Here is a 57,671-nt window from a genome sequence, read left to right on the forward strand (position 1 = left end):
AATTCTTTACTGAAAGTGAAATAACGAGTTTAAATTCCTTACTGGAACCTTATGATTATTTAGCTGAAGATGTTTTTGATTCTCAATTTAGTAACGAAAAAGCAGATTTAAATGATGATACATTATATGGATATATTAATGATTGTTTTTCTGACTTAGAAAAACAACACTACAGCGAATATCTTGAAAATTTAGCGCATGTAAAGCAACTAATTCGGCAACCAATGACTTTTGAACACGATTTAAAGAGTTTAGAAAATGCAGTAATACTTGAATTTGGTTTTACAAGTGGATCAGTTACAGATCCAAGAAATGTTTCTGAAGAAAGATTAAAAGAGATAAGAGATAAATATCAAATAAAACTAATCAGCACTAAAGCTAGCAAGGATGATCCAACTTTAATTAAAGTCAACCTTGAATACTTAGATATTGTTGATAATCTTACAGCAACAAAAACAGAAGTGTATAATTTACTTATTTTACCTGAAGAGAACTGGAGTTATAAATACAATTCAAATCCTTTTGAAGAATAATAAACGGTATGCCCCTACAACCTAGAAAGTAAGTGGTGACATACCGTATCGGCAATCCATATACCACGATAATGGGATTCGGGTCACATTTAAGATAAACATTTGCTATAGAGGAACCTTTTGTAATAGGTTCCTACTATATATAGATGGCAGGCGTACAGCAAGATTAGACCATTGAAGAAATAAACTCATTCTACTGCCCCCTTTATCACAAATGGCCGCTCGGCAACCTTACCAATAGGTTTGGGATATTTCAAATCTTGGTTTGCTCTCTCTTCCTCTGTGATTTATGAGCTTTTAATCTTTCCTTGCCCACCACCTGTAGATTCAATCTCCTTGCTTTTGATTCCTGAGTACCAATCGCTCATTAGGTATGACCTCCAGTTATAAAATCAATTGATGGTAAGTATTTATTAATTTATAATCAAGTTGGATGATGAGGGCTGTGCCCAATCTTTCTTTCTTGGCCTCTCCCCTACACTAAAAATTGGGAGAGGTTTTTTATTCGAATTAAGAGGTGAATTTTATGAACGGTAAAAAAGTTATCATTATTCTTTTATCCATCTCTTTACTGGGTGTGTTTGCTTACTTCGGAATAGCTTATGGATTACTATGGTATATCTTTAATGGTTAAGAACTAAGAGTACCGGCTCCTGTTTCACTGCGATTTTTCGTTCTGACTCGATGGCCTGACGGTCTATGAATTACATTCTCTTTAATAGCGCCATGTCGTAACCAGATTCTATGAACTGCTCAGTCAGCTTTTGATTAATATCATTTCCTAAACGGTCATAGATTTTATACATTTCATCCTTGTTGAAGGTTGTGCCCAGTATTTATTCAATCCTTTAGCGATCGATCGGTCTCGTTACCCACGCGAACATCTTACATTTGAAGTCCAACCCTGTATTGACTCCCTCCAGCCGAAAGTACTCATTATTTCTTGGTTCACGGATAATTTCGTTGCTGTTATTTATGAAGGACTTCGGGAATGCTTGAAGAGATTTATTTATGATGTTGCTTAAGCCTGCCCTATCGAATAATTGATAGCTTGTTATGCTCATATCCTCTTCTCACCCTCCCTAAATGCTCGCCACTCACCGTAGTATTTGAATTGCAGATTATATACCTCCCCAGCACAACACAATCATGTTCTACGTCTACGCCCCCCATGTCGGATTGTCACTCGGGATGTGACACCAAACCGGAACGCCATGCATCTTCTTGATTTCGTCGATCGTTGATTCCATCCTCTTCACCTCCTTATACCTCTATTAGTTCTGGATTCTCGAAGATGTTGCCGATGATTTCGGTGTGTAACAGCTTTCCATCTGACTCCAAATGGTGGTATTTACTCGGATTTTTGGAGAACACCATGTACGCGCAATGCTCTTGAACCCATTCTATTTTTCCTATACCAGTCGGATCACATGGGATGTCTCCTGAGTAAATCTCCCGATCGTACTTATCCTTTAATCCGATGTATTGACCTACTGTTTCAGGATCAACCTTCCACTTATACCAACTCTCATGGTCGATGATATGAGTGTCACCCTCGCTGCTCATTACCAAAAAACTGCCGTATATCCACTCACCATTTTTACGTTTTCCCTCGGAACTTAATCTCTCTCATGAGTAGTCTCCTTTGATTGGGGTCTCAGCCCCCTTATAAGTTCAGTACAGCCAAACTATCTCTTATATCCTCCTTGTGGGAGAGGAGGGCTATTAACCCTCCTCTCTGTCCATGTAACTTCGTAATGTGCATCAAATCTCGGTAAACTTGTAAATATTAACATTAAATTATAAAATCAAACAAAGGTGGTGTTAACAATGAACTTAGTACAATTCATGTTGGTTGGAGTAGGAGCCATTTTCTATCTCTCATTAGGAATCATCATTGTCAAGATATTACTTACAAGAAAATTACCAAGTAATAATTACACTCCATTTGACTACATCACGGCCTATTCTCATGTTGAGTTTCACGATGAGAAAAAAGCGATAGAAGAAAATGCGGACCATGGTGATGATAAGGACAAAAACATCATTTCGTTATCAAAACGAACTTCTCTTCCCTAATTCGAAATATGTGGGAGAGGAGTGCTGCAACCTCCTCTATCCCTTAATGTCATGTATCTTCGTACTGCGCAGTAGATCTTCATATAAGTTCTTTTTTAAGTTTTAGTTTGTTATAATAAAATAATAACTATTAATGAGGTGTTATCTTGCAATATATTTTTTTAATACCATTGGCATTTGTTTGGGCAATTCCCTTGGTTTTACTGTTAAAAGGAGATTATCTAACTAAAAACAAGATTTTAGATAAAAATGCTAGCATAGAGAAAAAATTAGACAGAATAATAGAATTGCTTGAAAAAGATAAGGGTGCATAATCACTTTTATCTTTTTTTATGTCGCAGTATGCGTCTACTGTGCCTTTGGGAGAGGAGGGATACTCCTACTCCCTTAATGATCTGGTACGGCCCCCGCGATGCTGGGTTTATGCTGTCGGACGATGGCCTAACGGCCGTATAATTATCATTTTTGTTGTAGATTTGCTAATGCTACTGATATACGTAAATCCTCTCTGCGGATCGTTGATGCCGTAACCGTGTCCGTAGCAGCCTACATCCTCTGTCCGGTACTCTACAGGTCCGCTGCAGATAACGATGTGTCCGTTATATAAGGGAGCCTTACCTCTACTTGGTCACCTACTTTGACAAGAGATTCATTACTATCAATTAATTCATTTGTCATCGGCTACTCCTTTCAGGGTGATATACCTTTTTTTTATACTGTTCAATTGTCTTTATCAGAATCAGGCATATCACGATATACTTCATCGAGTTTTTCCTTTAACCACTCTAGTCCTTCCCATGATAAATACTTAACTAGATCAGGTGTTGTATCACACAAGAATTGATTACATTCGTGTATCCTGCTATTCCTCCGTCTGAATATCTGTATTGAAGCCTCATAATGCAATGCTCTTGTAGCTTTGCTTTTTTAGACTTTTTCATTTAGCGAATCCCCCGATCTACTCTTTAACACTACTAAGCGTGATATATGCCGCCTCTGCCCTCTCTCGGGGGCAAATGTTTGTCTTATCCTTTACCTGTGTCATGCCTTGTTGCTCCCTTCCTCCAACAATTCACGTGCTTTACTTCCCCTCTGTCGCTCGTAACCTTTGAATGACCTATACCGAAGCTTGGCAGTTCCCAATGTACTTGATTCGCATAGAACTCCAGTACCTCCCGTTGTCAGGCTATGGTCTGCTGTACCTCCTTAAGTGCTATCCGATCCTATCTATGTTGTTCTAGACTGTTACTTATTGAGCGTTCATAAGTTTTGTTCAGTTGTTGTGACTCTTCTAGAGCAGCCAGCGCATCCATTAACTCAACTTCTTCTCTGCTCAATGTTCCTTTTCGGGCTTGTCGTTCGGAAAGACGCTCTTTTATCTCTTCTATCCGTTCTGGTGTCATACTCGCGCCCCTTCCCAATTCCAGAGACCTTGCTGTCCTCTTGCTGGGATGGGCTCGGGCAGCTGATTAACGACTGCCAGTTCCCAGGCAAATCTCCCCGGAGTAAAATCACCAAATTCGTATTCAGGGGAGTAAATAAGCTTCCTGCCCTTAGTTCATATCCTTCTCTCCAGGTGTCTACTGATTTCAGACAGTTGGACAATTTGCATATTGCCACCACTGCACCGGTAGAAAGGTTGTCTTCCGTATATCCATGTCGCTCCAGCGCTTTGCGGATTTCAGGCTCCCGACAAGCTTCCTTATCAATCTTCTTTCCTGCATGGATAGCGAGTAGACCTCGGTACTTGGTAGGCCAGCTGCGTGTTTCAAACTTCTTCTCCCTGAGAGCTATGAGCGTTGCCCATGGCTGAATGATGGTTATGGCTTTCATCTTCCCCTCATATCTACTCTAAAAAAAGGCTCACAAGACTTGTTGGACAACATACTCTATTAATAAAAAAGGAGTGAGTCTCATGACAACACGAGCTCTTGATATGCGGATTTCGGAACATATGTCTGGGTTAGGGAGTGCAATTCAGTACGTATACGTCAACCCAATTTTGATTGGAGATTTGGGAATTCAAACATCTTCAGTTGTAGAAACGCCAGATGCAAACAAGGTACGTATATGGTTGTCTGGTTCAGTAACTTTCTATAAAGCTTTCGATACACCAGATGAAACATCAGTAACAGTCGTAATAGAAAGAAATGGAAATGGAATCCTTGGTTCTGGCACACTAATCTATGAATCGCAAGTCCGACCAGGTCCTATAGAGAGTACAGCATCCACAATCTCCATAACCGCAGGAGATTTCCCCGATATTCCTACTGTTTCAAATGGTCAAATTCGCTATTCACTTTTTATTTACTCAGACTTAGAAGTTGGGAGAAATGGAATATGGATGGTAAATGCTGCATTTAATGGAATAGCATTTGCAGGCTGAAGGAAATATGTCAGAAAGAATTATTGTCAGATCAATTAGAAATTTCGAACTGCCAGAACCATGTCTTGTTATCCGTCCTTGGGGCTTATGCCCCTTATTTTTGTGTCACAGCTCAGTCTTCGCATTTATCTTAGATGCTCCTGTCTTAATTACCTGATTCAATCCTTTTATGGTGAGCACTATGGTTCTTTGTTGATTCCTCCTCCAGGACAGGAGCTTTTTGTTCACCAAGCGCTTAATAAAACCGTGAGTTGTCGATATTGACAGGTGCCCCATGGCTACTGCAATTTCGCGTATACTGGGCTGATATTGAAATTCAAATGAGAATTTATAAATAAAGTCGATGATTGCTTGCTGCTTTTTCGAATTGAATTACATCTTCAACCCTCCCTCATAAATAACTTTTATTCGTTGTTATAAGATTTTTATAATCTTCAAATCGGTCATTTGGATGATAAGAACCCTGAGCAGCATAGCCATTAAGAGCATCAGTAAACATTGCAGTGAAGGTTTCTAGATCCTTGGTTTCTAATGATTCCAGAAATCTAATTTCCTTTGCTCGAAGATCCCTGCCAGCAGCAGTTATGATTAGATCTGCTATAGGTTCAATCTGCTGCAGTCGTTCTTCTTTTGCCTTTTCTAACTCCAACTGCTTAGTATCCTCGAATGAAACTACATTTTCAGGGGGCATTACGGGGGCGCTTATTAACCTTCCACAAAACCTCCAAACCTTACCCACACAGAAAAAAACCCTCAACACCAAAGGCGTCAAGGGTTTGAACGTTCTAGTAAAGAGTCATGTATTGCGCTCTTTCCCACTCGTGAACTTGTGTGCGGTAGATATCCCATTCGATTTCTTTTAGCTCGTAGAAGTGAGCCAAAGCATGTTCGCCGAGAGCTTCGGTAATAACATGACTACGGATCATTTCGCTAAGTGCTTCTTTCAAATCGGATGGCAAGCTTGGAATGCCTTCTTCGATACGCTCTTCTTCAGACATCACATAGATGTTACGGTCAATCGGAGCTGGAAGATCAAGCTTACGTTTAATTCCGTCAAGACCTGCTTTCAACATAACAGCAAGTGCGAGGTAAGGGTTAGCTGCTGGGTCCGGGTTACGAACCTCAACACGTGTGCTAAGACCTCTAGAAGCCGGAATACGAATCATTGGGCTACGGTTACTTGCAGACCAAGCTACGTAGCAAGGTGCTTCATAACCAGGAACAAGGCGTTTGTATGAGTTCACTGTTGGGTTAGTAATCGCTGCAAAAGCACGAGCGTGCTTCAAAATACCAGCCATGTAGTAACGTGCAGTTTTGCTCAGACCCAGCTTGTCGCTCTCGTCGTAGAACATGTTTTCTTTGCCTTTAAACAAGGATTGGTGAGCGTGCATACCAGATCCGTTGATACCGAACAATGGTTTAGGCATAAAAGTTGCATGCAGGCCGTGTTGACGGGCTACCGTTTTCACGACGAGCTTAAAGGTTTGAATTTGGTCAGCAGCAGTAATCGCGTCAGCATATTTAAAGTCAATTTCATGCTGGCCCGAAGCTACTTCATGGTGGGAAGCTTCGATTTCAAAGCCCATTTCTTCAAGGGTCAGTACGATTTCACGACGACAGTTTTCCCCTAAATCCGTTGGCGCTAAGTCAAAGTATCCACCTTGGTCGTTCAATTCCGTAGTAGGATTGCCTCTTTCGTCTGTCTTGAATAGGAAGAATTCAGGTTCTGGTCCAACGTTCATAGCTGTGAAACCCATTTCTTCCGCTTCCTTCAGACAACGTTTGAGGATACCACGCGGGTCTCCAGCAAAAGGTGTACCATCTGGCATGTAGACGTCACAAATCAGACGAGCTACACGACTATCAGTCACCCAAGGGAAGATTACCCATGTATCTAGGTCAGGGAAGAGATACATATCAGATTCTTCAATCCGTACGTAACCTTCGATGGAAGAACCATCAAACATCATTTTATTATCAAGCGCTTTTTCCAATTGGCTAACTGGAATCTCTACATTCTTGATAGTACCTAATAGATCCGTAAATTGCAGACGAATAAAACGAACATTCTCTTCCTTGGCAATGCGTAAAATATCCTCTTTAGAAAAGCTCATGTGATCCTCTCCCTTTCGAACTTCTATATATTATTATTTATTAAAAAACCGGGATAACTCACCTTGAATCAGAGACACTTGTCCCGGTCTTTTACCGGAAACTAGTTCTTGCTTCAGCATTCGGTGAAGCTGGGAATCGGATAACTCTCTACGTCTTACCTCTGTATCAGGGGTAATTACAGTAGCTTCCTCGGATTCCTTAGAGACAGGATTCATTACTTGCTTAATGCCAGCAATATTAACACCCTTCTCAATCAGAGCTTTAATTTCTAATAGGCGCTCAACATCATTAAAAGAGAACAAACGCTGATTCCCCGACGTACGTGCTGGTACGATCAGACTGTGCTGCTCATAATAACGAATTTGTCTCGCGGACAAATCAGTCAGCTTCATTACAATTCCAATAGGAAATAGTGCCATATTTCTGCGGATTTCATCACCCATGACTCATCCAACCTTCCAATGATCTTTTTCTGATCTCATTGTACATTTCCTAATACAGCGTGTCAATGGTATGTGAGATATTCTTACAGCAATTTTCTTTCACGCATACTTTGAAGTGCCATTAAAACGCCATATTTAACATGTGAATAAGTTAATCCGCCTTGCATATAGCCAATATAAGGAGCTCGTATAGGCGCATCTGCAGATAACTCCAAGCTTCCACCTTGTATAAACGTACCTGCAGCCATAATAACAGGATGTTCATAACCTGGCATATCCCAAGGCTCTGGTACCACATGGCTGTCCACAGCCGCAGCGCGTTGTATGCCCTGAACAAAGGCAATTAAGTGTTCTGGTCCATCAAAGGAAACCGCCTGAATCAAATCTGTACGAGGCTCGTTCCACGCTGGCTTTGTCTCAAACCCGCAACGCTGAAATACGGATGCAGCAAAAATACTCCCTTTTAAAGCTTGTCCGACCGTGTGCGGTGCCATAAACAACCCTTGGTAAAGCCCACGTGTTGTTCCTAACATAGCCCCTACTTCACCACCTATGCCAGGAGCGGTTAATCGATAAGCTGCCAATTCTACAAGATCCTGTCGGCCACAAATATAACCGCCTGTCTCAGCAATACCCCCACCCGGATTCTTAATTAACGATCCTGCTACTAGATCCACACCAACCTGTGGAGGCTCAAGCTCTTCGGTAAACTCACCATAACAATTGTCTACGAAGACAATCACTTCCGGTTTCAACACCTTTACCCTCGAAGTCATTTCACCAATTTCAGCCACTGTGAAAGAAGCACGCCAATCATATCCGCGTGACCTTTGGATTCCAATCACTTTAGTATTTTCGTTAATAGCGAGAGCTACCTCATCCCAATCGATCTTGCCATCTGCAGTAAGAGTAACCTCCCGGTAAGTAATTCCGAAATCTGCGAGAGAACCTGTCCCATCCCCTGTGTGACCAATTACCTTATGTAAGGTATCGTACGGACGTCCTGTGATGTATAGCAGCTCATCTCCTGGACGCAGTACACCAAATAGGGCTGTTGATATGGTGTGTGTTCCTGAAGCGAAATGCGGGCGTACCAGAGCAGATTCCGCACCAAAAACGTCAGCATAGACAAGATCCAACACTTCACGGCCACGGTCATTATACGCATACCCCGTCGAACCGGCAAAGTGAAAATCACTGACTTGATGACGCTGGAACGCTTCTATAACTTTCCACTGATTCTTATCTACAATACGATCAAGGGCTTTGACAGCGCCTTCTATTTCAACTTCTGCGGCTTCTGCCGCGCTCAAAATATCCTCTGCAAAAACTACCATTCGTTCTTATTCGCTCCTTACATTTACTTGCCATCATAATGACAGAAAGCGGCAGTAAACTGACGCTTTCTAGATTAGCTATTATTTTATACCTATAAACGAAGCATTTCCACCTTAGGAATGACTGATAAGATTACTGCTGGTCCACAAAATCAGCAAGCATGTAACCCCATTTGTCATAATCCTCTTTATTAAGACGAACGTTATAGAGCACATCGTTCTCATCATATGTCGTTTCCAGAACCTCTCCCACCCTGTAGAGCAAGGAAGAAATGTCACCTCGGTCTCCGGGAATGCGGAAGTTGAGTGTGTCGCCAGCCAGTTCATCGGCGATCATTTCGGTAATCCGTGTTAAATCTTCAGGATTAAATGCACTGATCTTCAAGTACCCTGTACCTGTAGGCAACATTTCCAGTTGCTCAGGCTGACATAGATCAATTTTATTAAAAAGTACGATTTGCGGTGTACCAGATGCACCAAGATCCTGCAAGATGGATTGGACAATCTCCATCTGCTCCTCACGCATTGGTGAAGAGGCATCCACCACATGTAGCACCAAATTAGCCTCATTCACTTCCTCCAGCGTTGCACGGAAAGATGCGACAAGATCATGCGGAAGATTCTGAATGAAGCCTACAGTATCCGTAAGCACGACCTCTTTACCACCTGCTAGCTCAAGCACACGTGAAGTAGGGTCCAGTGTGGCAAACAACTGGTTTTCAATATAGACATCCGCATCGGTTAGTTGCTTAAGCAGCGTTGATTTCCCTGCATTCGTATACCCAACAAGTGCGACTTGCACCGCTCCCGCCTTGCGGCGACGCTCCCGATGTAGCTCACGAGTCTTAACAACCTCATCCAGCTGGCGTTTCAGCTCCGTAATCCGATCACGAATATGTCGGCGATCGGTTTCCAGCTTACTTTCACCCGGACCTCTGGTACCAATTCCTCCACCTAGTCTGGATAAGTTCTTCCCTTGGCCGGAAAGCCGGGGTAACAGATAGGACAATTGTGCCAGCTCTACCTGAATAATTCCTTCTCGCGTCTTCGCACGCCCCGCAAAAATATCCAGAATAAGCTGCGTCCGGTCAATAATTTTAAGATCCAGAGCCTCCTCAAGGTTCCGTACTTGGGCTCCGGACAATTCTTGATCAAAGATAGCTGTATTAGCCCCGAGAGCATCAGCAGCCATCCGTAGCTCTTCTACTTTACCCTTACCAATAAACCATCTAGAATCAGGCGTTTCCTTGTTTTGACGCAGCACATCCAGAACTTCAACACCAGCGGTTTCGGCTAATTGCACTAATTCCTGTAGTGAAAGCTCTGGATCAATTCCGGTTCTTTTAATTTTATCTGTGACGAGACTTACCAATATCGCTCGATCTTGTACATCTGTTTCGGTATCATGCGTTGTTATTGCCATGTATGTCATGCTCCTTATGACGGTGATAGTATCCTGTAATTCATAATTTGAAATCCTCAGTTCGAAGCGTCATTAATTCCTGCTTGCCTGGGCTGGTACTTTCATACTGGTTTAACAGTCTTACAGCCTGACCCCGGACAGCTTTCTCAATGGCGTTGCGAACATACCGCGCATTACTGAAAGCATGAAGACTCTCCGTCTTCTCTGCTAACAAATGCTGCTTTAACTTGAGTATCGCCTGTGGCATCAAAATATAGTCGCGATCTTTTGCCATGAGTTCAGCAATTTGCAGCAGTTGATCGATCGTATAATCAGGAAATTCCACCTGTATCGGAAACCGTGAAGGTAATCCGGGATTGCTCATCAAAAAATACTCCATCTCTCCAGAGTACCCCGCTAAGATAAGTATAAATTGACTGCGATGATCCTCCATGGCCTTGACGAGCGTATCAATCGCTTCTTTTCCAAAATCCTTTTCTCCACCGCGAGCAAGGCTATAAGCCTCATCGATAAACAAAATACCGCCCAAAGCCTTTTTTACCAGATCGCGAGTCTTCTGTGCAGTATGACCGATGTATTCTCCTACAAGGTCGGCTCTCTCCACCTCAATGAGATGTCCTTTGGTCAGTACACCCATACGCTGGAACAGCTTAGCCACGATTCTAGCCACGGTTGTCTTGCCAGTTCCGGGATTCCCTTTAAAAACCATGTGATAAGCTTGCCCACCGCTTGCAAGTCCTGCCTCAGTTCGCATTTGAGCAATCTGTAACAAGGCGTAGATTTCAAAGACTAGCTCTTTGATATTGTCCAGACCCACTAAACCTTCCAATTCTTGCGTTAACTCTTGGAACAGGCTAGTGTGGCCGTGATTTTTTGGAGGTACCGGCCGACTCTCTCCAGAAGGGTTAGTTATAGCCGGAGGCTCTTGACTCCGCAATACAATATTGATTTGTCGAGACGGTCTTTCTTCCTCCCGTCCACTGGCCGCTGCTACGCGTCCGCTCATCGGTATCACCTCATTATCCAGGGCTGACTTCTCTAATCAAGTCTATTCCAGTAAATGAAGTGTTATTAGAAGATTCGGGATTTTTTGGACAAATCACAGGAATAGCTGCTGAAGCTTCCATTTCGTATAGGCTAGAATCTCACGTGTTTTATGTCTTGTCATCGATAGAACGGTGGATTCTGTAAGTCCCAGCTCAGGATTCACATATGCAAGCTCGTCAGCAATTTCATGAGCCCGCCACCCATGGTAAGTATGCGTAATGATTATTGCTGAAGACAAACCTTCACGCGCCATAATCTCTTTACTAAACAAAAGATTCTCGTAAGTGCTGGTAGCTTCATTCTCTACGTAAATGGCGCTATCTGGCACTCCTTTAGCAACCAAATAATTACGCATACCTTGAGCTTCTGTGTATTGTAAATCAGGTTTATCTAAACCACCAGATACAATAAGATATGGGAACATCCCTTCTTGATAAAGCTTCAGTCCGTAATCCAGCCGTTCCTTAAGTCCTGGGCTAGGCTCATCCCCCCACATCGACATGCCAAGAATGATCCCAACATCCGCCTTTTGCATAGGATCTGTCGTGGCAGCTTTATTAATATTGTTTAACGCATAAGCACACCACAACAATCCAGCAATCACAATAATCGATAAAGCGATAAGCAACGTTCGTTTCGTCCAGAATCTGCGTTTTTTGGAAACAATCCGAATCGGGGAAGACCCTCTTCCGTAGACGTACCATTCCATTTCTTTATTTCCTCCTGAATTCTCCATGATGAAATAATTCGGCACGATGCTTCAAAGATAGTGAGAAATAAGGGAAAGCATGAGCATCGATGCCGCGTAAAATAGTATTGGCTGTCTCCCAGGCGAGTTTATAATCACTCTCGGAAATATCTTCCCTCTCCAGCGCTTCCTCTAATTCATCCTCATCAAGCAAGAAAACCTCGCCGTTCCAAAGCACAACCACATCCAGATACAAATCATCAAACCATGGAACGCCTTGGTCTGTGACGCCCTGCACCTTGCAGGTGTCTATGTACCATTGAATGATATTTTGCCGTTCGTCGAACATAGCCGTCACAATATAGTGACTGTCTTTGGGGAAATATTGCAGCCAGGAATAACCTTTATCCGCAATACGATATGTATGCCGTCCATAGCTCTTCCACAGTGGTTCTTTCAGCCCGTAGATGGTATAAAGCGTAATATATCCGCTGAATTCCCGGCTCTCCACATAGCGGCAGGCAAAATGGCGACGCGTAATCCGGCGCCAGTTGGCCCGGTCTCCGAATTTACGTTTCATAGAAATTACCCTCTCCAGTATGGTTTCTTCAGCTTACCACATTTAGAGGATACACTCAAAACATCCCGCAAAATACAGCAAATTTTTATCACAGATCCTATTAGAAAAATATGGAGTTATAAAACAAAGAAGCTGTCCCATAAGTAGCATTCACTACTTTTGAGACAGCCTCAGGAAAAGAAAAGCTAACTTCATAAATCCAAAGCATCACTATTGAACAGAAGAATCACCATTCACATTGCTTGCCTCTTGATCAGGACTTTGTGTTGCATTACCACTGTCATTCCCCGAACTTCCGCCTCCAGAAGGTACATCTGGCGGAGCGGTAGGTATCGGTGTTGCTGACGGTGGAGGCGTAGTGAATTCAGGCAAGGTTCCTGTTCCACCATTATTCCCGCCTCCATTGTTGCCACTACCATTATTACCACCGTTGCCATTATCCCAGCCATTGTCTCCACCATTCTCAGGGGTTGGTGTCGGAAGATTAGGATCAATGGTTGGCTCAGGTGTTGGCATCTCATCCTGCACAGAGACAGTAACCACATTCGATGGTTCACTTTCCACTTGGGTTGCAGGATCATAGGAAGTAACATAATACTCGTAAACCAAACCTGGCATTGCACTAAAGTCTCCTGCACTAGTCGTGACCGTATTTAACAGTAAACCGAAATCAGCCTCGGATGTCTCTCTACGATAAATACGATATTCTACACCAGCAACAGGAACTGCCTGCCAGCCCAAATTTACTGTCATCGTAGATGGATCATAAGCTGCTGTAAGTCCACTTACATTCTTAGCTGGTTCAGGTGTTTCTGTAGGCGCAGGAGCGATTTCATTATCTAGCTGTGGGAAGGACTTCTTAGGAACATCCCTTAACGCTTCCTCCATCACCTTACCCCAGAATGCTGCGGCAAGCCCACTGCTATTCTTAAGCAGATGTTTCTTGCCTGGCTTGTCATAACCCATCCACACCGCTGCTGTCCATTCTGGTGTGTAACCTACGAACCATACGTCGCGGTTCGAGCTGATTCCAGAATATCCACTTTGAGTCGTACCGGTCTTACCGGCAACAGGACGGTCAATCCTTGCTTTTCTACCCGTACCACTCTCTACAACCCTTTGCATCATCTCAGTCATTTGATAAGCCGTCTCCTGACTCATAACACGGTCAGGCGTTGTATTAGCCTTGAAGACGGTCTCTCCACTACTATCCGAGATCGATTTAATGGAATAGGATTCTCGTAGTTCACCGCCATTTGCAAAAGCACTGTAGGCTTGCGCCATTTCCAGTGTATTCGTTCCTTTGCTCATACCTCCGAGAGCCAGTGAGAGGTTCTTGTCCTCGTCTTCCAGTCCAATTCCCAATTTCTTGGCAAACTTAAATCCGGTATTCACTCCAATTTCATTAAGCAACCAGACCGAAGGAATATTCTCTGATTTCTGTATAGCATCACTCATACTAATACTCTTGGAATATCCGTGAAGGTTAGTTGGGCAATAGTTAGAAAAACACTGCTTCTCGTTGCTTAACGTAGAATACTTGTCGTACTTTCCAGTTTCCAGTGCTGGAGCATAAGCAACGATTGGTTTAAAGGCTGAACCAGGAGAACGTCGGCTGCCATTTACACGGCTGTAGCCTTTTTTCTCATAATTCCGTCCACCTAGAAGTGCGACAATGCCGCCATTCTCTTGATTCACGATGGTCATAGAACCTTGTACCAGTTCGTCGTCTACACTCTTCTCGAAGTTATCACTGTCTGCAAAAGCATCTTCTACGGTTTCTTGAGCGTGCTTATCCATCGTGGTGTATATCTTGTAACCACCAATATTCAGATCATCTTCGGATAGTCCAAACTTTTCTTCTGCTTCTTCCACTGCGAAGTCAATAAAAGCTTGATAACGCTGTTTCTTTTCAGGTGGCTTATAATTATAATCCACGGCTTGTGCTTCGTCTCTCTCTTGCTCCGTAATATAACCTTGTTCGTACATGAGCTGAAGGACTACTGCACGACGTTCCTTTGAAAGATCCGGGTTACGCAGAGGGTTGTAACGAGACGGCCCCTTAGGCATCGCTGCCAAGGTTGCAATTTCCCAAACCTTTAGATCATTCAGATTACTCTTACCAAAATATCTTTCCGATGCTGCTTTAATTCCGTAGATCGTACCCCCAAAGTTTATTCGGTTCAGGTACATCGTAATGATCTCTTCTTTAGATTTCTGGTTCTCCAATGCTACAGCAATAGATACCTCAGTCGCTTTACGGAAAAATGTTTTATCCCGTGTCAAAAAGATGTTTTTGGCCAGCTGCTGAGTAATGGTACTACCACCTTCTACCATGCTGCGTGCAGCAATATCTTTTACCGCTGCCCGGCCGATTGACCATAAATCCACACCAGAATGCTCAAAGAAGCGTTTATCTTCTGTGGCCACAAAGGCATTGATCAATAACGGTGGAATCTTCTCATACTCTACAGGATCACTTTTCTCAAGCGATAATTCGCCGATTAAATTAGCATTGCGGTCATATACTTTTGTAGTTTCATTTACGGTCAGCTTGTCTTGGTTCTCTAGGAGAAGTTTTTGCCCATTCAGCATAATGAACAGATAACCGCCAAGCGCACAGAAAATGGCCAACGCTGTAGCAAAGAACAAGCTCCACAGCACACGCTTTTTAGTCAAAAACTTCTTTTTCTTCTTACTTTTCGGTTTTGGTTTTGAATTGGAACTGGACGATCCTCTATTTCTATTGTTGTTCGTCCTTGATGTATCATCTCTAGACATGATGCCTCCTGACTCCCTTCCTTGAATAAATCATGTATGGACTTCTCTGAATGAAAAGAACAACCTTCTCAGGTTGCTCTCTCACACTCTATTCAAACGATTTATTAACAAGAAAGGTTTCACTTCAATTTTGTTAATGTTATTCTTCGTTACTATTGTCCTGCATAAGTGACACACTGCGCTGTGGTGTAAAAGTGGAAATCGCGTGCTTATACACCATTTGCTGGCGTCCATCACTGTCAATAACGATTGTAAAATTGTCGAATGCTTTAATAATTCCCCGGATTTGAAAGCCGTTGGTCAAATATACTGTAGCAGGGATATTTTCTTTGCGTAGTTGGTTCAAGAATGTATCTTGGATGTTAATGGACTTGTTCATATGACGTACCCCCAATGGTTCAATTATATTGTTCAGAAGTATATTCAAGACCTGAGAGAAACTTTCCTGCTATTATAGCACGTATTTTCGAGAAATTCTCAGAAAAGTTTTGCTCACCTTCGACATCGATCCACTCGATTTCCTTCATGTGGCGAAACCATGACAACTGTCTTTTGGCGAATCGGCGAGTATCGCGTTTGAGCAGTATCACAGCTTCCTCAAGCGTCAGTTCCCCTGCGAGGTAAGCGGCAATTTCCTTGTAGCCCAGTCCCTGCATGGACACAAGGCTTCTGCTGTAGCCGTTTTCCAGCAGTCCCTTCACCTCAGCAACAAGACCATCCGCAAGCATGCTATCAATTCGGTCCTCAATACGTTTATATAGTATTTTCCGGTCCATTGTCAAACCGATAAGGCATAAGTCATAGGGCGACTCCTTCTTTTGAGCTGCATGAGAAGCGGAAAGTGTGGTGTTTGTCTGGTGATGAATTTCCAGTGCCCGTATAATTCTACGGCGGTCATTCGGATGCAATTTCGCTGCACTGACCGGATCAACGGCTTCAAGTCTGGCATGCAGTGCAAGCGCTCCATGTTCTTCTGCAAATTGATCCTGTTCTTTACGGAAAGCTTCGTCAGCCACAGCTTCAGAGAATTGAAAACCGTAACATAAGGACTCAATATAGAGACCCGTTCCCCCAACAATAAATGGAAGTTTCCCACGACTGCTTATCTCTTCGATAAGTCTGCTACCTTGTTCCTGAAATTCAGCAGCAGAATATGGGTCCTGTGGATCATGAATGTCGATTAGGTGGTGAGGAATTCCCATCATCTCAGCTGGAGTGATCTTAGCTGTACCAATATCCATACCACGATAAACCTGCATCGAATCGCCAGAAATAATCTCTGCGTTATATGCAGCCGCAAGCTCCAAACTTAACCTGGTTTTACCTACAGCTGTTGGTCCTAGTAAGACTAGAACCTTATGTCTCTCTTTAGTTGTCAATGTGTATCACCCCGTACGATGTTTTGGAGTTGCTCCGGAGCAGCTCTGTAAAGCCAAGCCTTTCAAATTCGCCGCTCAGAGCCTTTTCTTTCAAAAGAACAGTTTTACGGGCCACTCTTACCGCCTCAGCTACACTCTCTAGTGATAATGCTGCACGATTAGCAAACTGCCGCAGCGGGGAAATCGAAGCAGAACCGGTCAGCGGCACTCGGAACATAGGATCAAAGTACACAATATCTACACTTCGATCCGGTAGAGCACGTAAGTAGTCCAAATGTTCACTATGAACGACATTAATTCTACGCAAGGCCTCATTAACCCTTACTTGCCCAGAAGTATAATGCCGCATCCCTTCAAAGAGCAGTGCGTACAGCGGCAATGAGCTCTCCAGAGCGGTAATCTCTGAGGACTCACCACCATGCACAGCAAATAGCAAGGAATCAGCACCTAGACCCGCTGTGCAATCTAGTACGCTATCTCCGGGAAGCATTCGAGCAGCGACAAGCATCGGTTCTATATCACCCTTTAGAATCCGTTTCGCACGAACAAAACCCATGCTTGGGTGAAACTCCATAGGCTCCATCCCTAATCGGTGTAAACGAACGGCTTCTTTAGAAAGGATTAGTATATCCTCATCTCCATAGTGTTCCACCATCTTGGGTATAGAGAATTTCTCGCGTGGAGCGTATTTACAGCCCGTTCTTTCTGCGAGCTTCTGAGCTCGCTCTACAATATCCATTATCGGGCTATAACCCGTAGTTATAATCATGTTGCCTCCAGTCTTGCTATAAACAAATTTCTAATCGTACAATTACATCACCCGTTTGAACAATTTCTCTAAATCATAGGATGAAAAAGAAATCACAATCGGACGCCCATGTGGACAAGTATACGGCTGTCTGCATGCTGCCAGACGAGACAACAAGGCCTCGACTTCCTGTTCTGTTAGTTTCTGGTTGGCTTTGATGGAGGCTTTACACGAGCATAGAATAGACGATTTCTCTCGTAGCTTCGCTAGGTCAATCAATCGTTCACTCAAGACCCACTCCGCCATTTCTTCAACGATCGCCTTCTCCTCGCCTTCAGGAAACCAATACGGCAAAGATCGAATCAGAAAAGTCTGTCCTCCAAAATGTTCAAGGTACACTCCAGCCTGCTGAAACCAATGTAAACGTTCACTAAGTTGACGACTTTCCGAAGGCGTGAACTCAAGCGTAATTGGCAAAAGCAGATCCTGAGAAGCGTCTTCAGGACGACCGAACTTCTCATAAAAAAACTCGTAATTTATGCGTTCGTGAGCCGCATGTTGATCAATGAGATACAGTCCGCCGTCATTCTGAGCGATAATATAAGTCCCATGATGCTGTCCGATATAATTTAGTTCCGGGAAGGCAGGAAGCCCAGGTTCTTCATCGACTGGCGGTGCCCATAACGCTTGGGCAGAAGGAATCTGCCTCTGCAGGGATGAAGCTTCTTGCGGGCGATACCCATTAGCATAGTTGTTGCTCACATTATTTTGACGTCCTTGTGAAGAGGAAGACTGGTATCCTGAGCCGTAGGATGGAGCCGTTTCACGGGTCATCGGAGTATCAATCTGCCCCTCTTTTCTGAACACACTGGCGCTCTGTTCAACATTTGATGGTTGTTGTCTACTAAAGGAACTACCAGATCCCTGAGGAACTGAATCCTTGCCCAACTCAGACGGTGGGGGTGCCGGAACTGACCCTTTAGAAAAAGCAAACTGCTCCTGTATAAATGAACTGCTGCCCTTTGGCCCAATGGTTTCTTTACCCGGACGCGGTATCAAACTTTGCCCTAACAATACTTTACGAATTTCTTGTTCAACAAACGTGTAAAGCTCATTCTCCTTACTAAACCGAACCTCCAGCTTAGCTGGATGAACATTGACATCCACAAGTGAAGGATGCATGTCCAGTTCGAGCACCAGCAGTGGATAGCGGTTAATCGGAAGTAAAGTATGATAAGCACGCATGATCGCTGCGTTCAGACCATTGCTGCGAATATATCGTCCTCCCACAATGGTAGTCACTGCGTTTCGATTTGAGCGTGTCCATTCCGGACGACTTATATAACCAGAAATACGATAATCCAAGTCCTCTGCCGCAATCGGCAACATAGCCTTAGCTGCGGAGGTTCCGTACACAGCTGCGATCACTTGCAGCAGATCACCATTACCAAGCGTGTGCAGCAGTTGATTGCCATTATGATGCAAGGTAAAAGAGATTCCCGGATGGGCTAACGCCATTCGATACATGGCATCCGATATATGACCAAGCTCCGTCTGGATACTCTTCATGTATTTCAGCCGTGCCGGTGTGTTAAAAAATAATTCACGCACCGCTAGATCACTCCCACGGCCCGAAGGGGAATCTTCATTCCGAATTAAATTACCACCCTCAATATCAATCAGGCGTCCTTTGCCGTCATCGGCAGTAGCCGTTAGAAGAGAGACTTTGGATACCGCAGCAATACTGGGGAGCGCCTCACCACGGAACCCTAAGCTAGTGATCTGGAATAGATCACGCCCATTAGCGATTTTACTTGTGGCATGACGATAAAAGGCGGTCTCGCAATCCTCAGGCTCGATCCCCGAGCCGTTATCTTTTACTCGGATGCTCTGTAAACCGCCTTCCTCCACCGAAACCTCAATCCTTGTGCTTCCTGCGTCAATAGCATTCTCAACTAGCTCCTTCACAACAGAAGCTGGTCGCTCTACAACTTCACCCGCAGCAATCTGGTTGGCAATATGCTCGTCCAATATATGAATTTTGGCCAATTTCATTCACCTCTTATTTAGGCAATCAATAATTAAAGATCCTTTGCTTTCATCTTCAGGTCGTTCAGCAGACTCATAGCCTGAAGTGGAGTCATATTCATAAGATCTGCGTTACGCACAGAAGTGATGAATTCTTTTATCGCAGGATTCTCTTGTACTTCAGTTACTACAGCCGACTGATTTGCACTACCTTTCCGATTCTTACGTGGTTCTTCCTCGCCAAAGATAGACAGTTGAAATACTTCATCTGCTATTGATGAATAGGAGTCTGCAGGAATCCCCGAAGTTTCTGCGATGACACTATCGGGTTGTTGGATAGATGTAGTTGCGACCTCTTTTGCAGCTGCCTGAATTTCAAGTCCACCCCCATAATGAATAGAGGAACCACCTGGATGAGCCGCCTGCTCGATACTCAGAAGCAGACCGTAAGCACGATCAATAATCCCTTCAGGAAGCCCCGCTAGGCGTGCACAATAAATCCCATAGCTACTGTCTGCTGCTCCCGGAACAAGCTTACGCAGGAAGTTTACTTTATCCCCGCTCTCCTGTACGGCCATAGAGTAATTCTTAAGCCCTTTAAGACTTTCTTCTAAGTGGGCCAATTCATGAAAATGCGTCGAAACTAAAGCTTTGCAAGAAATGGTATCGTGCACATACTCAATTACCGCTTGTGCAATCGCCATGCCCTCACTCGTCGATGTTCCTCTACCAAGCTCATCTATGATAATTAAACTCCGGGCTGTTGCTTTTTCTGTCATGACCTGTATGTCGGCCATTTCTACCATAAATGTACTCTGACCTCCGATCAAATCATCAGCTGCCCCAATACGTGTAAAGATTCGATCAATTAGCGGAACTTCTGCACTGGTGGCCGGAACGAAACAGCCAATTTGAGCCATAATACAAATGAGTGCAACCTGCCGCATATAGGTACTTTTCCCAGCCATATTAGGACCAGTGATCAAAAGAATATTTCCATCTTCCTTACTAAGCGTACTTCCGTTTGCTATAAATGCCGAGTCCTTTAACACAGCCTCCACGACAGGATGACGACCACCTTCAAGTCGAAGATCGTACCCATCCGATAGGACAGGTTTTACGAAGCGATGCTCGGCACTGACGGCTGCCAGACATTGATACACATCAATCTCAGCTACCTTTTCCGCAAGATTCTGCAGTCGCGGAATTTGGCCGCTGATTCGATCACGCAGTTCAGTAAACAGGCTATATTCCAAATCTGTCATTTTATCTTGCGCTTCAAGAATCAGTGCCTCTTTCTCTTTAAGCTCAGGTGTAACAAATCGCTCTGCATTTGCAAGCGTCTGCTTACGTTCATAACGCCCTTCCGGCAACGAAGCCAGATTGGATTTGGTGATCTCTATGAAATAACCGAAGATTTTGTTATATCCGATCTTCAGTGATTTGATGCCAGTGGCTTGGCGTTCTTTCGCTTCCAGTTCGGCGATCCAACGTTTACCATTACTGCTAGCTTCCCGCAGCTCGTCCAACCGGGCATGATAACCAGAACGGATAATTCCTCCGTCTCGCACGGACACCGGCGCATCTTCAACAATTGCTCGATCTATATCCTCCCGTATCTCGGCACATTCATCCATGCTAGCACCGATCTCGCGTAAGGTTGCAGATCCCGAGGTCATACATAATTCTTTCAAAGCAGGGATTTGTGCCAGTGATAGCTTTAAGGCATTCATGTCACGACCATTCGCACTACCAAAGGCAATACGACCTACCAGCCGCTCTAAGTCATAAATTTCCTTCAACGCTAAACGCAGGTCCTCTCGAACAATAAACTGATTGTACAAATAATCAACTGCTTCTAGGCGACGTTCGATCGGAGCGCGCTGCAACAGCGGCTTATCTATTCTGCGACGTAACAATCGCGCACCCATGGATGTTTCGGTACGGTCTAGTAGCCATAGAAGAGATCCTTTTTTAGAACGTTCTCGGACCGTTTCTGTTAGCTCCAGATTTCGGCGTGTGAACGGATCAAGAATCATATAATTACCTGGTTCATAAGGAGAAATTTGACTAAGTTGTCCCATTGAACGTCGTTGTGTCTCGTTTAGATAGGAGATTAGCAGCGCTAGACATTGTCCACGTTCTTTCTCCAGACGAACCCATGCGGCTTCACCGAATTGTCGACGTGCCAGCTCCTCCTCACGTTTCTCCCAAGGTGTGTACACAACAGGTTTCGCCAACAGAGGCGTTTCACTACGTAAAAGCTCCAATAACGCCGGGTCTCCGATGATCTCAGCCGGTTCATAAATGCCAATCTCATCGCGCAGCCACTCTGCACCAGATAACACTGAAGTAACATACAATTCACCTGTAGTTAAATCACATGCAGCTAATGCCATCATCCCATCACTTTCGGTTACACAAACAAGATAATTGTTGCTTTTGTCGGCAATGATTTTTCCATCCATAACTGTTCCAGGTGTCACGACACGTACGATATCCCGTTTTACCATTCCCTTTGTGACAGAAGCATCCTCTAATTGCTCACAAATAGCGACTTTATAACCTTTTTCAATCAGGCGTTGAATATAACCCTCGGCGGCGTGATAAGGTACTCCACACATCGGGATCTTCTCTGCGCCCCCGCCTTCGCGACCTGTCAACGTAATTTCAAGCTCCTTGGAAGCCAAAATGGCATCTTCAAAGAACATTTCATAGAAATCGCCCAGTCTAAAAAATAGGAAGGCATCCTTTGCCCCTTCCTTCACTTTTAAATATTGCTCAATCATCGGCGTATATTGTGCCATGGTCAACCTCCATGCCTATTTATTGCTGTCCTCCATTATAACAGAAAATTTGCGTACAAAGTCACCCTGCAACCGCATAGAAGTTCATTCTTCTCGATCCTCAGACAAAAAATCACGAAATCCGACACTATTACTGAAGCTCAATGGGTAGTACCTTTTGTATATATTTCAAGCATCCATCGTTCATTAGAAAGAGGTGTATTCTTCTGCTTTTTAATATTGTAAAATCTTAACACAGAGCGTTAGATCATAAGAAAATAAAAGGAGAATATCAAATGATACGAAGACTTACGGAGGATGATCGGGAACTTCTAATGGCGTTGCTACAGAAAGAGCCTGCTCTTAATTTGTTCATCATTGGAGATGTAGAGAATTTCGGGTTTGAACAGGATTTTATGGCATTGTGGGGAGAGATAGATCCATCTGATGGTCGGATAAAAGCCGTTCTATTACGTTTTTATAGAAGCTATCTTCCTTACGCGGATGGGCCGTTTGATGTGGAAGGATTCGCTACAATCATGCGACAAGATAACGATATTCATATGATTTCCGGTGTAACCGAAGTGGTAAAAGCCTTTGACGGAGTAATTAACTTTAAACAAGAAAAGCAATTGTACTTTGCTGAGCTAAAGGAAATGAATGCCAAAATTAAACAGGACTCTTCTTCTGTTGATAACATTAATAAAGCAACCATCCAGGATGTGGAAGCGATTTGTTCGCTTACGGATACAATAGAAGAGTTTGAAAGCAGTCGGGATGGATCGAGAACTAGCCTACGTAAAACATTGGCGACTGGCACTGGCCGTACGTATTATGTGAAACGTGAAGATCAAGTGATTACAACGGCCTCAACATCAGCGGAAAATTCCATGTCAGCTATGATTGTAGGGGTTGCCACTCATCAAGCATTCAGAGAGCAAGGATTAGCTTCAAGCGTAGTTGCACAGCTATGCATAGACTTACTCTCTGAAGGGAAATCTTTATGCCTCTTTTATGACAACCCTCATGCTGGGGTCATTTACAAACGACTTGGATTTCAAGATATCGGCTCTTGGAGCATCATGTACATGTAGACAAGCATAAACGCCTTCGGCGTCCTTATTAGGACGGTAAGCGTTTATGCGAGAAATATTAGATATAAGGGATATGTGAAAAACTAATACTTTCTAATATTTTGAAATATAAGCTCAAGCTTTAACTTTGCTGCACCACAGCTCACGGATATCGCGAGATTCATCCCACGTTCGTTTAGAGGCGATATACTGAAATAAAGGCTCTATGTATTGGGCGGCCTTCTCGTAGCCGCCTAGAGAGCGTAGCTGCGCCAGCAGAGGGGGTACTGCGTCGCGCAGCGGGGATTTATCGCCGCCGTAGTAGGCGATATGCAGGTCTTCCCGGTCGAGCGGGCGCAGCGTCAGGTCTTCATAATGGCTCACGATAAGGTGAGCCAGATAGACCGCGCCTTTAGCGATGACCGGGGATACCAGGAAGCTCGGCAAGGTCCGGTATTCAAAGCCGCCATGCGGCTGAATCCGGAAATCGCCGAGCACGCCGTAACGAGGACGACGCGCTCCCGCGCGGACGTCCTCAAGCAAAAGCATCGGCAGCGCGAGATAGTTGTCGAGCGCGCGCAAGAGCGGCGCCGTCAGCGTCACGCCGCTGAAGTGCAAATGGCCGCCGAGGGCCCAGCCCGTCAGCGGCATGCCTCCCGCCCGCCAGCGCAGCGTGCGGTCGGCGATGAGCCGGTCCGCCGTAGCCGCGGCGGACATCAGCTGCGCCAGCAGCGCGCGTGGTTCCCCGCGCGGCTGGGGGCGCAGCTCGGCGACCGGGAACGCGCCCCGCGTTCCCGGAGGTCCGGCGTCGCAGCCTGCGACGCCGTCCGTGGGCAGGTACCGCGACGCAGGCACGACGCGGCCCGTGGACTCCCGGAGGATGATAAACTCCGGGTCCATGCCCATGAGCAGGCCGCTGCGGCCTGGCTGCTCCAGAGCAAGGCTCTGTTCCAGCGCTAATGCTGCGGAACGATAAGGCTCTGGGAATGATTTGCCGGAACTCTGTAGTAGTGGAGTGACTCCCTCCACGACATACCTCCGGTTACCCATTGCCCTCAGCAGGACCTCACCGCTATCCAGCCCCAAGCTGTACAAAGTCCGAACAGCAATACGCTGAAGTAATTTCATTACTCCACGCCATACTCCTGGTGCAGCCCCCATTGATTCGCTGCTATCGACTCTATCCATTCGCACAGCCCCGGCTAGCAAATCGGAGGCTGCGCGCATACCTGGGCCTGCTCCTAGTGGAGTGATCTGCAGAACGCTCAAATTATACACGAGTATGTTATAGCACTGTTTATGGGCCTTATCGGAAGGCAGAGTATCATATGTATCTTCTAAGCGATTTCTTTCACCAGAGGTCTGGTTTCTCCGCAGAGATGCTTCTGAGCCCTTCATTCGCAGCAGTTCCTGCTTACTAGACGAAGTGAGCGTCGCTTCAATCCCGCTCCGAAATAATCTGGACTCTCTCTGTGCTGATGACAATCCCGAATACACCTTAAACCCCTCATTCATTCTCCTGCCCCTCCATCCATCGCAGCCCAAGATTGAAAGCCCTGCAGTAGCACTTCTTGCCCATTCATACGAACCAAGCTGTTCTTCATCCACTCTGATTCCATTTTTAATTCTAAAAATAAATAAAAAAAAGGAGGGCATTCGCCCTCTACGCCGCCGCCCTCCCTACATATAATGGACCATAACCCATCAGTACTCAGTTAGCGGCGGCGTATCCTTCCTTACAGTTCATCATCCAGATTGTCAGGGTCTAGATCATCGTAATCGAAGCTATCACCTTCAAAATCATAATCCTTGTCTTCTGGATCATCGCTTTGCTCAGTGACATACACACGGACTTTGGTCTCAGCCACCAACTCCACTTCGAATTCGCGCTCTACGCGAAGTGTCACACTGCCTCCGCCTGGCGATACGCCCGCTTCTACACAGTTGGGTTCCTGCGTTGCCTCCGCAGAGACCTCAACGGTAGAAGTGCGGTGTCTCGTGTCCAGGTACGAAAGCGGAATGAGCTCCACATAGGAGACCGTTTCTTTAGCTACCTCGGTCTGCTTGTTCTTGTCGTACGAGTACCAGATGTTTACATCGTAAGTACCAATTACTTCGATTCCGTTCCCGGCGGCAACCGCTTCGTACTGGTGGTTGATAATCCAAGCCCCCAGAATACTAGTCGGGTGATGTGGCGGAGTCACGGTATGGGTTGCTGTAGAGAACTTACGACCTTTGCCGCAAATTGCCTTCGTAATGATCTCCCTTGTTTGACGTTTATGGCTTAATGACATCTTTAAACCTCCTCCATACAATCATTCACTATCAAGTGTATGCAGGTTCTAGGCATTTGTTGATTGTTAGTCTATAAATAAATTTGAGTAAGCCCTCCAGAGGGTTTTATCAGAAGACTTATAGTTCATTTTATTTCAAAATTTGTACAGATATGAGTAGATTATAAAAATGGTCCAGCCTAATACATATCCATTCTGAACGTTAAAAAAACCTTATAAAGCCCGCTATTGCGGGATTACGCGCATAATACCAATAGATCTATGTTTACTCAGGTCAATAAAATCGTCATCAATATTCACGAGGGGACGCAGTGGATCAGTAGCAAGAATCATAATGATTTTTCCTGTCCGTCCATCTGTCAATTCCACTTCATTCCCTATCATTGACTGCATTAACTTATTAATAAAGACTCTACAAATATAAGGGTCAAGCTTGCCAAATACGTTTTCCTCCATCTGCAGCAACACTTCATAAAGAGGTGAAGCTTTACGATAAAACCGGTCGGATGTCATCGCATGGAACACGTCTGCTACTGCAACAATTTTACTGAAATCAGTGATCCGATTCCCAAGTACGCCGAATGGATAACCACTGCCGTCCATTCTTTCATGATGCTGTAGGGCGACGAGCGCTTGCATATGATTGGTTCCAATAGTATCCCGGATCATCTCGTAACCATAGGTCGTATGCTTTTTCATAAGCTGATACTCCTCAGCGGTCAACGGGCCCGGCCTGGTTAATAATTCATCCGGAATCCTCATTTTTCCGATATCATGAAGGGTCGCTGCGATCGTCAGCATACTCAAATCCTCAGGCTTTAATTTTAGCCATTTACCTAGCAATGTAGATAAAATACCAACCGCTACATTATGTCTATATGTATAATCATCCTTGGACTGCAATGCAGCCAATACGCCGTAGAAGTCATTCTTTTCGCTTACCTGCTGAATAAACGGAATGACTTCATTTCTAACCTCAAGCATAGGAATTCGTTTGTTTTTGTTATGACGAAGCTGTTCAAAAATATTTTCTATCGCAGCTGTGCAATCATCGATTGCAAGTTGGAAAAATTCCGCGCTATCCAGCTGTACGACGTCATGAGACTCTAGGGTGATCTTATGTTGATTGATTAATCGTATATGCTCAGCACTTAATAAAGTCAATGCGGGTAAAACAAATACTCCTTTGTCATTAAAAAGGTTAGCTATAAGCTGTTTTCCTATAAATGATTCCATAACTTTGTCCATACGCCTCACCTGCCAATGCGGAAAATTCGACTACCGAACTTCCTGCTATTATTTGAACTCACCATAAAATCGTTAATCATATCCTGTGATCAACTTTTAGCTCATACATATCTTATCGTGATTTTGACAGAGATAGTTAATACTTCAGTTTATTAAAGCCTCAATTTAAGCCTTATTTCGAATCTTCAAACGTTTCTCCGGCTTGTAACTGACCGGGATTTTATGCCGCTTAGCGATCTTTAAATAAAGTGCCAGTTCCCTGCATAACTGAAGAATAGCTGAGCGCACTTCAAATTCCTCACGTGTCTCTGGCAGATCCATTTCTTCAAATTCTCTTGTTAGCTCGTCCAGTAAATGTTCAGTTCGTCCAGTATATTCTTCCGCAAGCACATCCCCGCTAAGCTGGTCAAATAACTCAGCAACCATCTCCCCATGCGGTAAATGGCGGTACACTTGAGAAAGCAGCTGCATCATACTTTGAATCGATTCCAGTTGCTCCTTCCGCATGTAGAAATAAACATTCCATGCTTCATCAGGATGAATAACATGATTCTCCATCTCACGGGTAGCTGCTGTTAATCCCCGCTGCACTGTATTATCTGCGTCAATTAATTCTTTACCGTCCCAAATATACGCAGGATCTCGAAGCGTTCGGGCCATCTGGGTAAAAATAACCGAAAAATAGCGATCCACTTCCTTACGGATCCCATAAATGACCCCACCAGTCTGTGGCATGTAAATCAAGTTTACCAGCCCTGCTGAACCGAGCCCAATAGCCAGAAGCTCTATTTGCTGCAACAGGACATGGAGCGATAGTTCAGCTTGTCCAAACACGCGAAACACGATAACCGAGCTGGTGACAATTCCTTCTTTGTAGCCAGACTTTACAATCATCGGAAAACCCACGAGTACATACAGTCCGAGCACCCAGTAATGGAACCCTAGAAGCCAGAATAGGATGCAGCCAAAAAAGAGTCCCACGAGCGAGGCTAAAAAACGAGCCGTTATCGTTCGGAAACTCCTTTTCAAAGTAACCTCTACACCCAAAATTGCCAGCAAGCCTGCACTCTGCGCATTAGGTATACCCACTGCAGACGCAACTAGTACGGATAATAACGTAGCTGCTGCTGTTTTTATCACACGAAATCCCATAGCCTTATCTCTCCTTACAAGCACTAACCCAATAAATAGGTAAAGATATAGACATGTTACAAGATTTTGTGTACGGACACAATATTACATAAGGTTCATCGCCGGGATAACAAACGCTTCTCAAGATATACCACTAATTGATACATTGCTGTAGCCACGGCCGCGATAATCAAAAGACTGGACATCACTAGCGTGAAATTAAAGACCTGGAAACCATAAATAATCAGATAACCCAGTCCCGATTTAGCGACCAGGAACTCCCCTACGATAACCCCTACCCATGACATCCCCACATTCACCTTTAAGGTGGAGACCACCGCCCCGAACGAGGCTGGAAGAATTACTTTAAAGAACACCTGAACTCTGGAAGCTCCGAAGGAACGAACCACCTTAACCAGATTCGGATCCACACTACAAAAACTATTGTACACAACAAGCGTCGTTATAATCACCGTTATAGATAAAGTAGTAACAACGATAGCAGTGAATCCGGCTCCGAACATGACGATAAAAATCGGCCCCAGCGCCACCTTCGGCATACTGTTAAATACGACCATATACGGATCAAGCACTGCTGATAAAAAAGGAGACCACCAAATGATCACAGCAAGTAGTGTCCCTAATAGCGTTCCAAGTACAAAGCCTACCGCAGTCTCACCTACCGTCATCCCCAGATGCGGCCACAAGCTTCCACTGACCATATCTCCCCAGATCTGCCGGAAGATTTTTGTGGGATAGCTGAATAATAACTCATCAATCCAGCCCATTCTTGCGCCAGCTTCCCAGAGAACAAAAAACAGCAGTAACAGGCTGCTCCTTACAACAATCACCTTATTGCGCCAGCGGTGCTTCGTTTTTTTATAATCGCCATGCAATTGTTGTAGCCACTGTTCACGGGAAGCTAATAACCCCGATTGCTCCGTATGCTTCATTAGCTTTCCCTCCCTGCAATCTCCATCTCTTTCCATATTTCATGAAAAAGCTCCGAAAAGCCTGGCTGATCACGTGCAAATAGCGGAGGTGCTGACCGGATTTGCTCTGGCACTGAAAATACTTTTCGGATCTTCCCTGGATTTCGTTGTAGAAGAATAACACTGCTGCTTACCGCAATGGCCTCAGATAGATCATGAGTAACTAATATTGCAGTTGTCCCCCTGCTGCGTAAGGTCTCAGAGACCAAATCTTCCAGCTGTAATTTGATCTGGTAATCAAGTGCCGAGAACGGCTCGTCTAGTAGAAGGAGTCCAGGATTCGTTGCCAAGGTGCGTACCAGAGCTACTCTCTGCCGCATCCCACCTGATAACTGAGTAGGAAAGGCGTGCTCTTTGCCCTCTAAGCCCATCTCTCGAAGTAGCTCCAACGTCCGCTTTCTGCTCTCTTCGTTCAAGTTTCCAGTCAGCTCTAGTCCTAGAATGGCATTATCCAGAATACTCCGCCAAGGAAAAAGATAATCCTGCTGCAGCATATACCCAACCTCTGGTGAGGGTCCCATTATGGGTTGGCCATTTACGAACACTTCGCCTTGAGATGGCTGCAGCAGTCCTGCAATAATCGATAGGAGAGTCGTCTTACCGCAACCACTTGGTCCGACTAAGCTAACGAACTCTCCTTGCTCGACATTAAGGTTCAGGTCCTCAACGGCCAGTGAAGCTTCACGGTCGCCAAGATAGGCATGCGTTACTCCCTTTAATTGCACTACTGGAAGCATTGTCAGCCCCTCCTTCAATTTACACATCTTATTTAGGATCCTTGGTTCTCTCTTATTTTGAAGTGCTGCTCGTTATGCTCTTCTCAGCTTTCTCAGCAAAACTGTTATTCACATTTTTGTCAGCGGGAACGCGTTCTTTAAGCTCACCAGCATTATCAATCACATCAAGCAAATTGTTCCATTCTTCTTGATCTATAATTGGATTAACCGCATAGGTATCCTGTTCCTTATAACGTTTGACTGCAGAAACCACGATATCTCTATCCGTCTTATCAAAATAAGTCATAATCGCATCCGCGATTTCTTCAGGGCTATGTTCCTTCACCCAAAGCTGAGCACGCTGGATCGCATTTGTGAACTTCTGTACCGTGTCTCCATTTTTACTAATATAGCTGTTCTTAGACATAAACACGGTGTACGGTAAATAGCCGCTTTCCACACCAAACGAAGCCACTACTGCACCTCGATTCTCACGTTCAAAGATTGAAGCCTGTGGTTCAAACAGCTGCACATAATCGCCTGTACCTGAAGCAAAAGCACCGGCAATATTAGCAAAGTCAATATTTTGGATCAAGGTAATGTCTTTAGTAGGATCTATTCCTTTTTTAGATAAAGTAAACGCACCTGCCATTTGTGGCATTCCGCCTTTTCTTTGCCCCAGGAAGGTAGAACCCTTCACTTTATCCCAGTTAAACGCTCCGTCAGCTTTACGGGCAAACAAGAACGTTCCATCCCTCTGAGTCAGCTGTGCAAAATTAATGACCGGATCATCTGAACCCTGTTGATACACATAAATGGAGGTTTCAGAACCTACCAATGCAACATCGATGGCACCTGAGAGGAGTGCAGTCATGGTTTTATCTCCACCGGGGATCGTCTGTAGCTCTACGTCAAGTCCTTCGTCTTTAAAGAAATTTTGTGATAAGGCAACATATTCGGGTGCATAAAAGACAGAACGGGTGACTTCACCAATCTTCACCTTTACCAACTCTGACTTTCCGCCGCAACCGGCAAGCACTGAAAAGCATAAAGTAATGATCATGAGCGACAATGACAGCTTTTTCCTAATCTTCATTCTTCATTCTCCTTTCTTACCGGGTCCTTCGCCCTTGCTTAAAGCATATGCAGATGCCTACGAAAAGGTTAAAACCTCCAATAACCTAGGGAAATCCAAGAATAACCATGATACTAGCGTCTTTTATTGAAGGAATGGATAAATATCGTTTAATTTGCTGTTTTTGTATCTGTGCAAACGTTTTACCCATGGGGATGCATTCGAGTACTATAGGAAATAAAGCGCTTTCCATTTCTTGAATTAGAAAATTTGCAATAGAAGGAGTTATTACATATGTATAAAGGTGTTACATTCAAAACCAAAAAAATCACAATATGCTCTCTGGTGGGCATCAGTCTAACCACATTACTGCTGTCCGGTTGTTCTGGTAATCAAAGCAACAAAACATCCATTGCCACGCCCTCCCCTAAAGTAGACTCCATTCAGAGCACCGCTACACCTCAAGCATTGATAAATAAGACGGATGAACAACCTTCCGCTGTTTATTATGAATTATTTGTTCGTTCCTTCTATGATTCAGACGGCGATGGCATTGGAGATCTAAAAGGGATCACCCAAAAGCTGGATTACTTAAATGATGGGAATCCTGAAACCACGACTGATTTGGGGATTGGCGGGATTTGGCTCATGCCCATCAACCCATCACCAAGCTATCATGGATATGATGTAACCGATTATCGTGCGATTAATCCTGATTATGGGACGATTGAGGATATGCAGGAGCTAATTAAAGAAGCGCATAAACGAGGAATAAAAATAATTATGGATTTGGTTGTGAATCATACCTCCAAAGAACACCCATGGTTCGTAGACTCGGCTAAAAACAGTGACAGCAAATATCGCGATTGGTACGTCTGGGCTGAAGATCAAGGTCGTCCCGCAAATGGAGCCAGCGCTGCTGGCGGTGGCAGTGCGTGGCATTCTATTCTTGGCAGTCATTATCTGGGCGGATTTTGGGAAGGCATGCCTGATCTGAATTTCGATAATGCAGAAGTTCGTACTGAAATGAAGGACATCGGAAAATTTTGGCTGGAGCAAGGTGTGGATGGCTTCCGACTAGATGCTGCGAAGCATATCTACGAAGATCTTTTGAGTGATAAAAGTGAGGCTACTACCGCTAAAAATGTATCCTGGTGGCAGGAGTTCCGCAAGGCTATGAATGAAGTAAATCCAGAGGCATATATAGTTGGCGAGGTCTGGGAGAATTCTGCTGTCACTGTCGGAGCTTATTTAGATCAAGCTTTTAACTCAAGCTTTAACTTTGGCTTAGCAGAAACACTGGTGAACTCTGTAAAAACTGAAAAAGACAGCGGAACGGCCTTTACGCTGGAACGAACCTATAAATTGTATTCCAAAATATCCGATAACCAATTTACCGATGCTACTTTCTTGACGAATCATGATCAAAACAGAGTCATGAGTCAATTAGACAATAACCCGAATCATGCAAAAATGGCAGCAGCCCTACTATTAACTTTGCCTGGGAATCCTTTTATCTATTATGGTGAAGAAATTGGAATGCGCGGTGTGAAGCCAGATGAAGGACTTCGAGAGCCTATGAGATGGAGTGCAGCTGATCAAGGAGAGGGGCAGACTACTTGGGAGGCCGGACGTAATAATGCGGGTGCGATAAACGTTGATGTTGAGAGCCAGCTGAATGACAGTGGTTCAATGCTAGAAAGATATCGCGAGCTTATTGCGCTAAGAAATGAGATTCCTGCGCTCCGGGATGGCGGAATCCGTGACTATACTTCTGGCAATCCCGGGGTTATGGCTTACGAACGACTAACAACACAGGATCAGGTGCTCGTCGTTCATAACCTTACTGGAGAAGAACAAACTATTGTACTACAACCCAATGTCGAGGGTTTCTCTTACTCCAAGATCCTAAAGACGATTGCTGTCAAATCGATCTTGAATTCAGATCAACTTACCCTCCCTCCTTATTCAACTGCTATTGTGGAGTGAGAAATGCGGAAGAATGTAACACCCACTTTGTTACTGACCCACATAATTGAGCTTTTGTAATCGGGAGGGCTATAAGCCAGTCTTTGGATGGATCACTGCTCATTCGTAACAACCAGCCACTGGAATGATCGCCTAAGAAGCGTGCTTTCTGGAAGCTCCATCCACTGTCACTGGACGTACAGAGTCGTAATTCTCCTTCCGCCATGAAGCACTTCATTACCCGTGCTAGTTGGATGGAATGTACATCATCCCCTGTCTCTGCTGCTAAACAATCTGAGAGCATTTGCAGCGTGGATGAGCATGAGCTTTTTTTCAGCTCCTCAAATTTTCTTTTTGACATTAGTAATGCCGGAATCCCGTGATTAAAGAGCTCCTTCATGTTCTCACATTCGAACAGCTGAAGACAAAAGCTCTCCGTTTCACTTTCATCCTTTAATTCATAGGGCAGGGTTTCCGGGTTACTATTGCAGATTACTAGTATCCGGTCTTTATGTATTTGCAGACACAGATCCTTCATTTCCTCCTTCTCTTTATATTTCAATCTACAGATCCGTTCTGCGTTTAAACCTGTATGTAACTGATCCAGAACTGCTTGCCCCATTACTTCATCTGGAAATAAAAAATGCGTTAAATCGGCCAATCCATTGTCATTCACATCATTGTATCCTTCCTGTATTTCATATATATGTATATTAATCTAACAATCTTTATGTTATCATAAGCTAATTTTAAGGTAAAATTAAGAAACAAAGGGTATTATCATTAACATGAAATACTTTTAGCGAGGTGTCTTCAAAATGAGAATGCTCATCACATTTCAGAACAAACTTGTACCTGTGTATTTCACAACAGAAAATAAACAGCCCACTCAAAAAGTACTTAGATTACTTAACAGTACGTTGGAGCTCAAAATTCAAAAGGGCAAGAATGCTATCCAGAAATGCCTGAATTCATTAATTAGTATCGAAATTAAAGGCTCTGAGGCTATATTGCACAGTTATAGTGAGAATGATTCATTGGCGCTATCCCTCTATTAATAGAGGGGTAGTTTTTTTGTGAAGTTTCTTTTATCCTTTCGCAGACAAAACAGCAAGTCTCTGAAAGAGACTTGCTGTTTTTAAGTTTTGCAGCTTTAGTAATGAATGATTACACGAGTATGGGGAAATTTCAGCTAATCTTATAGTTTTTATTCTCTGCTTTTTCAGCTTTCTGTATTCGAAGTTTAAAGAGTCTCACTAAATTTTGGCGTGTATGCTCTTCGTGACAGCTATCCAATTTCTTAATGATAAACCGATCAATGGACATGTCCATCGCTCCTTTTAATTCATTCAGATCCTTATGGATATAGGGAATATTTTCCTGTTTCCTTGTAAGTTTATTAACCGGGATTTCTATTTTTCAAACTCTTGTTCCTTTATAAAATACTCATTTCCCCAAAAAACAATTACAAAAAAATAATTTACAAACAAAATAATACATGCTATATTATTTATAGTTAATATTAAATACACACATCCAAGGGAGCAATCATAATGTCTAATGTTTTATTTATCAAAGCAAACAACCGTCCAGCAGAACAATCCGTAAGTGTTAAGCTTTACAATGAATTTTTGGAGAACTACAAACTCAACAATCCAGAAGATGAAATCACTGAACTTGATTTGTTCGCAGAGCAACTTCCTTACTACGACAATACCCTGATCACTGGTATGTACAAAGCTGCTCAAGGTTACGAACTAACAGCTGAAGAAGCAGCAGGTGCTGCTGTAGTTAATAAATATCTGGAACAGTTTATCGCTGCTGATAAAGTAGTATTTGGTTTCCCACTGTGGAACATGACTGTACCAGCCGTATTGCATACTTATGTCGATTACCTTTGCCAAGCTGGCAAAACATTCTCTTACACTGCTGAAGGTCCAGTTGGTCTTTTGACAGGTAAAAAAGCAATCGTACTGAACGCTAGAGGTGGCATTTATTCCGAAGGTCCTGCAGCAAGTGCTGAAATGGCTGTAAACTTCATCGTTGGTAACCTTAACCTTTGGGGTATCAAAGATATTACTCAAGTAATCATCGAAGGTCACAACCAACTTCCTGCACAATCCGCTGAAATCATTGAGAACGGATTACAATTGGCTAAGGAAACTGCAGCATCGTTCTAATAGAAGCTATAAGAGAATTTAATAAAAAAGGGTGACCCTGAGCTCAGGGTCACCCTTTTTTTGACTATCTAGCCTATTGGAACACTACTCTTGGCTCCGTCGCTGTCTATAAAGTTCTTCTAATACTCATCAAGTTCTTTACGCCAACCGTACCCTCTAGTCCTTGTCGAATGAACTTTAGAAGAAGCTGTGGTTTTTCTCTTGAGCTTCACCTCTTTGGTGCTTTGGTACAGCAGCTCCCGCTGTGTCTTTCGGTAGTTCAGCAGTCTCTTCTCTTCGAGCTCACCGTTATGAACCGCTTCAAGTACCGCACAGCCCTCCTCACGTTCATGTTTACAGTTACTAAACCGACATGCAGCAGCTAAGCTGCTAATATCACTGAACGCCAGATCTAATCCACCCTCATCTTCCCACAGCTGCAGCTCACGCATCCCTGGTGTGTCTACTATGATTCCTCCGTCCGGCATAATAAACAGTTCACGGTGGGTAGTAGTATGGCGTCCACGGCTATCGCCTTCTCTTACATCCTGTGTAAGCTGAAGATTCTTTCCACATAACCAGTTGACCATCGTAGATTTACCACAGCCTGATGAGCCCGTTAGAGCTACTGTCTGTCCACTCCCAATGTAAGGCAGCAGCTTCTCACGGCCATTATCTTGCAGTGCACTAACCGCATGAACTGGCACACCTGGTGCGGCGCTTTCCATTTCGGCAATTTTACTCTCTGCATCTAGGCAAAGATCTGCTTTGGTCAGCAGAATGACTGGATTGGCCCCGCTGTTCCAAGCCATGATTAAGTATCTCTCCATCCGCCGAACATTAAAGTCATCATTCAAAGCACTGACCAGAAATAAAGTGTCTACATTCGAGGCAACAATCTGCTCCTCTTGTGTGTTACCAGCCACCTTGCGTGAGATGACACTATGCCGAGGCAATATCCCATGTAAAATCGCATGCTCGCCGCCATCCTGCATTGAAAGAGCCACCCAGTCGCCGATCGCTGGAAAATCACCTGAAGCGACAAACGTATGTCTCAACTTGCCTGATAGCTCCCCCCATGTCTCTCCCAAATCAGTCATCACCCTATACTTACTGCCAAAATCGCCTACAATTCTTCCGGGAACAAGCCGTTTATCCTCCGTCTCCTTCCACTTTTCATCCCATTTTGAACTCCAATTTTCATTCCAACCATATTGCTGTATGTTAGTCATTTGAATCCTCCTAAAGATCTGTTTAAGTTTTTGTTTTTATTTACCATGTACTCCTAGCATTTTCCGAGAACACAAAAAGCCGTCGGAATTTAAGACTCCGGCGGCGGTCACACTTCATGAACTCTTCTAGAACGAAAAGGACAAAAAGTGTACACATAATCAGGAAAATGTCTCATCCTAAAGACAAGGATAAGTTCATTTTCCCGTGCGATATATAGAGAAATAGACAATTAACTACAATTCCTATCGATTCTATATACGCAAAAAAGCCGCCGGACCCAATACGGTTCCCGCGGCTCTAATAAGCGTAATAGAGCTTACCTGCTAAACTGCACGAATAACTTATTCGGCAGCCGCTGTTCCCGGAAGACACGTATCCACAACAGTTGAGTTCATTACATTTAAAACTGTCATAAAACATCGTCTCCTTCCGAAATAAGATGCTGTTATCATAAACGGCGCTGCCGTATAATGTCAACTATAAATTTTGATAAAATTACAAAATGGACTTAAGCTCATTCAACTCGTAGATTATCTTCCAAGGTTGTATGTCCAATTGATCGTCCCAAGTATGTTTTCTTTGCAGCCAAATGCCTTGTAGCCCTGCTTTCCCTGCACCCCAGATATCATTCACGGGGTGATCTCCAATAAACAATGTCTGATCCGCAGTAACTCCCAATCTGTCTAAAGCAAGTTGATAAATCTTAGGATCGGGCTTAGCGATTTCTACTTCTCCAGAAATGACAATAGCCTTGAAGTACTCTCGCAGGGCAAGGGTATCAATTTTGGTGTTCTGGATATCTACTTTGCCGTTGGTAACCAGACCAAGTATATAACCGCGCTCTTTGCAGTACTTTAGAACGTCCACAGCATCCTTCATCGTAGCACCATGATTGATGTAACTTGCATCATAATACGCACGTATATGTTCAGCCGTAACTGGTGTTTCCCAAGGCAGTACCTCGCTTAGCTCTACGAAGAATCCGTCTTTATCACGATAACCATCAGCATCTCTGTGAATCATATCTTCTATTACTTCCTGCGCTTCTTCAGCTTCCAAATGTCCTAGAAAATCCTGAACAAACTGAGTACTAAAACTGCGAAATGTATGGTCACGATCCATTAAAGTATTATCCAAATCAAATAATATAGCTTGTACTTCTTTCATCAAGCGATTCCCCTTACATGCTGTTGATTATAAAATTTAACTTACAGAAATCTATTGTACTATGCCTTTGGAGACAATGAAAAGACCATTCTGTAAAAAAGGAACAGCTGTCTCCCCTTCTACCGAACAGTCTTTATAGGCTTTATATTTGATTTATTCATTTACTCAAAATGCTCCGCACGATGTGTCAGCATCATTTCCTCTTCTGTGATATACAGTGGGAAAGGAGGGGTTTCTTTGAGATAACTTTCTGTGGCTAGCAAACGATAATGGACCTCAGGTAACCATGCATCTTCAACAAGTGGCAGCTGACCTGTATCACTGATGTAATTGTCTACAGCGGACTGAACCATATCAAGGTAATACGGAACAAGCTTATCTTGTTCCTCGAAAACTTCATAGGTCTCGCGTGACATATAGAAATTCTGCTCTGGAATTCCTCCTAAATACCGCTTTAGTCTGCTCAAATCTATTCTTTTGTCGTCAAGGATTAAAGCTGTTCTATTAATGAGCGCAGGCATATCTTCTTCAAACTGTCTGATCGCCTGCTTGACTTGGGTTAAGGTAACGGTAATATGATCGGATTGGGGTTGTTTTTTTGTGCGTTTAAAAAACATAAGACAAGTCTCCTTTCGAAAAACTATCTTTGTTAACGCTTACAATTCTATTATATTCGAATTCCTCCCTCTTAATCAGCATATTTCCAACAGACACAAATTGTTAACAACTTTATGATCATTATTTGACATCTTCCCAACGTGTCCAAATTTCTTGGGGATTAAGTTCATATTTATCATTCTCACGATACATAAACTGATGCATAATAAATTCACGCCGAATGGTAGCAAAATCTTCATGGAACTGCTTAATAAACTCGTTAATTTCCTTCTCACTATAAACTACCCCTGGCTCTAGCTTCTCAACCATGTACTGAAGTGCGATCAGTTTCTTCTTATATTGTGCCGGGATTTGCCGAAGCCGCCCATCCTTCGAAAAAAAGTTACGCAGCACAGACTCCTTTAGACTATTTTCAGGTGATTTTTCTTCCATATTTCTCGCTCCTTTCGAAAAAATAAACTGAAGTGAAGCCTCAGCGCCACTACTAATGAAATCTGGATTCAACTTAAAATAAACTGTATTTTTGTCACGTCGTTCCTTTATTAGAGCTGCTTCACGCAATTTCGCTGCATGATGAGTTACCGTTGGTTGTGATAAATTCAATTTCTCAGCCAGCGCTTGTCCGTGCATTTCTCCTTGTGACAGAAGCAACAATAAACGAAGACGTGTTGGGTCAGCCAAAGCTTTATGATAGCTCACTATTTTTTCTAACTGCATTGGAATCACACTCCTTCACCTTCAAAAGCTAGATACACATTAGATATATATCTAATTATATAACAATCAACATTATGCTTGCAATGGTTATTGTGTTTAATCTTATGCTTATGGCAAAATGAATGAATTTAGGGTAGGATTTAAAGAAAAGATAGTAACAATCAGGAGGTAACCCACTGTATGAAAGATGTAATTATTATCGGTGCAGGTCCTTGCGGCCTCTCGGCAGCTATCGAATGCCAGCGCCAAGGACTGTCCAGTCTCATTATTGAAAAAAGCTTTATCGTACACTCCATTTATTTGTATCCAACAAATATGCAATTCTTCAGTACCGCTGAGTTATTAGAAATCGGAGACGTTCCTTTCACCTCGACCAATGATAAACCATACCGCCATGAAGCTCTTGTCTATTACCGCCGGGCTGCGAAGCAGTATGGTCTAGATATCGCCGCTTACGAAGAAGCGTTATCCATTGAGCCTCTGGAAGATGGAACCTATGCTGTACATACGTCCAATATGCGTGGTGAGCATCACACACGTATCACTGCAAACGTCGTTATCGCTACAGGTTATTTTGATCAACCAAATATGATCGGTATTCCAGGGGAAGAACTTCCTAAAGTTACCCACTATTTCGGTGAAGCCCATCCATATACAGGGATGAAAGTTACTGTCATTGGTGGCAGTAATTCAGCGGTAGATGCAGCACTGGAGCTTATGCGTGTTGGAGCTACAGTCGATATGGTCTATCGTGGTGAGAGCATTTCCTCGAATATTAAGCCTTGGGTTCGGCCAATCTTTGAAGGGATGGTACAAAAGGGTAAAATCACTCTACATCTGGAATCACGTGTTACTGAAATTACGGCTAGTTCGGTTATAGTTACGAGTCATAATGGAGACAAAAAATCCATAGATAATGATTTCGTCCTTGCTTTAACTGGCTTCCGGCCTAGCCGGGTGCTTCTCACTTCTGCCGGTGTAGTTATGGATGACGATATGGATAAGCCAGCTTTTAATCCTTCAACTATGGAAAGTAATGTTCCAGGTCTTTATGTTGCAGGAGTAATCGCTTCAGGCCGCAATGCGAATGAAGTATTTATTGAGACAGGACGTGGGCATGGTAAACTTATCGCAGATCACATTCTAGCGAAGCGCAGTTCTCACAATAAGGAGTTGAACGTTTAAGATGGACATGACCTCTTTGCTTTTGCTTGGTCTTGCTGCGCTCGGTATTATAAGCAGTAATTCCCCTGTAACAATAGCAATGGTCGTCCTACTACTGCTAAGAGTTCTTGGCCTGCAGCAGACCTTCCCTTGGCTTGAGAAATATGGTTTAACCATCGGGATTATCATTCTTACGATCGGGGTCATGACGCCTTTGGCCAGCGGAAAAATATCGCTGCAGATGGTCGGTCAGTCCTTCCTCCACTGGAAGTCTCTTCTTGCGATTGCGATCGGTATTCTCGTCGCTTATCTTGGTGGGCGCGGAGCCATCCTTATGACCAACCAGCCCACAGTTGTTGCGGGTCTCCTGATCGGAACAGTGATTGGCGTTGCATTGTTCAAGGGTGTCCCTGTAGGACCGCTTATCGCAGCCGGTATTTTGTCGCTCTTGATTGGCAAAATGTAAACGGTGGTGCAACCATTCAACACAAAAATAGAGCAGCAATTCTCCACTATCGAGAGAATCGCTGCTCTATTTTATTTTTATTCAGCCTGAGAAATGGATTGTGGAATTTCCTGAGACGATCGTTTTTCTACAAACAATAGATCACCAACCCCATGCTCTGTTTGAATTTTTTTCAGTTGGGCCAAAGCTTCTGCTTCTGTATTGAAATACCCAGCTTCCACTAGGAATAATCCCTTCTGATCCTTTAATACGCGTACGTTCTCTAACCCGTATAACATCTCTTCAGCCATGCCTTGACTCTCGCCGGAAGGCTCTGAGCTTGTTCTAAGTGAATAGATAGAAGTTCCTTCCTCCACGTCACCCTTCTTATCCTTCAATGTAATCGCCACCTGTGCCGGCTCCTTATATTCCTTTACCTCATAAGCAACTGGCTCTTTGAAGGTTACATTGAAACGTATCATCGAGTCATCCAATGTAATTAAAGGATAAGCATCTTGAACATACTTGCTTTCTTTTAATGTCTCAAGATCTTTAACAGCTGAGAAGTTCCTTGCCCCACTCACGGTTACGGTCATTGTATAAGGATTGTCAGTGAATTTTACGTTATAAGAGCTTGCAAGGTCTTGTGTATTGTCCGAATTTGCAAAATTTAAAATCATTTGATCACTATTCTTCTGATGTTTCAACGAAATGAAATTGACATCTACTCCATCCTGAATCGTGCCGCCGCCTGCACTTCCATCCGTAAATTTCAATACACTTACCAGCTTACCTAGAACGGGCACTTGATTCATACTATCCGCGAAGGCGGGTACCGTATTTACACCCACTGTAAAAGAAATGATAACTGCTGCTGCAACTGATCCTGTCCATTTTAATCCGCTCATTTTTATTCCTCTTTTCTGTTGTTTATAGCGTTTTCCTCTTTCAATACCTTTTCGAGAAGCTTGTGATAGTTCTTCGGGGATTTCAATATCGTTGTATGCTTTCTGTAAACGTTCAAGTTTATTATCCAAAGTACTCACTCCCCTTCATATTAATTTTTAATTTCCCTAATCCCCGATAGATGACGGTTTTCACTGTACTCTCTGGCATGTCCAATACCCCGGCAATTTCCTTTATGGGCAAGTCTTCAAAATACCTCATCACAATGATCATTCTTGATCTTTTATCAAGGACTCTTAGCGCCTCCTGAAGATCAATGACATCCTCTATGGGTTCTGAAGCGTAGCTGCCTTCGGGATCTTTCTCCATATACACGATTTTTTTAGATTTTCGGATAAAGTCCAAGGCACAATTGACGGCTATTTTTGTGAGCCAAGTTTTAAAATATTGAGGTTGCTGCAGTTTATGAATTGAGATGAACGCTTTATAGACGGTCTCCTGTACAATTTCCAGCGCATCATCCTTATTCCTCACATAGGAGTACGCCATACGGTAAAGACGCTCTTGCATCCCGTCTATCAATGCAGTAAAGCTGTCTTCATCACCCGCTATCGCCTTTTCCTCCAGCTCTGTTGTATTCAAGTTCTCACTACCTTTCATGTTGCTTATATTTTTTAGACGCACGTGATATTCAAAAAGACTCAAATGGATTTAAAAAAATGGCCCTCTCTCCCGAGAAGACCACCTAAGTAGTTTATTATAATGTTATATCTTATCATGTATCCAAATGCTGTACGTTAAACAATCTCGCATAACTTCCGTCCAGTCCCATTAGTTCCTCATGTGTACCACGTTCTGTGATTTCACCGTTCTCAAGCACCACGATCTGATCAGCATGTGTAATGGTAGACAGTCTATGCGCAACTATTAGTGTAGTTCGTTCCGACGAGAGGGATTGCAGCGCTTGTTGAATTAAATGCTCTGATTCCAGATCCAGTGCTGACGTAGCTTCGTCTAGTATAAGAACCTTTGGGTCTTTAAGAAACACTCTTGCTATGGCTACCCGTTGCTTTTGCCCACCGGACAGCTTCACTCCACGTTCTCCCACTTCTGTATCATAGCCTAGCGGCAGCTGCTCAATAAAATCATGCGCATTGGCAGCTCTCGCCGCCGAGAGGACTTGCTCCTCTGTAGCATTAGGATTGCCGAACAAGATATTATCTCGTACAGACCCACTAAATAAGAAATTATCTTGAAGCACCATCCCAACGGCTCTTCGCAAACTCTCCTGCGTCAAACCCTGTATATCCTGACCATCCATCTGGAGGCTACCTTTGCTTATGTCATAGAATCGCGGGATCAAGCTTATGAGAGAGGACTTCCCGCCACCACTCATTCCAACAAAAGCGACCGTCTGACCAGGTTTGATACTTAAATTAATATCCTTCAGTACCCAATCATTCTCTTCGTTGTATTTGAACCAAACATTATGAAAATCAATTTCACCACGTGCATTCGCCAGAGGTCTTGCTCCCGGTTTATCCACGATATCATAAGGCTCTTCCAGCAGCTCAAGCACCCGTTCAAGGGAAGCAGAGGCTTGCGTGAGCACTGTCGAGGAATTAATCAATCGACGCAGCGGCGCATACATCCGGTCCAGATAGCCGAAGAAAGCAACAAAGGTTCCCACAGTCAAATTGCCATGAATCACTTGATAACCACCGTATCCGATGACTAGCAGTGGTGCAATATCCGTTAATGTGTTAATAATCGCGAAGGTAATCGCATTCCAACGGGTTTGAGCCATCGCTTTTTTAAGAAAGTTACCGTTGATATCTTCGAACTGCTTCTGATCCACTTTTTCCATGGTGAAGCTGCGGATGATCGAAATGCCTTGAATCCGTTCATGAAGATAGCCTTGAATGCCAGCCAGAGCCTGTGAACGGTCTTTCGTTAATACCTTAAGTCGTTTATATAGTTTACTTACCGCAAAGGCGTAAAACGGAAGTACAGCGATAGATACTAGCGCCAGCACTGGATTCAAATAAAACATAAAACCAAGCGCAAACACTAGCGTAAATAAATCCAGCCATACATTCATCATTCCGACTTCTACTAAATTTTTGGTCTGTTCCACATCATTTATAAATCTCGAAATCGCTTCGCCCACTTTTGTATTCTGATAATACCGCAGCGACAACCGCTGTAAGTGACTGTATAGCTTATTCCGCATATCGAACAATATCTTACTTGTGATCAGCTGGGCAAAATATTGGCGGTAATACTCCACCGGTCCCCTTACAATTACGAATAAAACAAAAGCGCCTCCGAGGATGAGCATCAATTGCGATACCCGCTCCTGGGCACTCATGGCAGGGTTCATCAGCAGATCATCGACTACGTATTTCAGAATCATAGGCAGTGTCAACGGGATGCTGAACTTGATCATACCTATAAAGAGCGTAAACACAATCCACTTCATGTAAGGCCGTACAAAAGTAAAATATGATTTCCATTGCTTCACAGGGATATTCTGTCCTTTCTCTTTACTGAGTTGCTAAGTACAGTTGACTTTTGCGCTCTACAGTGTTTTTATATTTTTAAGTCCATAAGTACGATAGCAGTACCCGAACTTCAGGAGGATAAAGATGTCTAGACAATTTGTGACGGAAGCCGTCATGATGGCGATTTACGGCCAGCTTCTCATATCGAGCAGCCCTGTAGAATATATAGTGCCTTATACGACCGTGATGGAATTATACGAACTGCGGGACAGTGATGATCCGTTAATGAACCGTCCAGATGATGACAAGCATGTCAAACTCAAGATTGGTGAGCTCATTGCCTATTTTGAAGAGCCACTTAATGCTAAAAAAATCAACCGCTGTCTGGCTGTTCCTTGGGCAAAAAGCTCTGGTATTCTACTAGGCGGACAATCAAAGATTACCATCATTAACAGCATGGATACCGCTGTCTACGGCGAAACGTTCGATCCTATCGAAACGGAGCTTCTATTGTCCTCACAACGTGAGAAGGTGCCTATTCTTACAGATCAATTCGAGCTGATTCAACGCATTATTGAAGGTGGAGTCCCTGTTCAAGTATACGACATTGACGATTTCGATTTTGCTATGGAGGAAGAAACGTTTCGCAATTCGCACTGATTATATCAACACTAGAAAAAGCCCTGCCTTTTGGCAAGGGCTTTTCACATTAGTAAAAAAAACAAAATTAAGACATTTAAACCTGTACTCCGCCAGGCACCGATTTGGCTTCATACATATATTCAATGTCATCGTCTGCCTCAGAATACACAATAGTTAAGCCGTAACCTTCCATATACCATAAGTCCTGCTCTTCCATGTAGAACACAATACCGTCTTGTTCAACTTGTATTGCCGGACGTGCAGGTGCCTCTGTTGCGATCCCTAGTGAGAAGCCAGGGTGAAGTCCACCTCCCGAGCTATAGCGGGGAAATAAACGAATATAGTCTCCATTTTTCAGATCCAGTTCTCTTTTAAACCAAGCTGCCGCTGCTTGACTAATTTCCATGTTCATCTCTCTCAGCTCCTTTGTATAGTCTAATCATACTGAAAATGAATCGATATTCAAATACCTTTATACAATTAATGTTTTCCCAAGCTCCTCAAAAATTAGTTTGACAACTTTGCGAACCGAGTGATAAACTCTGAACATAACTAACGGTCTACTAGTTATTACCAAAAGTTATTATTAAATCAATGAAAGGGGTGAGCGCGGTGTTTACGAAGTTACAGCCATATCAAATTACTATTGTTGGAATTTCCAATCAACCGAATACCGAAGCAGCCCAAGTGGTGAAACCATCCTGAAGTTCCCTGCGAGTGTAATTGATCGTATAACTTTAGTTCTTGAAGGTCTCTCACATGCCTGGTGCTGTATAGCACCGTGCGCATGATAGCTGTAAATTACAGGCATATCGTCCGTTTTCGGATGATATGCCTTTTTTGTCGGTTGTCATCTTTGAAGGACGACAACGTCGTTTTTTCTTGGCTGTTGAGATAACCACTTGCGCTTTTTTCCAACATCACAGCTAGTATTTTAACTCGAAAGGAAGGGATTTACTTGTTCTCCGTTCTCCGTAATCTCGGCTGGTTCTTTCGCCGAGAAAAAAGGCGTTACCTGATTGGCCTTATCTTACTTATTGGTGTAGGTGTTCTTGAATTATTCCCCCCACGTCTGCTAGGCAATGCCATTGACGACATAGTACGCGGTTCTATTACTACAGCATCTTTAGCCAAGTACATCGGTATGATCCTCATTTTTCTGCTAGTCATTTATTGGATTACCTACATATGGATGCACAAATTATTCGGAGGCTCCAACCTCGTAGAGCGCCTCCTGCGCTCGAGATTTATGAATCATTTGATGACCATGACCCCGTCGTTTTTCGAACGCAATAGAACCGGCGACCTGATGGCTCGGGCAACCAATGATATCAGAGCTGTCTCAGCTACCGTTGGATTCGGGATGCTCACCCTGGTGGATTCTACAATTTACCTCACTGTCGTACTATTCGCAATGGGTTTTCTTGTCAGCTGGAAGCTGACACTTGCAGCAGTCTTACCATTACCACTAATTGCAATAGCTATGATTTTTTATGGTAAAGCGATCCATGATCGTTACAGCTTAGCACAAGATGCGTTCGGAGATATGAATGATCAGGTTCTCGAGTCTGTCTCAGGTGTGCGGGTTATCCGTGCTTATGTACAAGAAAGACTTGATGAGAAACGATTCTCAGATATTACAGAAGATGTATACAACAAGAACATGGCCGTCGCCCGTGTCGATGCCTTCTTCGAACCGACGATTCGGTTCTGCGTAGGGCTCAGCTACATTATCGGTCTTACCTATGGGATTTATCTTGTGTTCCGCAATCAGATCACCCTAGGGGATCTTGTCTCCTTTAATATGTACCTCGGAATGATCGTTTGGCCGATGTTCGCTATTGGAGAGCTTATTAACATCATGCAACGTGGTGGCGCTTCTCTCGAACGTATTGATGAGACGCTAAACTCCAAAGCGGATGTTCAAAGTGCTGCCAATCCGGTTCAAGTTGCTAATCCTACCCGGATTGAACTTAACGATGTGACCTTCCGTTATCCCTCATCGACGATTGATAATCTAAGCAATGTCAGTCTGACCTTAAACCAAGGGCAAACTCTAGGTGTAGTCGGTCGTACAGGAAGCGGTAAATCAACGCTCCTCAAACAGCTGCTTCGTGAATATCCGACAGGTAATGGTGAAATTCTCATCTCTGGAGTTCCGATTCAACAGATTTCATTGGATCAGCTACACAGCTGGATGGGTTATGTTCCTCAAGAACAGATCCTGTTCTCCAAATCAGTACGTCAGAATATTCAATTTGGTCTAGACAACGCGGATGACGATACGATCATGAAAGCTATCACAGCTGCCGCCTTCCAAAATGACTTAGGAACATTATCCGATGGTTTAGATACGTTGGTTGGTGAACGTGGTGTATCCTTATCCGGTGGACAAAAACAACGTGTATCCTTATCCAGAGCCTTTATCGCAAATCCAGATGTACTGATTCTGGACGATGCCTTATCCGCTGTTGACGCTCGTACTGAAGCTCAGATCATTGAGAATATTCGCCAAGAACGTGCGGGAAAGACTACATTGATCTCTACGCACCGCCTCTCTGCTGTTCAACATGCTGACATGATCGTCGTACTTGATAACGGACATATCGTAGAACGTGGTACGCATCAAGAGCTGCTGGATATGAATGGCTGGTACCGCGAGCAGTATGACCGGCAGCAAGTAGAGAATAATTTATCGAATGATTAAAAGACATACTAGCTATGACTAAGCAAAACTTTTAGGAGGTGTCACCGTTGACAAAGAGTACAGGCAAACGCCTGCTTGAATACGCATTGACCGCAAAAAAAACCTTTATCGCAGCCCTTCTACTCCTCTCCATCGGGGTAGCGGCTGAACTGGCAGGTCCATTTATTGCCAAAAGCATGATTGACAATCATATGTTGGCCATCGAAAAGCCTTATTTTAGTACTACATCACCAAATGAGGCGGTTCAGTATAACAACGCTTATTACAAACGCGGAGACCGGTTTGAACCCGGGGAAGCTAAGGGTCAAGAAATTCGCATTCTTCAATCGGGACGAAGTTTCTACTTTATCAATGAAGCCGTAACACAGTCCGATGGTGAGAGAAAGTTCAGTAATGGTGAAATGCATATCACGCGCGGCCAGGATGAAGTCATCTATCCTGCGGTTAAACTTTCAGCGGATGAACTATTTGATTTTTACAAACCTGAGCTCCCTGGTATTTATCAGCTGGTCGGTTTGTACGCTATCTTCCTGGTCATCTCGATCTTTGCCGAATTCGGTAAAACCTATTGGCTGCAATCTTCGGCGAATCAGGTAATCCGAAAACTACGAACAGATGTGTATGCGCATATCCAGCGACTTCCGGTTTACTTTTTTGACAACTTGCCAGCAGGTAAGGTAGTGTCACGTGTAACTAATGATACCGAGGCGATTAAGGATCTATTTATTGCCGTTCTCTCTAATTTCAGTACTGGTATTATTAATATTACTGGTGTATACATCGCCTTGTTCCTGCTCGATGTTCGGCTAGGTCTGATCAGCTTGTTCATCATCCCGATTCTTATTCTTTGGATCGTGCTCTACCGCAAAATCGCTACAAAATACAATACGATCATCCGCTCACGTCTGAGTGAGATTAACGCTATCATTAATGAATCGATTCAAGGAATGTCCATTGTTCGTATATTCCGCCGTCAGAAGCAGCTTGGTGAAGAATTTGAGCATCTGAACGATGACTACTTGAAATATCAGAATAAAATGCTGAATCTGAATGCATTCACCTCCCACAACCTGGTGAACTCTCTACGCAGTCTCTCTTTTGTGATGGTGCTTTGGTATTTCGGACATGGCAGTATTACGGGTTCTACATTTGTATCTTTAGGTGTTCTATACGCCTTCGTCGATGTGCTTGGACGTTTGTTCCAACCGATTACAGGTATGGTGAATCAGCTTGCAAACCTCGACACTTCTATGGTGTCTGCGGGTCGTGTGTTTAATCTTATGGATGAGCCTGGGGAGAATGTTACCGATGGTTCCATGCCGCGCTATAAAGGAAAAGTGGAGTTTAAAAACGTATCTTTTGCTTATAAAAAAGACTTCGTCCTTCGCAATATTTCCTTTGAAGCACGTCCAGGCGAAACTGTTGCTCTAGTAGGTCACACCGGTTCCGGAAAAAGCTCGATCATCAACTTATTATTCCGTTTCTATGATCCACAGAAAGGTGAAATCACGATTGATGGCCAGAAGGTTACAGATATTCCGAAGCAATGGCTACGCAATCACATGGGGATTGTTCTTCAAGACCCTTACCTCTTCACTGGTACTATTGCTTCCAATGTCAGCCTGGGGGATGAACGAATCTCACGCGAACGGGTTGAACGGGCTTTACGGGAAGTCGGAGCAGATAAATTGCTGGCCCACCTTCCTCAAGGTTTTGATGAACCGGTTATTGAAAAAGGGAGCACCCTTTCTGCAGGTCAGCGGCAATTGATTTCGTTTGCCAGAGCGCTCTCCTTCGACCCAGCTATTCTGATTCTTGATGAAGCTACCTCCAATATCGACACGGAGACAGAAAGCGTCATTCAAGATGCATTAGAAGTCCTCAAAAAAGGACGTACCACATTCATCATCGCACACCGTCTTTCCACGATTCGCAGTGCAGATCAGATTCTTGTTCTGCATCATGGTGAGATTGTAGAGCGCGGTAGCCATGATGAGCTGATGGCACTCGGCGGTAGATACTTCCGGATGTACCAGCTACAAGTAGGTGCTGGTTCTAACAGCATAGACAATAACAATGGTGCACCCTCCCGACCTTCGTTAGGCAGCTTGCAACCATCGTTAGAGAAAATGTAATCGATCCCCTGAGTCACATCCAGTGATTCAGGGTTTTTCTATACTTGATATTAGAACATTTGTTCTGTAGAATGAAAAATAATACATATAGGTGAAGGAGGCATTTGATGCGTACATACACTATAACTAAGAAGCAAGCTCGACTTTTTCTCCTGGCTCACCAAAAGTTAACTAGGGGCGCTCTTCCTGCAGGTAAACTTAGTGTTTATGATTACGTTCGTCACGTAGGCTGTATCCAATATGATCCACTTAACATCGCAGGCCATAACCATGAGCTTGTCCTCCAAGCACGAGTTCCCGGTTTCACACCTGATCAAGCCCAAGAGCTACTGTATCAAGACCGACTTCTAATAGATGGCTGGGACAAGAACATGTCCATTTATTGTACAGAGGACTGGCCTTATTTTAAGCGCAGAAGAGAGGCATCAGCCACACACCATCGGGCCAATGAGCCAGTAATGGCTACAGTAGAACAGGTTCGTGAAGAGCTATTAAAGCGCGGTCCCCTCTCCTCTCTGGATCTAGATGGTAAGGATAAGGTGGATTGGGCTTGGGCTCCGGCTAGATTAACCCGGGCCGCTTTGGAAAGTATGTACTTTTGGGGGGAAGTAGTCGTTCATCATCGTGTTCATACCCGTCGGTATTACGATTTCACTGAACGCCTGCTTCCTCATAATCTTTTAAACACTGAAGACCCTAACCCCACTGATGAACAATTTCATGATTGGTATGTGCTGCGTAGAATAGGTAGCATCGGACTGCTATGGAATAAATCTGGCGATGGATGGCTTGGAATTTCTGGTCTAAAGAGCAAGGAACGTACTGAAGCGATTCAAAGACTGTTAATGGCGTACAGTCTCAGAGAAGTTCTAGTGGAGGGTATTAAGCTTCCACTCTACATCCGTAGCATGGACGCTCTAACTTTAGAAGCTGTAATACAGCAGGAGTCTGAAGATGCTGAGAGTCATTCAAGTTATTCGTTTGCGGCTGTCTTAGCTCCACTCGATAACTTGATATGGGATCGAGAGCTGATCCGACAATTATTTGGATTTCATTACCGCTGGGAAGTCTATAAACCAACCTTGGAACGGGAGTATGGTTATTATGTACTGCCTTTATTATATAATGATCGTTTTATTGCGAGATTTGAACCGGTGATGGATAAGAAGAACCAAACATTGAACATTATGAATTGGTGGTGGGAACCGGGTGAACACCTAACGCCAGAGATGCTTCCGGCATTAGGCGAAGCTCTGTCTGCACTGTCACGCTGCGTTAGAGCTTCTAAGATTCATTTTAGACCGGAGGTTGTAAAGGAGTGCGGATTAGAAGGGTTATTAGTGCAAAGTCTCCTCTTCTAACCCCAGTTTCGTGAACATTTCTGTACAATAGCCTTGTAATTTGATCTCTAGCCTTCTTGCTTTATTTTTGAAGCGTTTTAACTCCTCAATCATTTTCGCCCTTCCAGCGGGGGTGAACGTTTCTTGTATCCGTTCCTTGAAATAATCGTGAACGATATGGTTACGCTGCTTCCACACTTCTTCTAGCTGAGCGGTTTCTTGCTCTGAGAAAGGAAAGTGATGCTGGATTTCTTTGATGAGTTGACCGAGTGAATTGCTGAGTTTTCGCTGATACAAATCAGTCAGATCTGCTTCAGTGGGCGTCTTCCCTTGTGATAATTTGGTGAGCAATAACAAATTGGTCAACTGCTGTTCTAGAGCTTGACCATAATAAACTGCTAGTCCAAAATACGCAAATAACTCCTTGGATTGTTCACTCTCTGGTACTTGTGTATGCTTCATCTTTCCCCTCCACTTCTATTCGGCCTGCCAGAGCTATAATAAACTGATATCATCCAGGTGATGCGGAGAAGTTTATGTTCGCTTCATATCTACTGTTAATTCTCCAGTTCCCTACATATTTCCTCTTCTAGAAACGAAATTTAATCTAGCCTTGTGCTAAAAAGAAAACAGACCATGCTGTACATCCACAGCAATGGTCTGGTCATTTGCTTATTATATAGTTAGGTTGGGTATACATCCTTACGCGTATACTTCAACCGCATCGCTAATCAAACGGCACGCCTCAGCACATCTACGGCAGGCATCAATACATTCCTGACAATGTGTATGTATATGCTTGCTGCTTTCATCTGCACAGGCTTCACAAATTTCGGCACATAGACGGAGAATTCCGGCTACAAACGGACTTTGGCGAGTCATCGCTTGTACGGCATATGAACAAATATCCGCACATTCACGATCTAGCCGCATGCTTTCACGCAGAGAAGCAAGATCATATTCTTTTAGGCTTGAGACATAGCTATAATTACAGGCATTCATACTTTCTAAACAAGCGTCAATGCACTCCTGATATTGAATTCGGGTCATAGCCTTAAACCTCCTGTATTTTTATAGGGTATGCGATACTATTAACCTACAAGATTAGGAATGAACCATTACAACTTCTGACAAGGAGATCTGATTATAGACTTCTCTTAACTGTACTAGGACGAACGAAGGTACGTCCCTCCATCTCCAGTAACCTAGTGCGCAGTTCATTTGATGAGAAATGTTCGCCGATAAATACGGCAACGTCAGGCACTTCGCCTTGTGGTGTGATTTTCATAAAATCAGCTTCACGATAGGCATATTGGAAAAGAAACCGGCTGGAGGTGTCATTAAAGGTCACAATACCTTTAGCTCTATAAACATCACGCGGCAATTCTTTAACGAATTGTTCGAATTCTTCACTGTTTACTGGACGTTTAAAATAATGTGTGTACGCCATCACATGATCGTGGCTAGTATGTGTGCCACCAGTAGTGTATTCATCTTCATCATGCAAGAAGCTTTCGCGCGCGTCCTCAACCTCTTCCAGCTGTTTATCCGTAAGAACTCCACCTGCATCACGCAGCAGTTCCTCCGGTTCCACCTCACAACGCACAGTTGGCAGAATGGGTGCATAAGCGTTCCATTTCCTCAGTACAGCGTTAACCTCTTCCGCCTCTTCAGCGGTTATACGGTCAATTTTATTCAATAGCAAGACAGAAGCGCAGCGAATCTGCTCCTGCATCAAACGATAAGTTGCCCCCTGCTGTGCGCGATACAGTTCAAGAAGATGCGCGGCGTCAACGACGGTGATCAAGCTTTTCAGTTCTACTTTTTGATACAACGAAATCTCGGTTACGCCATCCACTATTTCCAGCGGATTTGCAGCGCCTGTTGCCTCGATCACTACGACATCCGGAGTCTCTTTCTTGATCAGTGTTGCGAGTTCTGTACTAAGATCACTTCGGATAGAACAGCATATGCATCCACCAAGTAGTTCTGCCATAGGGACAGTTTGCTCAACTAGCAATCCATCTAAATTCACTTCACCCAGCTCATTCATCACTACTGCAGGGCGTAAACCCTGATTTTTCCAATGATCTAGTAGGCGCTGCAGCAGCGTTGTTTTGCCGCTCCCCAGAAATCCTGACAATATATACACAGGTACGACCTGTTCCATGTTTCATCGCTCCCCAGCAAATTACAGTTATGTGTAGCGAGTGTACTACATGCGAGCGAAGCACGCAAGCGGCACCCCAAATTCCTGCTGAATTCTGTGAGTACAAGAAAGCTTGTCTTTACTTCTGCCATACCCTATCATGATAACATCTCTAATCTAGGAGTTGAGCCATTTGTCATCTGTTGAAGAACATCGGAAAGAAGCGCCTCAAACCGTTTCCTGCTATATCATTACTGTCTCGGACACCAGAACTATTGAAACAGATACCGGAGGAGCTTTGATTAAATCTATGCTCGAAGAAGACGGGTATGAAGTGATAGGCAGCACTATTACGAAAGACAATTATCAGGATATTCGTGAGCTATTGTATAAATGTGTTGACCACGCCGGAATAGAAGCTGTACTCCTGACAGGTGGAACAGGGATTTCTCCACGGGATACGACGTATGAAGCTGTTGACTCTTTGCTAGATAAAACATTACCTGGCTTCGGTGAGATTTTTCGGATGCTAAGCTTCACAGAGGACATCGGTTCGGCAGCTATTCTTAGTCGAGCCATTGCAGGTACCATGGGAAAGACCGCTATCTTTTCTATGCCCGGCTCTACTGGAGCCGTAAAACTGGCTATGGAACGGCTAATTATCCCGGAACTTCGCCATGTTATGCGTGAAATCTACAAGCGTTAAGCAAATACCCATTTTTAAATACAATAGACAAACAACCAAGCAGGCTTTTGTTCTGTGCGTATAATACGGTAAGTCCACACACAAAAGGAGCTGAAGGAAATGTCTGAATGTCCAAAATGCCCAGCCCAAACGGTTACTGACCCACCTAAGGTGGTCTATCAAGATCACTTCCACCCACAAGTAGTAAATGTGATTCATCCAATTGAAATCGTAAGACGTCACCACTGTGTACCTGTACCTCGCCATTGCTACACCTATTCTGTTAAAGATGTATTTGTGGATAACTCCATGATGCCTAGAGGCGGAAGATAACTCTACTTCACAACACTATTAAAAATCCCCTATAAATGAGAGACAGACTCGCGCTAAATGCATTGGGTCTTCTCTCGCTTTTTTCTGCAGAAAACAATTCAAATTCATACTCTAAACTAAATTCGATATTGAGGCTACGGTTTCCCAAAAAGAGGAAATCGATAGTTTAATGGATGAGTTATTCAAGGAATAGTAGTTATGCCCCGGGGAAAGTTTCCGGGGCGTTTTTTTATGTAGTTACCTGAACCACATCATCGATCTTAATCCAATCATAGTCATATTCTATTTGCAGTTTGATCCGCCGTAGTTGCCTGTCTATGGCGATCATAACACTCCCCGGTTCTTAATATCTTGAACTGGTTCAAATTGAGTGATTGTCGTCTGCTCCCGATACTGTTTCGAGTAAGCGAGCACTTGATTAATGTGGACTAATCATAGTGACGTAATCATCAAGATGATTTACGCCTTTTCTTATGCATTCCAGCTCTATAGGCCAGTATTTCTTCAAATGGTCCTTCTCTATCTCCCTGTTTTTGGACATAAAAAAAGCCTTGAAATGAAAAAAAGGCATAACCAAAAAATGGCTACACTTTTTCAACCTCAAGGCATATTCTATAAGTTGTCAATTAAGACAACAGCTCCTTCTCCAGCTGAACATAAGACAGCGGAGAAAATGAATGTGTTTCGTAATGAGGTAATTGTATCCTAATCATTGTAAAGGGGCAATAGCGTAAGCAGATTCTTTCAATCGCCTTCTATTGCCCCATACTTACATTCATTTTTAAGCTTTTTCTAAAAAAATTTGTTACTGTTTAAGGAAAGGGAAAGTAAAGGTTTAGATCGACCAAATAATAAAATACGGAAACCATAGATTATAGCCTGTCGATATTTTATTGAACAATAGTGTCCCATCCCTCACGAATAGAATGTGCTAAGCGCAAAGGTAGTGAAAAATAAAACTGGAAGGAAACAACAAGTTAGTTATGGTTGGAGATTCCGTCACGGTGCGAATGCGGCTGTAACGGCCGATAAGAGATTAAGGAACAAATAGAATCTTGTCAATGAAATAGGAGGCTTCTTGCCGAAGCAAAGGTTCTTTGGAGCGGAAATCGACTGAACCGTCAGAATTGGTTATTGTGACTGGATCCGTAACTCCGGCAGCAACAAGCTTGCTTACGGCCTTGATAGCCGATTCATCGGTTTTCCCTGCCAATCGGACCTCATCGCCAAGCGGCCATGGAAGAGGAATGCGCGTTAAGATGACGGCCATTTCTTCCCGAGTTATCGTGCGATCCGGTTCAAATCGGCCTCCGGTCTCCTCCCCCAACCAATGTTGCTCGACCGCTGCCTGTATCTCTTTGAAGGCAAAATGGTGTTCGATATCCGTATAACCGGATTTCGATTTGGAGGGCGGATAGCCGACAGCATGCAGCAGCATTGTGATGAATTCCGCACGGGTCATGGACGCCTTGGGGTCAAAGCTGCGCCCATCTCTTCCATTAATGATATCAAGCGAATGGAGCTTTTCTATAGACGGTTGGTAGGGGCTTTCTTTCGACACATCGGAAAACAACGCTTTTTCCAGTATTTTGGGCGAATAGGCTATCGGTGACTTGGAGGGTCTATACATATAAGTAATACCGCCATCCTTTTGTTCAAGAAATGCTATTTTCTTCCCGTGGTCATCCATAAACAACAAGGGATCTATCTTTTTCAAAGTAGTCTTGCCATTCCCCAATTTGTATCTGTCTTCCGCTACAAGTTGTCCGTTATTGTACGTAATTCTAGTCACAAATGACGGGGTATGCAGGTCTTTGTATAATCCGACATAACGCGCGGCTTGCTGTTCTGTCAGAGGTGATACCGATTCAGGCATCTCAGTGCTCTTCGGATAATAATGGTCCATAAAAGCAGCATACAAATCCGAGCGCAATTCGGAATCATTATTATAAATGACGAACATTCCCGTTTTACGCTCAGGCAGTAGCCATGTAAAAGAGGCATGTCCGGGGATGTTCCCACCTTTGCTGACGACATACTGACCATTCGACAGTTCATTGAAAATGCTTTCAAATCCATAGCTTGTAATAGGTATGGCCGGATGAGCGAAAACGGAAAACTTGGTCATTCGTTGAACACTTTGTTCACTTAACATTTGCCGATCTCCGGCCTTTCCTTTTTGTAGAAGCATGATCATGAATTTAGCCATATCGCTTCCGGTGGACAACATTCCGCCCTGAGGCATGTCCGTAGGATAAAGGCCATACTCCGGATATGGTGTGCCTTCCGGATCGTAAGCTGCAGCCATTCGGGCTTTAAGCTCTGGGGTTACAAGATCATGGGAAGAATTCATGTCGAGTGGTTGAAAGATGTTTTTATCCATGTATTCATGAAAAGGGAGCCCGGTAACTTGTTCCACGGCATATCCCGCCAAAGCAAAAGCATAATCGTCATACTGGTAGGCTTCCCCCGGCGTCCGGACGATGGTTGGCATTCGATCCATTAAGAAATCTCGAAGAGAATTCTCTTGATTGAGAAGATCGGGCGAGGCGTCATCGTCTTTTTCATATGGGAAATCGAACCCAGTCATGTGGGTCAGCATATTTTCCAAAGTTAGCAGTTTACCTGTCGAATTTGGTATTGTGATACCTCCGAGATATGATTGGATGTCCTGATCCAGCTTGATCTTCCCTTGGTCTACAAGCTGCAGCACAGCCGCAGCTGTAAGCGTCTTAGAAATGGAACCGATGCGAAAAACGGTATTAGAATCAACTGGGGTTTTGCTTTCTTTGTTTGCATACCCGTATCCTTTGGATAAAACCACTTGTCCGTCATGAACGACGACGAACATGGCACCCGGAACATTGAACTTCTTCAGGCTCTTCCCAAAGTAATTGTCCGCGAAGGCCTCCACTTCTTTGGGGTCAACCAGACCGCTTGGAGCAGCAGGAACAGCTGCAGTCTGAATCGCTGTGATTGTTTGTCTCTTAAGAGGGAGCTGTTCCGCACTGACACTATACCCTCCGACCAAAGCAATTAAGTAAGTCACAGCTAGAGACGTGCTTAGCGTTACAGCGAGCACTTTTGAAACTCTTTTTTTACGCATTAGAAAATCCTCCGTCAATGAAATTAGTATAGGCTGAAAGTACCCTCTCAGTGTAATATGATGAATTATTTCCCCACACAGTCTTCCGACTAGTTCATCACCTAGCCTAAGGTCATGCAAAAAAAGGTCAGACCTCAGCAGCTAACTCCGATGGCTACGGTGTGCCTTTCGATTGTTTCGATTGCGATTGACGATATATGCCTACAAAAAAATAGGCCAGCCAGAAATCGGGGTACGGTTGGTCTATGAATGACCGTCGCGTCCCGGTTCATTATATTAATTTCTTTTTCTGACTAATTGCCTGAATATATTTAATAGTAAGCTTCCATAAGATTTTCCCAAACCAAAACATTAACACTCCAATCACAATAGAAATTGGCAAGGAATGCATTGGGCTTGGTGTAAATGCTCCCATTTCGATTGTTATTCCCCCAATATCAAATCCCATATGTTGTCCGACAAATTTAAGAATTCCGCCTATCGGCGTAATAACTCCACCAATTATTAAAGCAATGGAAAGAGTACTGATGAACGGCAAGAGTAAGATACCACTAACACCTACAAAACTATTACAAAGAGCAAATATTGCACCAAATTTACGCCAACTAAATTTACTGTTCATTGAAATGGCTTTACCTAAGTATACTTTCGCTAATTCTTTTGGGTTTCCTAACCGTTCGATGATTTGCTCAGTAGATACACCATTATTATGCAATTCAAGTATTACACTTTTGATTTCTTTTAAAATGTCAATACGCTCGGAATCGGTCATCGATTTCAAATGATTTTCAATTTTCATTAGATAATCATT

53 protein-coding genes and 1 pseudogene (2 of these 54 cut by a window edge) are annotated in these 57,671 nt (G+C 43.7%); 16 read left to right on the forward strand and 38 right to left on the reverse strand.

Annotation, left to right across the window (positions count from 1 at the left end; all coding sequences use genetic code 11):
* Positions 1-533, forward strand: the 3' portion of a protein-coding gene (locus tag MKY52_RS29285; RefSeq protein ID WP_341055330.1) for a hypothetical protein. Its footprint begins 271 nt before the window's first position; 533 of the gene's 804 nt are visible here — the last part of the coding sequence; its start codon lies beyond the left edge, outside the window; it ends in the stop codon at positions 531-533.
* Positions 534-1,796: 1,263 nt separating this feature from the next.
* Here MKY52_RS29285 and MKY52_RS29290 read toward each other — a convergent pair.
* Positions 1,797-2,099: a YopX family protein gene (locus MKY52_RS29290; protein WP_341055332.1), complete on the reverse strand. Its 303-nt coding sequence runs from the start codon at positions 2,097-2,099 to the stop codon at positions 1,797-1,799.
* Between the two features lie 264 nt (positions 2,100-2,363).
* Here MKY52_RS29290 and MKY52_RS29295 point away from each other — a divergent pair, with 264 nt between their 5' ends.
* Together MKY52_RS29295 and MKY52_RS29300 are read left to right on the forward strand one after the other, a co-directional pair.
* Entirely contained in the window at positions 2,364-2,612 is a 249-nt protein-coding gene (locus tag MKY52_RS29295) for a DUF3951 domain-containing protein (protein WP_341055334.1), read from the forward strand.
* 146 nt (positions 2,613-2,758) lie between these two features.
* Positions 2,759-2,926: a hypothetical protein gene (locus MKY52_RS29300; RefSeq protein WP_341055337.1), complete on the forward strand. Its 168-nt coding sequence runs from the start codon at positions 2,759-2,761 to the stop codon at positions 2,924-2,926.
* Between the two features lie 1,003 nt (positions 2,927-3,929).
* Here the strand turns inward: MKY52_RS29300 and MKY52_RS29305 are convergent.
* Entirely contained in the window at positions 3,930-4,445 is a 516-nt protein-coding gene (locus MKY52_RS29305; RefSeq protein ID WP_341055339.1) for a hypothetical protein, read from the reverse strand.
* Positions 4,446-4,527: 82 nt separating this feature from the next.
* On the opposite strand from MKY52_RS29305, the gene MKY52_RS29310 reads away from it, so the two are divergent.
* Entirely contained in the window at positions 4,528-4,998 is a 471-nt protein-coding gene (locus MKY52_RS29310; protein ID WP_341055340.1) for a hypothetical protein, read from the forward strand.
* Between the two features lie 105 nt (positions 4,999-5,103).
* Here MKY52_RS29310 and MKY52_RS30455 read toward each other — a convergent pair.
* The 15 genes and pseudogenes from MKY52_RS30455 to mutS all read right to left on the reverse strand — a co-directional run.
* Positions 5,104-5,349 (reverse strand): annotated as a pseudogene (locus MKY52_RS30455) (LexA family protein); the annotation flags it as partial.
* 40 nt (positions 5,350-5,389) lie between these two features.
* A complete protein-coding gene (locus MKY52_RS29315) occupies positions 5,390-5,647 on the reverse strand; it encodes a hypothetical protein (protein ID WP_341055342.1) in 258 nt (85 codons plus the stop codon).
* A gap of 136 nt (positions 5,648-5,783) precedes the next feature.
* Positions 5,784-7,112, reverse strand: coding sequence for a type I glutamate--ammonia ligase (glnA, locus tag MKY52_RS29320; protein ID WP_042128352.1), 1,329 nt, complete (start codon positions 7,110-7,112; stop codon positions 5,784-5,786).
* Between the two features lie 33 nt (positions 7,113-7,145).
* The gene (locus tag MKY52_RS29325) at positions 7,146-7,556 is read right to left on the reverse strand and encodes a MerR family transcriptional regulator (RefSeq protein WP_042128355.1); all 411 of its coding nucleotides are present in this window, start codon (positions 7,554-7,556) and stop codon (positions 7,146-7,148) included.
* An 83-nt stretch (positions 7,557-7,639) separates the two neighbouring features.
* Positions 7,640-8,893 carry a methionine gamma-lyase family protein gene (locus tag MKY52_RS29330; protein WP_341055344.1) on the reverse strand — a complete coding sequence of 418 codons (1,254 nt, stop codon included), beginning with the start codon at positions 8,891-8,893 and terminating at the stop codon, positions 7,640-7,642.
* A gap of 133 nt (positions 8,894-9,026) precedes the next feature.
* The gene (hflX, locus tag MKY52_RS29335) at positions 9,027-10,316 is read right to left on the reverse strand and encodes a GTPase HflX (protein ID WP_042188885.1); all 1,290 of its coding nucleotides are present in this window, start codon (positions 10,314-10,316) and stop codon (positions 9,027-9,029) included.
* A gap of 40 nt (positions 10,317-10,356) precedes the next feature.
* Positions 10,357-11,322: an AAA family ATPase gene (locus MKY52_RS29340; RefSeq protein WP_341055346.1), complete on the reverse strand. Its 966-nt coding sequence runs from the start codon at positions 11,320-11,322 to the stop codon at positions 10,357-10,359.
* A gap of 93 nt (positions 11,323-11,415) precedes the next feature.
* A complete protein-coding gene (locus MKY52_RS29345) occupies positions 11,416-12,072 on the reverse strand; it encodes a YdcF family protein (RefSeq protein ID WP_341055348.1) in 657 nt (218 codons plus the stop codon).
* 4 nt (positions 12,073-12,076) lie between these two features.
* Positions 12,077-12,631 carry a DUF402 domain-containing protein gene (locus MKY52_RS29350; RefSeq protein WP_042128364.1) on the reverse strand — a complete coding sequence of 185 codons (555 nt, stop codon included), beginning with the start codon at positions 12,629-12,631 and terminating at the stop codon, positions 12,077-12,079.
* A 210-nt stretch (positions 12,632-12,841) separates the two neighbouring features.
* Positions 12,842-15,412, reverse strand: coding sequence for a transglycosylase domain-containing protein (locus tag MKY52_RS29355; protein WP_341055349.1), 2,571 nt, complete (start codon positions 15,410-15,412; stop codon positions 12,842-12,844).
* Positions 15,413-15,551: 139 nt separating this feature from the next.
* Positions 15,552-15,791 carry an RNA chaperone Hfq gene (hfq, locus tag MKY52_RS29360; protein ID WP_042128368.1) on the reverse strand — a complete coding sequence of 80 codons (240 nt, stop codon included), beginning with the start codon at positions 15,789-15,791 and terminating at the stop codon, positions 15,552-15,554.
* Between the two features lie 19 nt (positions 15,792-15,810).
* Complete coding sequence (miaA, locus tag MKY52_RS29365; protein ID WP_076283510.1) at positions 15,811-16,791, reverse strand: tRNA (adenosine(37)-N6)-dimethylallyltransferase MiaA; 981 nt, start codon at positions 16,789-16,791, stop codon at positions 15,811-15,813.
* Positions 16,781-17,560, reverse strand: a complete 780-nt coding sequence (locus MKY52_RS29370) for a class I SAM-dependent methyltransferase (protein WP_341055351.1) — start codon at positions 17,558-17,560, stop codon at positions 16,781-16,783. The genes miaA and MKY52_RS29370 overlap by 11 nt, the downstream gene beginning before the upstream one ends.
* A gap of 42 nt (positions 17,561-17,602) precedes the next feature.
* Positions 17,603-19,588, reverse strand: coding sequence for a DNA mismatch repair endonuclease MutL (gene mutL, locus MKY52_RS29375; RefSeq protein ID WP_341055353.1), 1,986 nt, complete (start codon positions 19,586-19,588; stop codon positions 17,603-17,605).
* 32 nt (positions 19,589-19,620) lie between these two features.
* A complete protein-coding gene (mutS, locus tag MKY52_RS29380) occupies positions 19,621-22,374 on the reverse strand; it encodes a DNA mismatch repair protein MutS (RefSeq protein ID WP_341055354.1) in 2,754 nt (917 codons plus the stop codon).
* 275 nt (positions 22,375-22,649) lie between these two features.
* On the opposite strand from mutS, the gene MKY52_RS29385 reads away from it, so the two are divergent.
* Entirely contained in the window at positions 22,650-23,447 is a 798-nt protein-coding gene (locus tag MKY52_RS29385; protein ID WP_341055356.1) for a GNAT family N-acetyltransferase, read from the forward strand.
* 114 nt (positions 23,448-23,561) lie between these two features.
* Here MKY52_RS29385 and MKY52_RS29390 read toward each other — a convergent pair whose 3' ends face one another.
* From MKY52_RS29390 to MKY52_RS29420, 7 genes are all read right to left on the reverse strand, one after another.
* Positions 23,562-24,554, reverse strand: coding sequence for a putative amidoligase domain-containing protein (locus MKY52_RS29390; protein WP_341055358.1), 993 nt, complete (start codon positions 24,552-24,554; stop codon positions 23,562-23,564).
* A gap of 608 nt (positions 24,555-25,162) precedes the next feature.
* Positions 25,163-25,720, reverse strand: coding sequence for an outer spore coat protein CotE (locus MKY52_RS29395; protein ID WP_036687755.1), 558 nt, complete (start codon positions 25,718-25,720; stop codon positions 25,163-25,165).
* 225 nt (positions 25,721-25,945) lie between these two features.
* Entirely contained in the window at positions 25,946-26,968 is a 1,023-nt protein-coding gene (locus tag MKY52_RS29400) for an HD-GYP domain-containing protein (RefSeq protein ID WP_341055360.1), read from the reverse strand.
* 165 nt (positions 26,969-27,133) lie between these two features.
* Positions 27,134-28,120 (reverse strand): aromatic acid exporter family protein, encoded by a 987-nt coding sequence (locus MKY52_RS29405; RefSeq protein ID WP_042188904.1) that lies wholly within the window; start codon positions 28,118-28,120, stop codon positions 27,134-27,136.
* Positions 28,121-28,215: 95 nt separating this feature from the next.
* A complete protein-coding gene (locus tag MKY52_RS29410) occupies positions 28,216-29,052 on the reverse strand; it encodes an ABC transporter permease (RefSeq protein WP_341055362.1) in 837 nt (278 codons plus the stop codon).
* Positions 29,052-29,828, reverse strand: coding sequence for an ABC transporter ATP-binding protein (locus MKY52_RS29415; RefSeq protein ID WP_149647283.1), 777 nt, complete (start codon positions 29,826-29,828; stop codon positions 29,052-29,054). The genes MKY52_RS29410 and MKY52_RS29415 overlap by 1 nt, the downstream gene beginning before the upstream one ends.
* Positions 29,829-29,880: 52 nt before the next feature.
* Complete coding sequence (locus MKY52_RS29420) at positions 29,881-30,903, reverse strand: ABC transporter substrate-binding protein (RefSeq protein WP_341055364.1); 1,023 nt, start codon at positions 30,901-30,903, stop codon at positions 29,881-29,883.
* 273 nt (positions 30,904-31,176) lie between these two features.
* Here MKY52_RS29420 and MKY52_RS29425 point away from each other — a divergent pair, with 273 nt between their 5' ends.
* Entirely contained in the window at positions 31,177-32,871 is a 1,695-nt protein-coding gene (locus MKY52_RS29425) for an alpha-amylase family glycosyl hydrolase (protein WP_341055366.1), read from the forward strand.
* On the opposite strand, the gene MKY52_RS29430 is transcribed toward MKY52_RS29425, so the two are convergent.
* Positions 32,858-33,526 (reverse strand): hypothetical protein, encoded by a 669-nt coding sequence (locus MKY52_RS29430; RefSeq protein WP_042188915.1) that lies wholly within the window; start codon positions 33,524-33,526, stop codon positions 32,858-32,860. The two genes, MKY52_RS29425 and MKY52_RS29430, sit on opposite strands and share 14 nt — an antisense overlap.
* Before the next feature lie 142 nt (positions 33,527-33,668).
* On the opposite strand from MKY52_RS29430, the gene MKY52_RS29435 reads away from it, so the two are divergent.
* Positions 33,669-33,908, forward strand: a complete 240-nt coding sequence (locus MKY52_RS29435; protein ID WP_042128392.1) for a hypothetical protein — start codon at positions 33,669-33,671, stop codon at positions 33,906-33,908.
* A gap of 495 nt (positions 33,909-34,403) precedes the next feature.
* Entirely contained in the window at positions 34,404-35,030 is a 627-nt protein-coding gene (locus MKY52_RS29440; protein WP_042188917.1) for an FMN-dependent NADH-azoreductase, read from the forward strand.
* A 119-nt stretch (positions 35,031-35,149) separates the two neighbouring features.
* On the opposite strand, the gene rsgA is transcribed toward MKY52_RS29440, so the two are convergent.
* From rsgA to MKY52_RS29460, 4 genes are all read right to left on the reverse strand, one after another.
* A complete protein-coding gene (rsgA, locus tag MKY52_RS29445) occupies positions 35,150-36,241 on the reverse strand; it encodes a ribosome small subunit-dependent GTPase A (protein WP_341055368.1) in 1,092 nt (363 codons plus the stop codon).
* A 496-nt stretch (positions 36,242-36,737) separates the two neighbouring features.
* The gene (locus tag MKY52_RS29450; protein ID WP_341055371.1) at positions 36,738-37,409 is read right to left on the reverse strand and encodes an HAD family hydrolase; all 672 of its coding nucleotides are present in this window, start codon (positions 37,407-37,409) and stop codon (positions 36,738-36,740) included.
* 161 nt (positions 37,410-37,570) lie between these two features.
* On the reverse strand, positions 37,571-38,026 hold the full coding sequence (locus MKY52_RS29455; protein ID WP_076283499.1) for a DUF3939 domain-containing protein: 456 nt from the start codon (positions 38,024-38,026) through the stop codon (positions 37,571-37,573).
* 121 nt (positions 38,027-38,147) lie between these two features.
* Positions 38,148-38,744 carry a DUF2087 domain-containing protein gene (locus tag MKY52_RS29460; protein ID WP_341055374.1) on the reverse strand — a complete coding sequence of 199 codons (597 nt, stop codon included), beginning with the start codon at positions 38,742-38,744 and terminating at the stop codon, positions 38,148-38,150.
* A 180-nt stretch (positions 38,745-38,924) separates the two neighbouring features.
* Between MKY52_RS29460 and MKY52_RS29465 the strand changes: the two genes are divergently transcribed.
* On the forward strand, positions 38,925-39,929 hold the full coding sequence (locus tag MKY52_RS29465; RefSeq protein ID WP_042188927.1) for a YpdA family putative bacillithiol disulfide reductase: 1,005 nt from the start codon (positions 38,925-38,927) through the stop codon (positions 39,927-39,929).
* 1 nt (position 39,930) lies between these two features.
* Positions 39,931-40,374, forward strand: a complete 444-nt coding sequence (locus tag MKY52_RS29470; protein ID WP_042188929.1) for a DUF441 domain-containing protein — start codon at positions 39,931-39,933, stop codon at positions 40,372-40,374.
* Positions 40,375-40,451: 77 nt separating this feature from the next.
* Here the strand turns inward: MKY52_RS29470 and MKY52_RS29475 are convergent, their stop codons facing one another.
* The 3 genes from MKY52_RS29475 to MKY52_RS29485 all read right to left on the reverse strand — a co-directional run bounded on the left by MKY52_RS29475 (position 40,452) and on the right by MKY52_RS29485 (position 43,783).
* Positions 40,452-41,261 (reverse strand): DUF4179 domain-containing protein, encoded by an 810-nt coding sequence (locus MKY52_RS29475; RefSeq protein ID WP_341055376.1) that lies wholly within the window; start codon positions 41,259-41,261, stop codon positions 40,452-40,454.
* A gap of 121 nt (positions 41,262-41,382) precedes the next feature.
* Positions 41,383-41,901: a sigma-70 family RNA polymerase sigma factor gene (locus tag MKY52_RS29480; RefSeq protein WP_042194048.1), complete on the reverse strand. Its 519-nt coding sequence runs from the start codon at positions 41,899-41,901 to the stop codon at positions 41,383-41,385.
* 133 nt (positions 41,902-42,034) lie between these two features.
* Positions 42,035-43,783 (reverse strand): ABC transporter ATP-binding protein, encoded by a 1,749-nt coding sequence (locus MKY52_RS29485; RefSeq protein WP_341055379.1) that lies wholly within the window; start codon positions 43,781-43,783, stop codon positions 42,035-42,037.
* 124 nt (positions 43,784-43,907) lie between these two features.
* On the opposite strand from MKY52_RS29485, the gene MKY52_RS29490 reads away from it, so the two are divergent.
* On the forward strand, positions 43,908-44,423 hold the full coding sequence (locus MKY52_RS29490; protein WP_042128412.1) for a hypothetical protein: 516 nt from the start codon (positions 43,908-43,910) through the stop codon (positions 44,421-44,423).
* A gap of 76 nt (positions 44,424-44,499) precedes the next feature.
* Here the strand turns inward: MKY52_RS29490 and MKY52_RS29495 are convergent, their stop codons facing one another.
* Entirely contained in the window at positions 44,500-44,817 is a 318-nt protein-coding gene (locus tag MKY52_RS29495; RefSeq protein ID WP_341055382.1) for a HesB/YadR/YfhF family protein, read from the reverse strand.
* A gap of 546 nt (positions 44,818-45,363) precedes the next feature.
* Here MKY52_RS29495 and MKY52_RS29500 point away from each other — a divergent pair.
* From MKY52_RS29500 to MKY52_RS29510, 3 genes are all read left to right on the forward strand, one after another.
* Positions 45,364-47,112 carry an ABC transporter ATP-binding protein gene (locus tag MKY52_RS29500; protein WP_341055385.1) on the forward strand — a complete coding sequence of 583 codons (1,749 nt, stop codon included), beginning with the start codon at positions 45,364-45,366 and terminating at the stop codon, positions 47,110-47,112.
* Positions 47,113-47,159: 47 nt separating this feature from the next.
* Positions 47,160-49,247, forward strand: a complete 2,088-nt coding sequence (locus tag MKY52_RS29505; protein ID WP_341055388.1) for an ABC transporter ATP-binding protein — start codon at positions 47,160-47,162, stop codon at positions 49,245-49,247.
* 107 nt (positions 49,248-49,354) lie between these two features.
* Positions 49,355-50,608 carry a winged helix-turn-helix domain-containing protein gene (locus tag MKY52_RS29510; protein WP_341055389.1) on the forward strand — a complete coding sequence of 418 codons (1,254 nt, stop codon included), beginning with the start codon at positions 49,355-49,357 and terminating at the stop codon, positions 50,606-50,608.
* Here the strand turns inward: MKY52_RS29510 and MKY52_RS29515 are convergent.
* From MKY52_RS29515 to MKY52_RS29525, 3 genes are all read right to left on the reverse strand, one after another.
* Positions 50,585-51,049 carry a hypothetical protein gene (locus MKY52_RS29515; protein WP_042188942.1) on the reverse strand — a complete coding sequence of 155 codons (465 nt, stop codon included), beginning with the start codon at positions 51,047-51,049 and terminating at the stop codon, positions 50,585-50,587. The genes MKY52_RS29510 and MKY52_RS29515 overlap by 24 nt on opposite strands.
* Positions 51,050-51,289: 240 nt before the next feature.
* On the reverse strand, positions 51,290-51,637 hold the full coding sequence (locus tag MKY52_RS29520; protein WP_042128424.1) for a four-helix bundle copper-binding protein: 348 nt from the start codon (positions 51,635-51,637) through the stop codon (positions 51,290-51,292).
* Positions 51,638-51,731: 94 nt separating this feature from the next.
* Complete coding sequence (locus tag MKY52_RS29525) at positions 51,732-52,757, reverse strand: CobW family GTP-binding protein (RefSeq protein WP_341055391.1); 1,026 nt, start codon at positions 52,755-52,757, stop codon at positions 51,732-51,734.
* Between the two features lie 172 nt (positions 52,758-52,929).
* Here MKY52_RS29525 and MKY52_RS29530 point away from each other — a divergent pair, with 172 nt between their 5' ends.
* Both MKY52_RS29530 and MKY52_RS29535 read left to right on the forward strand, forming a co-directional pair.
* On the forward strand, positions 52,930-53,442 hold the full coding sequence (locus tag MKY52_RS29530; RefSeq protein WP_341055395.1) for a MogA/MoaB family molybdenum cofactor biosynthesis protein: 513 nt from the start codon (positions 52,930-52,932) through the stop codon (positions 53,440-53,442).
* A 99-nt stretch (positions 53,443-53,541) separates the two neighbouring features.
* The gene (locus MKY52_RS29535; protein ID WP_076283489.1) at positions 53,542-53,754 is read left to right on the forward strand and encodes a hypothetical protein; all 213 of its coding nucleotides are present in this window, start codon (positions 53,542-53,544) and stop codon (positions 53,752-53,754) included.
* Between the two features lie 1,036 nt (positions 53,755-54,790).
* Here the strand turns inward: MKY52_RS29535 and MKY52_RS29540 are convergent.
* Positions 54,791-56,860 (reverse strand): serine hydrolase, encoded by a 2,070-nt coding sequence (locus MKY52_RS29540; protein WP_341055397.1) that lies wholly within the window; start codon positions 56,858-56,860, stop codon positions 54,791-54,793.
* 271 nt (positions 56,861-57,131) lie between these two features.
* Positions 57,132-57,671, reverse strand: partial view of a DUF1700 domain-containing protein gene (locus MKY52_RS29545; RefSeq protein ID WP_341055399.1) — the 3' portion only. 15 nt of this gene lie beyond the right edge of the window; 540 of the gene's 555 nt are visible here — the last part of the coding sequence; the start codon falls outside the window, past its right edge; the stop codon is at positions 57,132-57,134.

The sequence above is a fragment of the Paenibacillus sp. FSL P4-0184 genome, from assembly GCF_038004625.1.
Classification (GTDB): domain Bacteria; phylum Bacillota; class Bacilli; order Paenibacillales; family Paenibacillaceae; genus Paenibacillus_AQ.

Bases quoted from the DNA above. Each gene is read 5' to 3' on its own strand.
- MKY52_RS29450 (WP_341055371.1), bottom strand. From the start codon at position 37,409: ATGAAAGAAGTACAAGCTATATTATTTGATTTGGATAATACTTTAATG.
- MKY52_RS29340 (WP_341055346.1), bottom strand. From the start codon at position 11,322: ATGAGCGGACGCGTAGCAGCGGCCAGTGGACGGGAGGAAGAAAGACCG.
- MKY52_RS29305 (WP_341055339.1), bottom strand. From the start codon at position 4,445: ATGAAAGCCATAACCATCATTCAGCCATGGGCAACGCTCATAGCTCTC.
- glnA (WP_042128352.1), bottom strand. From the start codon at position 7,112: ATGAGCTTTTCTAAAGAGGATATTTTACGCATTGCCAAGGAAGAGAAT.
- hfq (WP_042128368.1), bottom strand. From the start codon at position 15,791: ATGAACAAGTCCATTAACATCCAAGATACATTCTTGAACCAACTACGC.
- MKY52_RS29330 (WP_341055344.1), bottom strand. From the start codon at position 8,893: ATGGTAGTTTTTGCAGAGGATATTTTGAGCGCGGCAGAAGCCGCAGAA.
- MKY52_RS29525 (WP_341055391.1), bottom strand. From the start codon at position 52,757: ATGGAACAGGTCGTACCTGTGTATATATTGTCAGGATTTCTGGGGAGC.
- MKY52_RS29325 (WP_042128355.1), bottom strand. From the start codon at position 7,556: ATGGGTGATGAAATCCGCAGAAATATGGCACTATTTCCTATTGGAATT.
- MKY52_RS29435 (WP_042128392.1), top strand. From the start codon at position 33,669: ATGAGAATGCTCATCACATTTCAGAACAAACTTGTACCTGTGTATTTC.
- MKY52_RS29370 (WP_341055351.1), bottom strand. From the start codon at position 17,560: ATGATTATAACTACGGGTTATAGCCCGATAATGGATATTGTAGAGCGA.
- MKY52_RS29390 (WP_341055358.1), bottom strand. From the start codon at position 24,554: ATGAAATTACTTCAGCGTATTGCTGTTCGGACTTTGTACAGCTTGGGG.
- MKY52_RS29455 (WP_076283499.1), bottom strand. From the start codon at position 38,026: ATGTTTTTTAAACGCACAAAAAAACAACCCCAATCCGATCATATTACC.
- MKY52_RS29345 (WP_341055348.1), bottom strand. From the start codon at position 12,072: ATGGAATGGTACGTCTACGGAAGAGGGTCTTCCCCGATTCGGATTGTT.
- MKY52_RS29310 (WP_341055340.1), top strand. From the start codon at position 4,528: ATGACAACACGAGCTCTTGATATGCGGATTTCGGAACATATGTCTGGG.
- MKY52_RS29290 (WP_341055332.1), bottom strand. From the start codon at position 2,099: ATGAGCAGCGAGGGTGACACTCATATCATCGACCATGAGAGTTGGTAT.
- hflX (WP_042188885.1), bottom strand. From the start codon at position 10,316: ATGGCAATAACAACGCATGATACCGAAACAGATGTACAAGATCGAGCG.
- rsgA (WP_341055368.1), bottom strand. From the start codon at position 36,241: ATGACTAACATACAGCAATATGGTTGGAATGAAAATTGGAGTTCAAAA.
- MKY52_RS29410 (WP_341055362.1), bottom strand. From the start codon at position 29,052: ATGAAGCATACGGAGCAATCGGGGTTATTAGCTTCCCGTGAACAGTGG.
- MKY52_RS29355 (WP_341055349.1), bottom strand. From the start codon at position 15,412: ATGTCTAGAGATGATACATCAAGGACGAACAACAATAGAAATAGAGGA.
- MKY52_RS29465 (WP_042188927.1), top strand. From the start codon at position 38,925: ATGAAAGATGTAATTATTATCGGTGCAGGTCCTTGCGGCCTCTCGGCA.
- MKY52_RS29405 (WP_042188904.1), bottom strand. From the start codon at position 28,120: ATGGGATTTCGTGTGATAAAAACAGCAGCAGCTACGTTATTATCCGTA.
- MKY52_RS29400 (WP_341055360.1), bottom strand. From the start codon at position 26,968: ATGGACAAAGTTATGGAATCATTTATAGGAAAACAGCTTATAGCTAAC.
- MKY52_RS29495 (WP_341055382.1), bottom strand. From the start codon at position 44,817: ATGAACATGGAAATTAGTCAAGCAGCGGCAGCTTGGTTTAAAAGAGAA.
- MKY52_RS29420 (WP_341055364.1), bottom strand. From the start codon at position 30,903: ATGAAGATTAGGAAAAAGCTGTCATTGTCGCTCATGATCATTACTTTA.
- MKY52_RS29440 (WP_042188917.1), top strand. From the start codon at position 34,404: ATGTCTAATGTTTTATTTATCAAAGCAAACAACCGTCCAGCAGAACAA.
- MKY52_RS29460 (WP_341055374.1), bottom strand. From the start codon at position 38,744: ATGCAGTTAGAAAAAATAGTGAGCTATCATAAAGCTTTGGCTGACCCA.
- MKY52_RS29520 (WP_042128424.1), bottom strand. From the start codon at position 51,637: ATGACCCGAATTCAATATCAGGAGTGCATTGACGCTTGTTTAGAAAGT.
- mutS (WP_341055354.1), bottom strand. From the start codon at position 22,374: ATGGCACAATATACGCCGATGATTGAGCAATATTTAAAAGTGAAGGAA.
- MKY52_RS29515 (WP_042188942.1), bottom strand. From the start codon at position 51,049: ATGAAGCATACACAAGTACCAGAGAGTGAACAATCCAAGGAGTTATTT.
- MKY52_RS29540 (WP_341055397.1), bottom strand. From the start codon at position 56,860: ATGCGTAAAAAAAGAGTTTCAAAAGTGCTCGCTGTAACGCTAAGCACG.
- MKY52_RS29490 (WP_042128412.1), top strand. From the start codon at position 43,908: ATGTCTAGACAATTTGTGACGGAAGCCGTCATGATGGCGATTTACGGC.
- MKY52_RS29415 (WP_149647283.1), bottom strand. From the start codon at position 29,828: ATGCTTCCAGTAGTGCAATTAAAGGGAGTAACGCATGCCTATCTTGGC.
- MKY52_RS29295 (WP_341055334.1), top strand. From the start codon at position 2,364: ATGAACTTAGTACAATTCATGTTGGTTGGAGTAGGAGCCATTTTCTAT.
- MKY52_RS29425 (WP_341055366.1), top strand. From the start codon at position 31,177: ATGTATAAAGGTGTTACATTCAAAACCAAAAAAATCACAATATGCTCT.
- MKY52_RS29510 (WP_341055389.1), top strand. From the start codon at position 49,355: ATGCGTACATACACTATAACTAAGAAGCAAGCTCGACTTTTTCTCCTG.
- MKY52_RS29350 (WP_042128364.1), bottom strand. From the start codon at position 12,631: ATGAAACGTAAATTCGGAGACCGGGCCAACTGGCGCCGGATTACGCGT.
- MKY52_RS29385 (WP_341055356.1), top strand. From the start codon at position 22,650: ATGATACGAAGACTTACGGAGGATGATCGGGAACTTCTAATGGCGTTG.
- MKY52_RS29535 (WP_076283489.1), top strand. From the start codon at position 53,542: ATGTCTGAATGTCCAAAATGCCCAGCCCAAACGGTTACTGACCCACCT.
- MKY52_RS29470 (WP_042188929.1), top strand. From the start codon at position 39,931: ATGGACATGACCTCTTTGCTTTTGCTTGGTCTTGCTGCGCTCGGTATT.
- MKY52_RS29475 (WP_341055376.1), bottom strand. From the start codon at position 41,261: ATGAGCGGATTAAAATGGACAGGATCAGTTGCAGCAGCAGTTATCATT.
- MKY52_RS29395 (WP_036687755.1), bottom strand. From the start codon at position 25,720: ATGTCATTAAGCCATAAACGTCAAACAAGGGAGATCATTACGAAGGCA.